The organism is Stenotrophomonas sp. Steno-Z2, assembly GCF_056393235.1.
The window spans coordinates 114,260-156,768 of the sequence record NZ_JBWJOY010000007.1 but is presented as its reverse complement, the minus strand read 5'-3'; the positions used below and the strand labels follow the sequence as shown (position 1 = coordinate 156,768).

Annotated in this window: 36 protein-coding genes (1 of these 36 cut by a window edge); 35 read left to right on the top strand and 1 reads right to left on the bottom strand. The window is 63.9% G+C overall.

All coding sequences use genetic code 11. The features are described 5' to 3' along the window. From AC06FP_RS14130 to AC06FP_RS13970, 33 genes are all read left to right on the top strand, one after another. Nucleotides 1–694 (top strand): hypothetical protein (locus tag AC06FP_RS14130; protein WP_478075934.1); only part of this gene is annotated, 694 nt, incomplete at its 5' end. Nucleotides 695–810: 116 nt separating this feature from the next. Next, nucleotides 811–16,416, top strand: coding sequence for a putative Ig domain-containing protein (locus AC06FP_RS14125; protein ID WP_478075933.1), 15,606 nt, complete (start codon nucleotides 811–813; stop codon nucleotides 16,414–16,416). 608 nt (nucleotides 16,417–17,024) lie between these two features. Beyond that, entirely contained in the window at nucleotides 17,025–18,038 is a 1,014-nt protein-coding gene (locus AC06FP_RS14120) for a hypothetical protein (protein WP_478075932.1), read from the top strand. Between the two features lie 7 nt (nucleotides 18,039–18,045). Then, complete coding sequence (locus AC06FP_RS14115) at nucleotides 18,046–18,453, top strand: hypothetical protein (protein WP_478075931.1); 408 nt, start codon at nucleotides 18,046–18,048, stop codon at nucleotides 18,451–18,453. A gap of 496 nt (nucleotides 18,454–18,949) precedes the next feature. Beyond that, entirely contained in the window at nucleotides 18,950–19,192 is a 243-nt protein-coding gene (locus tag AC06FP_RS14110) for a hypothetical protein (protein WP_478075930.1), read from the top strand. A 330-nt stretch (nucleotides 19,193–19,522) separates the two neighbouring features. After that, nucleotides 19,523–20,089, top strand: a complete 567-nt coding sequence (locus AC06FP_RS14105; RefSeq protein ID WP_478075929.1) for a hypothetical protein — start codon at nucleotides 19,523–19,525, stop codon at nucleotides 20,087–20,089. 9 nt (nucleotides 20,090–20,098) lie between these two features. After that, a complete protein-coding gene (locus AC06FP_RS14100; RefSeq protein WP_478075928.1) occupies nucleotides 20,099–20,482 on the top strand; it encodes a hypothetical protein in 384 nt (127 codons plus the stop codon). Between the two features lie 191 nt (nucleotides 20,483–20,673). After that, the gene (locus AC06FP_RS14095) at nucleotides 20,674–21,822 is read left to right on the top strand and encodes a tetratricopeptide repeat protein (RefSeq protein ID WP_478075927.1); all 1,149 of its coding nucleotides are present in this window, start codon (nucleotides 20,674–20,676) and stop codon (nucleotides 21,820–21,822) included. 11 nt (nucleotides 21,823–21,833) lie between these two features. Further along, entirely contained in the window at nucleotides 21,834–22,097 is a 264-nt protein-coding gene (locus tag AC06FP_RS14090) for a flagellar biosynthetic protein FliQ (RefSeq protein WP_478075926.1), read from the top strand. Nucleotides 22,098–22,100: 3 nt separating this feature from the next. Then, a complete protein-coding gene (locus tag AC06FP_RS14085; RefSeq protein ID WP_478075925.1) occupies nucleotides 22,101–22,865 on the top strand; it encodes a flagellar biosynthetic protein FliR in 765 nt (254 codons plus the stop codon). Further along, on the top strand, nucleotides 22,865–23,929 hold the full coding sequence (locus AC06FP_RS14080) for an EscU/YscU/HrcU family type III secretion system export apparatus switch protein (protein WP_478075924.1): 1,065 nt from the start codon (nucleotides 22,865–22,867) through the stop codon (nucleotides 23,927–23,929). Before AC06FP_RS14085 ends, AC06FP_RS14080 begins: the two co-directional genes overlap by 1 nt. A gap of 5 nt (nucleotides 23,930–23,934) precedes the next feature. After that, complete coding sequence (locus AC06FP_RS14075) at nucleotides 23,935–25,992, top strand: flagellar biosynthesis protein FlhA (protein WP_478075923.1); 2,058 nt, start codon at nucleotides 23,935–23,937, stop codon at nucleotides 25,990–25,992. 10 nt (nucleotides 25,993–26,002) lie between these two features. Further along, on the top strand, nucleotides 26,003–26,668 hold the full coding sequence (locus AC06FP_RS14070) for a flagellar hook-basal body protein (RefSeq protein WP_478075922.1): 666 nt from the start codon (nucleotides 26,003–26,005) through the stop codon (nucleotides 26,666–26,668). A 12-nt stretch (nucleotides 26,669–26,680) separates the two neighbouring features. Next, nucleotides 26,681–27,445: a flagellar hook-basal body protein gene (locus AC06FP_RS14065; RefSeq protein WP_478075939.1), complete on the top strand. Its 765-nt coding sequence runs from the start codon at nucleotides 26,681–26,683 to the stop codon at nucleotides 27,443–27,445. Nucleotides 27,446–27,471: 26 nt separating this feature from the next. Beyond that, nucleotides 27,472–28,164 (top strand): flagellar basal body P-ring formation chaperone FlgA, encoded by a 693-nt coding sequence (flgA, locus tag AC06FP_RS14060; RefSeq protein ID WP_478075921.1) that lies wholly within the window; start codon nucleotides 27,472–27,474, stop codon nucleotides 28,162–28,164. Continuing rightward, a complete protein-coding gene (locus AC06FP_RS14055) occupies nucleotides 28,154–28,741 on the top strand; it encodes a flagellar basal body L-ring protein FlgH (RefSeq protein ID WP_478075920.1) in 588 nt (195 codons plus the stop codon). The genes flgA and AC06FP_RS14055 overlap by 11 nt, the downstream gene beginning before the upstream one ends. After that, complete coding sequence (locus tag AC06FP_RS14050; protein WP_478075919.1) at nucleotides 28,723–29,853, top strand: flagellar basal body P-ring protein FlgI; 1,131 nt, start codon at nucleotides 28,723–28,725, stop codon at nucleotides 29,851–29,853. The genes AC06FP_RS14055 and AC06FP_RS14050 overlap by 19 nt, the downstream gene beginning before the upstream one ends. A gap of 10 nt (nucleotides 29,854–29,863) precedes the next feature. Next, nucleotides 29,864–30,241 carry a hypothetical protein gene (locus AC06FP_RS14045; RefSeq protein WP_478075918.1) on the top strand — a complete coding sequence of 126 codons (378 nt, stop codon included), beginning with the start codon at nucleotides 29,864–29,866 and terminating at the stop codon, nucleotides 30,239–30,241. Further along, nucleotides 30,238–30,609, top strand: coding sequence for a flagellar basal body rod protein FlgC (locus AC06FP_RS14040; RefSeq protein ID WP_478075917.1), 372 nt, complete (start codon nucleotides 30,238–30,240; stop codon nucleotides 30,607–30,609). The genes AC06FP_RS14045 and AC06FP_RS14040 overlap by 4 nt, the downstream gene beginning before the upstream one ends. Beyond that, the gene (fliE, locus tag AC06FP_RS14035) at nucleotides 30,609–30,905 is read left to right on the top strand and encodes a flagellar hook-basal body complex protein FliE (protein WP_456119348.1); all 297 of its coding nucleotides are present in this window, start codon (nucleotides 30,609–30,611) and stop codon (nucleotides 30,903–30,905) included. Before AC06FP_RS14040 ends, fliE begins: the two co-directional genes overlap by 1 nt. A 2-nt stretch (nucleotides 30,906–30,907) precedes the next feature. After that, on the top strand, nucleotides 30,908–32,278 hold the full coding sequence (gene fliF, locus AC06FP_RS14030) for a flagellar basal-body MS-ring/collar protein FliF (RefSeq protein WP_478075916.1): 1,371 nt from the start codon (nucleotides 30,908–30,910) through the stop codon (nucleotides 32,276–32,278). After that, nucleotides 32,278–32,736: a hypothetical protein gene (locus AC06FP_RS14025; protein ID WP_478075915.1), complete on the top strand. Its 459-nt coding sequence runs from the start codon at nucleotides 32,278–32,280 to the stop codon at nucleotides 32,734–32,736. Before fliF ends, AC06FP_RS14025 begins: the two co-directional genes overlap by 1 nt. Then, a complete protein-coding gene (locus AC06FP_RS14020; RefSeq protein WP_478075914.1) occupies nucleotides 32,723–33,391 on the top strand; it encodes a FliH/SctL family protein in 669 nt (222 codons plus the stop codon). Before AC06FP_RS14025 ends, AC06FP_RS14020 begins: the two co-directional genes overlap by 14 nt. Further along, the gene (locus AC06FP_RS14015; protein WP_478075913.1) at nucleotides 33,388–34,713 is read left to right on the top strand and encodes a FliI/YscN family ATPase; all 1,326 of its coding nucleotides are present in this window, start codon (nucleotides 33,388–33,390) and stop codon (nucleotides 34,711–34,713) included. The genes AC06FP_RS14020 and AC06FP_RS14015 overlap by 4 nt, the downstream gene beginning before the upstream one ends. Nucleotides 34,714–34,756: 43 nt before the next feature. After that, nucleotides 34,757–35,155: a hypothetical protein gene (locus tag AC06FP_RS14010; RefSeq protein ID WP_456119353.1), complete on the top strand. Its 399-nt coding sequence runs from the start codon at nucleotides 34,757–34,759 to the stop codon at nucleotides 35,153–35,155. Next, on the top strand, nucleotides 35,142–35,936 hold the full coding sequence (locus tag AC06FP_RS14005) for a hypothetical protein (RefSeq protein ID WP_478075912.1): 795 nt from the start codon (nucleotides 35,142–35,144) through the stop codon (nucleotides 35,934–35,936). The genes AC06FP_RS14010 and AC06FP_RS14005 overlap by 14 nt, the downstream gene beginning before the upstream one ends. Continuing rightward, nucleotides 35,936–36,352, top strand: coding sequence for a flagellar hook assembly protein FlgD (locus tag AC06FP_RS14000; RefSeq protein ID WP_456119355.1), 417 nt, complete (start codon nucleotides 35,936–35,938; stop codon nucleotides 36,350–36,352). The genes AC06FP_RS14005 and AC06FP_RS14000 overlap by 1 nt, the downstream gene beginning before the upstream one ends. A 9-nt stretch (nucleotides 36,353–36,361) precedes the next feature. Further along, a complete protein-coding gene (gene flgF / locus AC06FP_RS13995; RefSeq protein WP_456119356.1) occupies nucleotides 36,362–37,519 on the top strand; it encodes a flagellar basal-body rod protein FlgF in 1,158 nt (385 codons plus the stop codon). A gap of 5 nt (nucleotides 37,520–37,524) precedes the next feature. Beyond that, nucleotides 37,525–38,271 carry a hypothetical protein gene (locus tag AC06FP_RS13990; protein ID WP_478075911.1) on the top strand — a complete coding sequence of 249 codons (747 nt, stop codon included), beginning with the start codon at nucleotides 37,525–37,527 and terminating at the stop codon, nucleotides 38,269–38,271. Nucleotides 38,272–38,320: 49 nt separating this feature from the next. Continuing rightward, on the top strand, nucleotides 38,321–38,575 hold the full coding sequence (locus AC06FP_RS13985) for a FliM/FliN family flagellar motor switch protein (protein ID WP_478075910.1): 255 nt from the start codon (nucleotides 38,321–38,323) through the stop codon (nucleotides 38,573–38,575). Further along, nucleotides 38,572–38,937 (top strand): hypothetical protein, encoded by a 366-nt coding sequence (locus tag AC06FP_RS13980; protein ID WP_478075909.1) that lies wholly within the window; start codon nucleotides 38,572–38,574, stop codon nucleotides 38,935–38,937. Before AC06FP_RS13985 ends, AC06FP_RS13980 begins: the two co-directional genes overlap by 4 nt. Continuing rightward, the gene (fliP, locus tag AC06FP_RS13975; protein WP_478075908.1) at nucleotides 38,915–39,664 is read left to right on the top strand and encodes a flagellar type III secretion system pore protein FliP; all 750 of its coding nucleotides are present in this window, start codon (nucleotides 38,915–38,917) and stop codon (nucleotides 39,662–39,664) included. Before AC06FP_RS13980 ends, fliP begins: the two co-directional genes overlap by 23 nt. A gap of 12 nt (nucleotides 39,665–39,676) precedes the next feature. Beyond that, the gene (locus AC06FP_RS13970) at nucleotides 39,677–40,354 is read left to right on the top strand and encodes a sigma-70 family RNA polymerase sigma factor (RefSeq protein WP_478075907.1); all 678 of its coding nucleotides are present in this window, start codon (nucleotides 39,677–39,679) and stop codon (nucleotides 40,352–40,354) included. Nucleotides 40,355–40,590: 236 nt separating this feature from the next. On the opposite strand, the gene AC06FP_RS13965 is transcribed toward AC06FP_RS13970, so the two are convergent. After that, nucleotides 40,591–40,938, bottom strand: coding sequence for an RcnB family protein (locus AC06FP_RS13965; RefSeq protein ID WP_478075906.1), 348 nt, complete (start codon nucleotides 40,936–40,938; stop codon nucleotides 40,591–40,593). A 446-nt stretch (nucleotides 40,939–41,384) separates the two neighbouring features. On the opposite strand from AC06FP_RS13965, the gene AC06FP_RS13960 reads away from it, so the two are divergent. Next, a complete protein-coding gene (locus AC06FP_RS13960; RefSeq protein WP_478075905.1) occupies nucleotides 41,385–42,047 on the top strand; it encodes a hypothetical protein in 663 nt (220 codons plus the stop codon). Nucleotides 42,048–42,084: 37 nt separating this feature from the next. Continuing rightward, nucleotides 42,085–42,509 carry the 5' portion of a hypothetical protein gene (locus tag AC06FP_RS13955; RefSeq protein WP_478075904.1) on the top strand. The gene runs 1,471 nt beyond the window's last position, so 425 of the gene's 1,896 nt are visible here — the first part of the coding sequence; it begins with the start codon at nucleotides 42,085–42,087; the stop codon falls past the right edge of the window.

Genomic DNA, 42,509 nt, shown 5'->3' with positions numbered 1-42,509 from the left:
ACGCACCCCGATGTCCACCGATGTGAGCGGCATGCTGGCCTCGGCGGAGCTGACCAGCTACGACGCCGACGGCCGGGTGCTGGGCAAGGAGTTCAAGGAGCGGCCGGGCGCGGAGGTCTCCCGGGCGCCGTATGGCTCCAACACGCAATGGACCTTCCCGGCGTGGGTGGAGGCCATGGGCCTGGACCCGGGCAGCAGCCAGTACAGCGACCTGTCGGTGCTGGGCGAGTCCACCTGGATCAGCTACAGCGGCGGCGGCAACGGCTACGACGAAGCCGGCCGGGTCAAGGGCTACACCTACGCCGGCAAGGGCTATACGCACACCTACACGTACGCCTACGCCGGCTGGGACAGCTACCGCGAGCAGTCGATCACCGGCAGCAGCAGCAACAGCAACTACAAGACCACGACCACGACGCTGACCTACGATGCGGCGGGCCGCCAGACCGAGATGCGCGAGAAGATGGTCGGCGCCACGCTGGACGACCGGGTGCGCACGTTCGCCTTCGACGGCAACGGCATGATCGTCAGCCGCCGCGATGGCACGGCGACCAGCGCCAACGTGTTCCAGCAGACCGGCACGGCCGCTGTCGTAGCCATGGCCAACAACCGTTACGTGCATGCCGGTGGCCAGCAGGTGGCGAGCCTGAATCAACGGGGGCAATTGGATGCGCTGAGCCGCCAGACTGCATGAGAAATACTGTCAACTGAAACTATCCACCGGCTGCCCCTAAACTGCTGGCAGGCAGGGCGGACCAATACCCAGGAGAGGCCGTCCGGTGATGGCCTACAGGACGCGAGGGTATGGCGATGTCGGCAGTGTTCACGGGCAATGGACTGGGGCTGTGGAGTGCGCATTGGGGGTCGGCCGGTGGTGATGCCCGCCTGGGTCGGGGCGCTGACAGCCAATATGTCAATCTGGCTACCGGCAATCTGCTGCTGCAGACCCAGGACGAGCAGTTGGTATTCCGGGGCCTGGCTGTCAGCCACGTTCGCACCTATAACAGCCAGGGGCAGCTCGAGCAGGTGGGGGCGGATGCGTGGCTGACCGGATTTGAGCGGCGCATCGAACTGATTTCGGGCACGCTCAACCAGGCTGGCAGCATCATGCGCAGGCATACCGGGGACGGTGCCGTCCAGGACTTCGTCCTGGTCGCGCCCAACCAGTACCAGTCGACTTCAGGGGATGGTGCGCACGACACGCTGCGGTGGAGTGAAACCAGCCGGACATGGTCATTCGTTGAAGGAACCACCCGGCGCGAGGAGGGCTATGCCGATCATGAGGATACGGTCCTGCTGGGCCGGCTCACCCATATCCGTTCGCTGGTTACCGACGCCATCGAGCCCACTACCTGGATCGTGGCCTACGATGCACAACAGCGGATCGCCGAGGTCAGGGCCCAGGACGGCACTGCGCAGGGCGATGCACTGGTCTTTGATTACGATGCCGCCGGGCGTCTGTCGGGGATTTCCACGCGCGAAGGCGGGATTCTGCGTGGCCAGGTAGGGTACGGCTACGACGCCGTTGGCCGCCTGACCACAGTGCTGGTGGATCTTGCGCCGGACGATGTTGCAGGCGATGTGGACATCTGGGACGCCGCCGTCGCTGCCAACAATGATGGAAGGCTGTTCCGCACCGACTATACCTACACCGATGCGACGAGCCTGCGTATCTCACGGGTCACGCAAAGCGACGGCACGCTGGCCAGCTATACCTATGATGCCCAAGGGCGCATTGCCACGGTAACACGTGGCGACAGCAACGCCGACGACAGTGACGGCCTGGGCCAGACACTGAGCTTCACGTACGACGCCATCAACCGGCGCACGGACGTCAGTGATTCGGCCGGTCATACCTGGACCTATGTACACGATGCTGCCGGGCAACTGGTACGGGTCGAATCGCCCGCACGCGAGGGGCTGCGCGATGTCACCCTGTATACGTATGATGCGGCCGGCAATGTGACCCAGGTCGTCAGCGAGCGTGGCGGCGCAAGGCTGAGCCAGATCGACTATCAGTACGATGATCGTGGCAACCCGGAGTGGGAGTGGCATGTTTCCGATCTGGCGGCCGGTGCGGCTGCACGTGCGATACGGCGCACATACACGGCGGGCAACCAGGTCGCGTCCGAAACGGTATTCATCGGTCTTGACGCCGATGGCGCCGGCGGCGCGCAGTTGCCGGCGGGCGGCCTGACGACGCACTACGTCTACGATGCGCAGGACCGCCTGCGTTTCGCCGTAGACGCCGAAGGTGGCGTCCGCGAGCTGGAGTACGCCACGACCGGCAGCGGCATCGGGCAGGTCAGTCGCAGCCGTCAGTATCTCGGAGCCGCGTACACGGGCGACCATTCGCTTGCGGCGCTGCTCGCGTGGGCGACGGATACGCGCAAGAGCCAAAGCACACTTCAGGAGTCCTCATACGATCTCCAGGGCCGTCTGGCAGCGATCAAGGCCTATGCCGCGGTGGACGCGCAGGGCCACGGTATCGAAGACGACACGGCCGCGATCACGGGGTATGTCTACGATGCACAGGGTCTGCTGCGGCAACAGGTCGTTCAGCGCAGCTCGACTGCGACAGAAAATGATGGTCGGGATTCCTGTCAGGTAACCACGTACACCTACGATGGAATGGGCCGCCTTCTTTCGGAAGTGGTAAGCGAGCAGATGGGCGGTGGGCCGGTCGCGGTGCTGCGCACCACGGCGTGGAGTTACCTCGACTCGGCCATGTTGCTCAAGGCCGTGATCGAGGGCGGAATGGCTGGGGATGGGCAGGCCAATGATCTGCTGCGCACCCAGGCATATGACGCCGCGGGCCGGATCGTTGCAACTACCGAGTCCGCCATGGGCGGCGGTCCGGTACACATCACGCAGAACTACTATGATGGCCGTGGTCTCCTGCGCGCCACCGAAGATGCGGGCGGTGCGCGTACCTGGTTCTTCTACGACGCGGAAGGCGCACTGTCGGGGCAGGTCGATGCCACGGGTGCCTTGTCGCGCTATTGGCGCGATGCGGCTGGAAGGGTCATCAGCAGCCGGACCTATTCGACACGTGTGGACACGACCGGCTGGCTGGTCGCCGGCCAGGTGCTGCCGGAGGAGATCGCCGCGGTTTCGCCGGCGAGCACCAGCAACGACAGGGAGATCACTACGACCTACGACGCCGATGGTCGCACGCTGACGCAGACCGATGGCGAGGATGGGATCGTCCACCATATATACGATGGTGCGGGGCGGCTTGTCGAAACCCGGGCAATGGACGCGGCACAGGCCACGGCCGGCACCCGCAGCACGCGCTACTTCCACGATGATGCCGGTCGGCTGGCCGGCCGGCTGGATGCCGAGGGCTACCTGGTCGAGTACACCTATGACCTTGCCGGCCGCCGAACCGGTACGACCGCTTATGCGATCGCCACCTCGGAGGTGCTTCGAGCAAGCGGTACGCTCGACCAGCTGCGCCCGGTCGCTGATTCATCGGACCAGCGCACGCGTACGTTCTATGACGGTCGAGGCAACGCCATCGCGGTCCTGGATGCGGAAGGCCATCTTGCCGAGTATGTATTTGATGAGGCCCGCAATGAGCGGGCGGTCCGTGCATATTCAGAGAAGCTTGTCGGGCTGGACGGCAGCGAATCGCTGGCGACATTGCGCACGATGGTCGGTGCTGGTCAGGTGCGTGAAACGCGCCGCACCTTCGATGCGCTGGGCAATCCGGTAGTCGAGGTCAATCCCGAAGGGACGGTCATCCGTTACACCTACGATGCGCAGGGGCGTCTGCTCAAGAGCCAGTCGGACCATGGTGGCAGTGAAGTCCGTGAAGGAAATCGTCGTTACGACGTCTTCGGCAACCTGATAGGGGAACTGGGCGGCGAAGGATCTGCACGGCTGCTGCCCGGGATGAGCGAAACGGAACTGGACGGTGTCTACGCACAGTATGGTGTACGCCACGCCTATGACGTTCTGGGGCGTCGCATTGAAAGCACCGATGCCCTGGGCAACAAGACCTGGTACCTCCATGATGCGACTGGGCGGCTGACGCACACCGTGCGCGGATTGCACGATGCGCTGGGCATCGCCAATGCCGAGGCCGAAGTCTCCGAAACGCGCTATACCGCATTCGGCGAAGTGCGCGAGACCATCGCCTACACAGGGCGCGTCGTGCTTGCCGCGCCGGGTGATCGTGCCAGCGTCCTGGCGGCGGTGTCGACGCTGATGTACCAGGCCAATCTGGACGGTCGCTCGCAGCTGACCTATGACCGCCGTGGACAGGTGACCGAACGCATCGACGCAGAGGGCCACCGGACATCGTTCGTGTACAACGCATTCGGTGACCTTGTCGGGCAGAGCGTGCAGACCCAGGCGATGCAGACGCTCGAGACGATAATGAGCTATGACCGGCGAGGGCTGCGTACCTCGCAGGTCGCTGATCCGGGCGGTTTGTCGCAGGGGACTACCTGGACGTTCGATGCCTTCGGACGGGCCGTCACCGCCACGGACGGCCGGGGCAATGTCTCGGAGTTCAGCTATGACCGCCTGGGGCGGCAGATAGCCCAGGCGCGCATGGTCGGCGGGCGCCTGGAGCAGACAGGGATCGCCTATGACGCCTTCGGGCGTGTTGCTTCGCGCACGGACGCGTATGGGAACCTCACTACATACGCATACGACGATGCCGGACGCAGTGTCGAGGTGACCACGCCGGAAGGTGTGGTGCTGCTCAGCGAGCACAACGCGCACGGTGAGACGGTACGGGTAACCGACGGCACGGGGGTGGCGACGGCTTATGTCTACGATCTGGACGGCCGTCTGCTCGAAACCATCGATGCGGCCGACGACGAGGGTTATGGCCTGTACTCTACCCGGGAGTACGACAGCGCTGGACGCCTTGCGCTGGCTACCGACGCGACCGGGCGGAGCATTGCGTACCAGTATGACGCCGTGGGCCGGGTATTGAGCCGGATCGTCGATCCCGATGGCCTGGCCCTGGCCACCCGCTATGCCTACGACGGCCAGGGACGCCAGATCAGTACCACGGATCCGGGTGGCGTCGTCACGACCATGCGCTATGACGGCAATGGCCAGCTCCTGGAAACCGTGCAGGATGCAGGTGGTCTGAATCTTCGCACCACCTACGCCTGGGATGCGCGCGGACTTCAGCTGAGCGTCACCGAAGCGGCCGGGACCGCGGATTCCCGCACGACGGCCTACGCCTATGATGTGCTGGGGCGTCGCATCAGCGAAACGTCGGACGCCGGTGCGGGGCGTATGAACCTGGTGACGGCGTACGCCTACGATGCAAACGACAATCTTGTGGCGAGCACTGATGCCGCCGGTCGTACCACGCGGTTCACCTACGACGCTGCCAATCGTCGGACCTTTTCGGTCGACGGGGCTGGCGGCGTCGTGCGCACATGGTACGACGCGAACGGACATGCCGTCGGCACGCGCGCCTATGCGCAGGCCATTGCCGTCGCGGATCTTCCGCCAGCAGTCGCGGAGGCGGACCTTCTTGCCCGCATTACGCCCGACGACAGTCGTGACATGCAGCAATACGTCGTCTACGACGGCGACGGCCGTGCCCTGTTGAGCATCGATGGCGCCGGCGCTGTCACGGAGAGATTCTACGACGGGGCAGGGCGGGTTACTGAAACAAGAACGTACGCACATGCGGCTGAGCTGGACGGCAGCTTGCGTACCTTGCTACTTGCCGGCCTGGCGGATGCCAGCGCACTGGAATCCGCGCGCCAGTCGGACGACGCGCACGACCGGGTCAGCTGGACCATATACGATTCTGACACCGGGCGCGCGGTCATGACGGTCGACAGCGACGGTGCCGTGGCTGAGACATTCTACGACGATGCCGGGCGCGTCGTTGAAACAATCGGCTATGCGGGTCGGATAGATACAAATGCGCTGGCGCCGGGCGTGCTTCGTGGGGGTGGGTCCTCTGCGTACTGGGGCGTCCAGGATGAGATGGGTGGCGCTGGTTCGGATCGTCAGCAGTCCATGGCATATGACGGCGCAGGCAGGCTCGCTTACACCCTGACCAGGAATCACGCCGACTATATCGAGGCAGACAGGGGGTGGGGCAACGGAGGCAATTCCGGTGGTCAAGATCCAGATGGCGCGATCGTCCAGCAGATGCGCTACGACGCATCGGGACGTGTCGTCGCCGTGGTGCGGTATGCATCGACCGCGATGGAGTACTACGCACCGGAGGATTCATTTGAACCGGATGAGGATGAGCTGAACTACTCGCTTGTTTTTGCTGACAAATGGCTCGAGCGCGATCTGGATTGCGCCGGTGTTCTTGAGGGCGGGGACCGGACAACCCGGTACGCCTACGATGCGGTTGGCAGGCTTCGCTTCACGCTGGCAGCCGACGGTGCCATCAGCGAACAACGCTTCAACGCGGTCGGCGACAAGATCGAATCGATCAGCTACGGCGTTCGCATGGACATGGTGTCCTTCGATGAGGCGGCGTTCGTGGCAGCGGTTCTCAACGAAACGGATGTGCATCGCAACCAGATGCACTACGACACCGCCGGCAGAATGACGGAAACAATCAATGCGGCGGGGGGCGTCGAGAGCTTCGGCTATGACGCCACGGGCCTTCTGACGTCCTACAGCAACCGTGACGGGCATGTCTGGACCTACCAGTACGATGACGCCGGCCGCCGGGTCGCCGAGTTCAGTCCCAAGGTCGATGTGGCCTCGGTCGGAATGGCAGGCGTTTCAAGCACGGACTACCGCTCAATCGTCACACGCCTGCAGTACGATGCGCTCGGCAACGTGGTTGTCCGCAGCGAGGACGCCGATGGCGCCGCGCCGCGCGTGGTCCACTATTCGTACGATAATCGCGGTCATCAGACCGCGACTCTCTTTGCCGATGCCGGAAAGGTGGATCACGCCACCGGCGTAATCGGCCAGGGCGACGGCCCGGTCAGCATTGAGATCACGTACGACGCGCTGGGACGCGCTGTCGCGCAGAAAGATGCGCGGGGACTGTACAGCTACAAGAGCTACGACAGTGCCGGCCGGATTGCTTACGAGATCGACCAGGAAGGCTACGTCACCGGGTACGCCTATACAGCATTCGGTGAGCAGTGCGAGATACGTCGATACGCCAATCGTATCGAGTGGCCCATCGGCGAAGCGCCCGATGCCGATGCGGTCTACGACCTGCTCAGCCCCGATGACCAGCAGGACCGGGTGATCACCACCAGCTACGACACGCGTGGCAACAAGGTCGCCGTCATGCATGGCAGGTATGGCTACCCGGTCTACTCAGAGTATGACGCCTATGGTCAGCTGGTGCACACGGCGAGGATCGTCACGCCTCAGTCAGAGGCCGTGGCCGAAACGTGGGCGCACACGTACTACTACTACGATTCCGCGGGCCGCCAGGACCTGATGCTGGACGCGGAGGGCTACGTCACTGCCATGACGTACGATGCCTACGGGCGGCTCAGCACGAAAACCGAGTACGCACGTGCGCTGCCACTCCATTCGCAGGAAAATTCCTACGGCAAAGTCCCCTGGGCGCTTGACCGCTACTCTACGGATGAGCGCCCGGCATTGCCCGCATCCGGCGACGCGATCACGGGCCACGACCGGGTCTACCGCTATGGCTACGACGCGCTTGGACGCAAGACATCGGATACCATTGCCCGCCATTACCAGGACGCCGACGGTAATGCCGGCGTGCGTGATGTCGTCACCAGCAGCGAGTACGACAACGAAGGGCACGTCCTGAGGCTCGTGGTGGACGGGCGGGCGACCGAGACGGCCTACGACGCCCTTGGCCGCACGGTGTCCGTGAAGGAATCCGCGCGCGACGCGCTTGTAAGCAATCACGCCGGAATGCTGCAGAACGACACCGTCCTGGGGTTGGGCAGCGCTGCGCTCTATCGGAGTACCTCGCCTTATTCCACGTTGGCATATGATGCCTTCGGGAATGTGGTCGAGCTGCGCCGCTACGCCAATGGCTGGGGCATTGGACAAACGCAGCCACAGACATCGGCTTACGATCTTGTTCAGCAGAGCCGGTACGACGGGCAGGGGCGCCTGGTATGGGAACGGGATGCGCTCGGCACCGTGCATACCAAGCACTATGACGCGGCCGATAACCTTCTGGAGGACCGTTCGCGCCTGGACAATGGCAACGGCACCTGGTCCGTCGTCGTCAACAAGGCGCAGTACGACCCTGCGGGCAGGCAGATCATCTCGGTCGTATCGCGGGATATCCATGCCGCCGATGGCAGCCTGCTGGACACGCACGTCGATACCGCGACGCAGGTGCGCTACAACGGCTTCGGCGAAATAATCGCAAAGGACAACCGCGTCGATCTGGAGCTTTCGACCAGCGGGTTCGCCGCGCAGTACGAGTACGATGAGAACGGCAATCTCGTGCGCACCAACGCCAACGGCCGTGGCTGGGAGGTTTATCAGTACGACATGGCGGGGATTCGCTCCAGCGAAAGCCGGCTATCCTGGAATGGCAGCTGGGCGTCCTATGACTACACGAGTTTCGAGTACGACCGCCTTGGACGTCAGATCTACCGGCACGAATCCGAGAACTATTACCACGAAGCAACGCGGATTCGCTACGACCGGTGGGGCAATGTTCTGTCCATCGTCGACGCGCGAGGCGGCCGGACGACCCGCCAGTACAACGAGCTCAACCAGCTGGTCAGGGAAGAGCGCCCCGACGTAGCGGTGCTGCATGCAGATGGCACGACCACGCGCGAACGCCCGGTGTATTCCTGGTTCTACGATGCCGCCGGCAACCTGCTGGGCACACGGGATGGCAATGGCAATATCCGACGTAACCACTACGACGCATCGGGTCGCCTGGTCGAAAGCGAGGACGCTTACCGAAACGTCACTTCGTACGCCTACGATGCGTTCGACCAGCGGGTTCTGACGCGCGATGCGCTGGGCTACATCACGTTCCGCGAGTACGACCTGGGCGGGCGTGTGGTCGCCGTTGGGGATTTTCTGGCGAATGCTTCGGGTTCGACGCGCACGCGGAACTATCGCGAAACCTATCTCCTGAATCAGAACGGCGATCGCCTGCGCGTCACCGATGCACTGGGCAATGCTGCCAGTTATGAGTACGACAGTCGCGGCCTGGTACTGCGCAGCCGCACGTCCGCCGGTCTCGCGATGGAGTACGCGTACGACCTGCAGGGCAACAAGGTCCGCGAAACCAATGGCCTGGCCGACGGCGCCCTGGTCGGCGGAGCGCAGCCGGTCTATGCCGGAGGGCTGGTTGGACAGACCGTACTGGTAGACGGCCAGACGCTCTCGTTGCTGTTGCCGGCTGGCGCGTTCACCGTGCCGAACGGCGAGTCGCCAGCGATCAGCGTGCTGGTGGAACGCTACGATGGCGCCAACGGTTACGTCCCCGTCAACGGAATGGTCTGGAATGCTGCAACGCGCACGCTGCAAGGCGTGCTCGCGCAGGAGGGCAGCTATCGCATTACCTTCAAGGGCTCCAGCAGCACCGGCGCGGTGGCATCTGCTTACACGACGGCGCTGGTGGTCAGCCAGGCAACCTGGGATGCGTCCTACGCCGGTCGGCCCTATGCCACGCAGGGGTTCCCGGTACTCAGCCCGGCAGTCGGGCAGGGCTTCAGCTATACGCTGCCATATGGTTCCTTCGTGGATCCGCAGGGGCAGGCGCTGACGTACGAGGCGACCGTTTCCGTGATCCGCTACGTATATGACGCGGAGACCCGCCAAAGCCTGCCGGAGGTGGACACCATCGTGCTTGGCCCGGCCGCAACGTCGGAATCATGGCTCACCTTCGAACCGTTGACAGGAACGATTGCGGGAACTGCGCCGGATGGCGCGACCGTCATGGTTTCCATCTCCGCGCGCGATCCGGACGGCAATGTCGCCTATCAGACGCTCACGGTGAAGCCGAGCTCCGGCTCGGTACGTACGCGGATCGATGGTGAAGGCGAAACCGTGCGCCTGGACGAGCAGACCTGGGACTACGACTATTTCGGCCGTGTCATCGATCATAACGACCTGAGCGGCTTCGACTACGACTACGTCTACCACGAACAAACCGGACAGCTGATCGCCCAGAGCAGCGACTGGACGCAGGCCGCACGGCAATACAGCACCCCGCTGGCGATGTACTGGACGCAGGCGCAATGGATGGAGTACGGGTTGAACCGGGGCGATGTCGAGCTTGATTTCCCGGAGCCGGTCCTGTTGAACGACCCCTCCCGCACGATGACCTACTTCCCCGGTGGAAAGCTCCGGCAGATGACAGAGGGGAACAACTGGTATCGGTATGAGTACGATGCATCGGGCAACCGTACCGCCGAGGAGTCGTATACCGTCGATGCCAACGGCCAGGTGCTGCATCTGCGGACCGAGATCCGGTACGACCTGCAGAACCGGATGACCCGTGTCACCCAGCACGACCAGATCGCCGACCGGCGCCTGGTGGACGTGCGCTACGACTATGACGCGAATGGCAACCGCGTACGCGTACAGACCTATAACGGCTACGACCCCACGTCGCCGGACATAAATGTCGTCGAGAACAACGCGCCCAAGCTGGAATGGTTCAGCCCGCCAAACGCTTATGTCGGGCATTTCTGGTCCTACCAGATACCGGCCTCCTCGATCACCGACCGTGATGGCGATGCGGTGTACCTGGAAGTACTCGACCTCCCGGACTGGTTGAGCTTTGACGCGGCGACACGCACGTTGAGCGGTACGCCCCCGCGTGAGGAATGGGTGGAGCTGCACCTGCGCGCGTCGAACATGGACAATCAGTTCGATGTGATCTCGTTCATGTTCCGCTGCGTCGAAGACAACTACCTGCAAGGGAGCGACAGGTCCAGCGTGGTTGCGTACGGAGACGACGGTTTTACCATCGCCAGCAACGGATACCTTTTCGAGTATCCCCATGAATCTGAGCTGACCTTCGAGTTGAAGGCCGGCAGCGGCGGGCCGCTGCCGTCATGGGTACACCTGGTTGATGGCCAGGTGAAATTCGACTGGAAGGCGTTGCCGGCCGGGGTCAATGCAATTGACCTCTTGATCCAGGCGACCAGCCCGACGGGAAATGTCGCTTTGGCCACCCTGACCGTGGAGTTCAATCAACCGCCGCAGTGGATTGGCGATGTCGTGTTTGCCGTGCAACCGGGCGTGCCGTGGAGCATGCAGATCGATTCGTCGCTTTTCTCCGATCTGGAAGGTGATGAGATCGAGCAGGTGTACCTGAGCTGGGGCCCCAACTGGCTAAGCTGGGATTCCAGCACCCGGACCTTGAGCGGAACCCCACCACTTCAGGGTTCAACCAACAGCGCGCTTGGGGCGGGGCGCTGGACGATTGGTTTCGATGTGTACTCCAGAGGTCAGGGCGTACGGGTTGGCATCATTCTTGATACGTCATCGGCGATCGTCGCGGCCAAGGCTGTGCCACAGCAGGTGCTGGCTGTAAACAGTTCCTTCCAGGTCCAGCTTCCGCAGGATCTGTTCGACCACCGCGCCGGCCTTTCGATGACCTACGAAGCCAGGCTGATCGGCGTGAACTACAGGCCAAGTGGGTACCTGGGGGGAGGTAGCTACACCGAGCCGACATTCAGTCAGAGTTACAGCGTTGCGCTTCCTTCGTGGCTGCAGTTCGATGCGGCGAACATGACGCTGGGTGGAATTGCGCCAGGCGTTTCAGATCACTTCATCGTCGAGATAACTGCACGCGATGCAAACGGGAATGCCGCGACCAAGCTTGTCCTGGTTACGGTTGACAACGAAGCGCCCAACTCCGCGCTTCCTGTGACGACTCGCGATGGTCTCGATCTGGCGAAAATGCTGAGCAAAGGCGCGTCGTCCCTCCCTTTGTGGCGGGATACGGTCGGTGTCGAACGTTCGACCGACACTACAGTTTCCCGCCTCGCGCAGGATGTAAGGATCGTCTATACCGCAGGGCAGGCATTCTCATTCACGATCCCTGATTCGTTCCTGCGTGGAAACCCTGCCGACGTCGTCGCGATGTACATGCAGTCGGCACTTCCGAGCGGCGTGACCTTCGACCCGGCGACGCGGACGTTTACCGGGACCATCACAAATGGCAGTGTCAGCGAACACACGATCTTCGTGGTGGACAGCAGCGGTGTTGTAAGCAGTGGCGTGGTTCGGTTCGCCGCAGATGCATACCCTGCCTCTGCCGGCACCTACCACGGCGGTCTGCAGGACCAGTCGGCGCAGGTGGGCAAGGCATTCGAGTACACCCCACCAACAGGCGCATTTGGTACCAACGGCACCCAGGCGCTGGTATTCCAGGCGCAGATCGCACGGTTGGACACCGGGTTCCAGCAGGATCCATTGGCCAGGAACCTGTCGCCGGCTTTCAGCTCTCTCGCGGCAGGCGAGTACTCGTTGAACTCCGCGTCCAACGGTCTGGTGTTCGACCCATCGAGCGGCAAGGTCAGCGGCTGTCCCCTTCAGCCAGGCACCTACCTGATCAGGGTGATGGCCGGTGGTGCTGCAGGCTATTTCGTCCTGACGGTTGCCGAGGGGATATACAACGCACCCGTGGCAGGGCCTGCGGTGCTCGAGGTGCCACGACTCACGCTGGGGCAGCCATGGTCCTTCCAGTTGCCTGCCAACCTCAGGGTCGACCCCGACGGCGGGCCGCTTGTCTATCTCACGCCAAGGGGGCAGAACTCCACCGGCTCGCTGCCGAGCTGGTTGCAGTTCGACAAGGCTACGGGAACGTTCAGCGGTACTCCCACGACGACCAGCGCCGTTTACCTGTACGTTCCCGTGCGCACGACCGACGGAGAAGTCAGCGATATCTATATGATCCTGCATGTGAATCAGCCTGTGCAGGCGCCCCAGGCCTTCAACAGTGATTTTGAGCGCGGCGATACGGGCTGGGACAAGGGCAATGGATTCTCGATCGTGCAGGGCGGGGATGCCTACTCGGGGAGCTGGTCGGCCAAGTTCACCGGGCATGCCACGGCGAGCATCGTCAATACGCAGCGTGTTCCAGTGCGCGTGGGCCAGACCGTCACCGCCAGCTGCATGGTGCAGCAGGGCGCCTCGAGCGCAGGGGATGCTTCCGGTGCCGTGGTGCTGCATTGGTACGACTCCAATGGAACGCTGCTCGGCTGGGACGTCGGCAACATCGTCAACAGCGGCTCCAACGGCAACTGGCACAAGTCATCGATCACCATGCAGGTGCCGCCAGGCGCCGCATACATGGCCATCGGCGGGGCCGCCAACAAGCAGACCAATCACGAGCTTTGGCTGGACAAGTTCGAGTGGAGTTTCCAGCAGCTCGAGCGCGATACCTCCACGATAAGTACGCCGCAGACCTACTGGTACGCCTACGATGCGGAGAATCGCGTCACCGTAGTCAACGGGAAGCTGGAAAACGGCGAAGTGGTGCTCGCCAGTGAAGATACCAGCTTCGCGCTCGACTACGACGCGGGCGGCCGCGCCGTACGGCGTCGCTTCCTCGATGGCGCCAACGTCCAGGAGGAGCTGACGCAGTACGACGAGCGGGGGCAGCGCATCGCCGTCTTCCAGGCGCGGCCCGTGGGCGGCACCCAGTTGTTGCTCGGGGAGACATTCAGCTATGACGCTGCAGGTCGCCAGGGCAAACATCGCCAGTACGACGAGTCCGGCGTCATGAAGCACCTGGACAGCACCGTCTATGATGCCGACGGCAGACTTCTTTCGCAGTCCAGTTTCGGGCGTTCGCTCAACGGCACCGGATATGGCGAGTGGGCCGAGGGCGAAGGCCTGTCGCTGATCGGCAAGGTCGATTACGGCGCCTACGGTTATGACGCGGCGGGTCGCCTGCGCGGCTATAGCTACCATGCGGCCCGCCATGAAGTGGGCAGTGGCGCAACGGCGCAGGATCCTGTCGGCTTCGTGCACCGGTATGTATTCCAGTACGAAGGGCGCGACAGCTACCTGGAAAAACAGGTGTACGGAAGCAGCAGCAACGGCAACTTCCGTGCATCGAGCAGCCTGAGCACGTACGATGCCTGGGGGCGCCGCACGGCAGTGCGCGAGCAGACGCCGCTGGCCAGCAATCTGGGGACGCTCGACGACCGCATCCGCTATTTCTCCTATGACGGAGAAGGCAATGTCCTTCGCCGGCTCGAAGGTACGCTGGTCAGTGGCGGGCGCTTCAACCAGACCATCGAACAGGTCGATCAGACGCAGCGCTATGCGTATGTAAATGGGCAGCAGATCGCGTCGGGCAAGTACAACGGCGAGTTCGACGTCATCGGCAAGCTGACCGCCTACAACACCAGCGAGGCGGGCAGCACGATGATCACCGTGCAGGCCGGCGATACGCTGCGTGGCATCGCCCAGCGCGTATATGGCAATGCCAACCTCTGGTATGTACTGGCCGAGGCCAACTCGATCGGCGATGACCAGCTCGCTGCCGGCACGCGGCTGCGCGTGCCGGAGGTAAAGGTCACCGCCAACGATGCCAGTACCTTCAAGCCGTTCAATCCGAGCGAGGCCATCGGCAATACCTCGCCGGGTTTGCCCTACATCGTTCCGCCGCCGAAGCAGCATTGCAACGCGGTAGCCGCGATCCTGATGGTGGCCGTCGCGGTGGTGGTGACCGTGTTTACCGCAGGTGCCGCCGCCGCCGCGATGGGTGCCGCCGGGCAATCGTTGTGGGGCCTGGGGGCGGCGGCGCTTGCCGGCGGTGGCGCTACGATGGGGGCCGGGGTCGCGGTTGGCGCGGCCATGGCCGGCGGTTTCATGGGCAGCGTCGCCAGCCAGGTGGTCGGCAAACAGCTGGGCGTGGTGGACCACTTCAGCCTGCGCGGTGCCGCCGCCAGTGGCATTGCGGCCGGGTTGACGGCAGGCCTCGGTGCAACGGGCGTCGTAGGCAAGGTCGCCGACGGCATCAGGGAGGGAAGCCGGTTCACGCAGGGGGCAGTCAGCGCCGTGGCCGCCAATGCGACCTCGGTGGCCGCCAATACCCTGGTAGGGGCGGGCACCCACTTCAGTTGGCGGAACGTCGCGGCATCTGCGGTGTCGGCAGGCTTGTCGGCCTCGGCCGTACGCGCCGTGGGCAGCCGGCTGGATATCGACCTGACCACGTCGGCCGGACAGGCACAGATGAGCCTGCTGGGCAGTGTCGGGGGTGGGGCGATCAATCTCGGCGTGCGTGATGCCTTCGGCATGAGCCGTCCCGATGCCGGCCAGATGATGGCGGACGCATTCGGCAACCTTCTCGCCAATGCAGCGGTAGGCAACTACGGCCGGTGGGCGCAGGAAGCACATGTGTCAGCGCTGTGGAACGCGCGTTCCCGGGAAGGATTGGTGTCGGCGGCGCCAGTAACGCTGGATACCGTCCATGTCTACCCGGACGTGAGCAGGACCGATGCCGCCTGGGCCGAATGGCAGTGGCGGCAGGACTACAACGCCTGGGTAGGCAGCAGCCCGCTGTACGCGAAGATTCCGGTGGGGGCGACGGTCGAGCAGGCGCACGGGACGTTCTACCAGACCAATACCGGGTGGATGCAGAAGAACCGCCCGGACGACTACGCCAGGGCGTTGGCAGGGCCGGCCCCAAGGCAGGTCATGTGGGAGCGCAATGATCTGCGCGACCTCCAGGCGATGGGCCGGTTCGTGTGGGGTGGTTTCAAGGGGGCGGTGAATGGAATCGCGGGATCGCTGCAGATGGCCCCGGGCCAGCAACTCATGCGCTGGGCGACGGGCACCAAGGTGTGGGAGCCGTTCGAGCTGAACGGCTCGGTGGAGCAGGCCGGTGCGATCGCCTTTGGTGTGGCCGGACTATTTGTCGGGGGCGGGAGCGGAGCCATGTCCGCCGCCAGGTCGGCTAGACTGGCTTCCGGCATAGGAACGGCCGAAAAGGTGGAGGTGATTGCGGCGAGCCGGGCGCGATGGGTGGCTGCCCAAGAGAGAGTTGCAAACGGCGTTGACGCCGCTAGTGTCAATGGCACAGTCCTGTTGAATAGAGGGAACGTCGTCGGTGAGCTGTACGATGCGCAGAAGCTGGAGCGTGTATTAGAGGCAGCGCAGCGGCAAGGTGTGGGTGTAATGAGGGGCCCAGAAGCTGAGCGACTGCTTGATAGCATTGGTGCAAGAGCGGCCTACTGGCCTCGAGAGGGTGCACCGGGAACTCTGATCTTGCCGAGTAATCCTACCCGCAGCATGGTGTTGGAAGAGCTTCTACACTATGGTCAATACAAGCGAGCAGGTTTCCCTTCCAGTAACCCGGCAGTTGGTGGGCACATTCAAGGCATTGAATTTGAGATTCAGGCGCAGCAGAGGCTCGGCAATCTTGCTCAAGCCAGAGGGTGGTCGCCCGATGAGATCCAACATTTTCAGGCAGCCGAGGTTGAGTGGCAGAGGCTGCTTCAAGAAGCATTTGAGAAGGGGCGGTGATCGGAATGCATAATCAATTCGAGGTGGTCGATGTTTTCTTCGTTCCTGGTCGGCAAGATTTCTTGGCAGTAGTGCGAGTCATTGCCGGCGAGGTGAGTCAAGTGAGATGGCCCCTACGCTCACCGGAGCTATCTGGTGAATGGAGATTGACTACCATGCCCCTAATTGAGCCAGATCCGGATGCGGAACCAAGCGAGAATATGGCTATCGGCCTGAGTGGGCCAAGGGAGTTGCTGGCAGGCATGCACCTAACTGATGGTGACGTGTAGCACTTCTTCGCCGCTGAATAGTTGCAAACAGATCCCTTGATGAAATTGCGGCACCCCAACGTGGAACACGCCCTGATCCAACGACCTATTTGTCGTCGGGATACATTGACAGCCATCCTTCACAATTCGGCACAGTTGCATCTTACCTGACGCCAAAAGGAGCGTTGGACTACTTGGGAAAGCGACAGCCATCGAGCGAGAGTGGTGGTGGCATGCTGGGCATGGTCATCATAGTGGTGGTGGCCGTGGTCGCCACGGTGTTCACTGCAGGGGCAACGGCAGCGAAAATTGGGGGCAGAGTGGACTTTATCTACGGAATCCCCGGAATTCCGGGGCAGAGTGAACTTTGGGGGAATCCCAGACAATCAGACGCCTCAAGAAAGCGGTGAAGGGCTAAACGCCTGGGTAGGCAGCAGCCCGCTGTACGCGAAGATTCCGGTGGGGGCGACGGTCGAGCAGGCGCACGGGACGTTCTACCAGACCAATACCGGGTGGATGCAGAAGAACCGCCCGGACGACTACGCCAGGGCGTTGGCAGGGCCGGCCCCAAGGCAGGTCATGTGGGAGCGCAATGATCTGCGCGACCTCCAGGCGATGGGCCGGTTCGTGTGGGGTGGTTTCAAGGGGGCGGTGAATGGAATCGCGGGATCGCTGCAGATGGCCCCGGGCCAGCAACTCATGCGCTGGGCGACGGGCACCAAGGTGTGGGAGCCGTTCGAGCTGAACGGCTCGGTGGAGCAGGCCGGTGCGATCGCCTTTGGTGTGGCCGGACTATTTGTCGGGGGCGGGAGCGGAGCCATGTCCGCCGCCAGGTCGGCTAGACTGGCTTCCGGCATAGGAACGGCCGAAAAGGTGGAGGTGGTTGCGGCGACCCGGGCCCGGTGGGTCGCAGCTCAGGAGAAGGTTGCAAAAGATGCTGAACACTTTGTTGACTTGAGTCGTGCAGGCGACCTGATTCCTGGTCTCTACAGGGGCAATCCCCAGCAGATTCGATTTGGTCAGCATCTCGCAAGCCCGAACTTCAGCACTGGAGGGACGATCAATGACACGATTGCCGAGCTGCTGGCTGGGAAGTCGCCTGATCTGATCGGCGATAGCCCAATTCGCGTCGTTTTCAGGGATGGGGTTCCATTCACCTTGGATAACCGGAGGTTGATTGCGTTCAACACGGCCGGAGTCGATAACATTCCATTTCAGGTTGTAAGCACGAGCGATCCGGCTATTGCCACATTGTTGCGTAACCCCACCCGAATGAACCCGATTGGGGGCGAGGGCAGGTACATTGTTGTTGCTCCCAGGGCAGAGCAAGTCGCTGCTCGGCAACTGCTGCTGGAAAACGGACTGATTAAGTGAGAAGCCCATGAAAGCCCCAAAGAAAGAAATTGACATAAACGACCTTTTGGCGTTTCCCGTGTGGCGATATGACCCGGAGACAGAAGTCTTCGAGCCACTGACGAACATTGATGATCTAGTCGGGTCAATCGATGAGCTGCATTTCTATGCAGCCTTCACAAGTCGGCTAGGTCACAGGTTTCAAGGATCGGTAACCGGAAAGGGCGAAACGGCAATGGGCATCTACCTGAATGATCGTTGGTACTCGTTGAATAGAGACTGGAAGCAAGCGTCCCTAGATCAGCTGGACGCTCTCGCTAAAGACTCCTGGCTTCGCGATATCCAAGCCCCCAACGACCTCCTTCCCTTTAAATTTGAAACGGTCATTAAGAGGGAGCCGTTTGTCGATTGGACTGGAGAATTTGATTTGAAATAGTTGCAAACAGATCCTCTGATGAAATTGCTACACTCCCACGCGGAGCACGCCCTGACCCAACGACCTGTTTGTCGTCGGGATACATTGATGGCTATCTTTCCAATTCGACACAGGTGCGTCTTACCTGACGCCAAAAGGAGCGTTGGATTACTGGGGAAGGGATGCGCTGGGTCGTGCAGGGCCAGTTCGTTATGCCATCAAGTCAAATCAATGACATCCTTCTCAAGAGCAACGGGGATCTTGCTCTGATTGAGAAGGAGCTCGGCATCAATCCGGGCGATTGGCAGGGTCGAGAATTTGTAAGAATTGACGTAAGCGACTCGCGAGGCTTGAACTTGCGGATGCCGAGCGGTAACGAGACTGGCGCCAATGATCTTTGGATGCCGGGAGGAAAGCTCCCGACTGGATATTCTGAAGCGGTTATTGATCAGATTTCCATAGGGCGGCACTCCGAAACGAGCATTCCCGACGCATTACGAAGGTTGAGGAAAGAGTCATGAGTGTTATTGCGGAAAAGAGATGGTCATATGTTCTCTTTGATGAAGGAGGTGGCTGGACCCTGACGACGTTGATTGGAGGGGTTGTTGAGGTTGATGTCAGCATTCGACTGACAAGCGAAGAAGTGAGTGAGGTTAAAAGGAACATCTCTTATGTGGAAAGCCTTGCCTCAGAGGTCAGAAGAAATCGGACGAAGTTTTCGGCCAGAGAGATAGTTCCGCCGGTTTGGCCTAAGAAGTGATGTCGTAAACCACGCAAGGATGTCTTTTGGCGCAGGTGGGATAAAGATGCTCTGTCAAGAGATATGCAGGGCAGTACTTGATCATTAGGGTTGGGAATTGCAGGAGGCCGGATTTTCTTTGCTTCGCCGGATGAATTTGGAATTCCTACTTGAGCTGAAGTTGCAAGACTGCGCGTGTACGTCTGCCTCGGTGCCCGTGTTCCAGCAGACGGGCACGGCCGCAGCAACGCCAGCTTGTGAGGTGCCTGGGCTAAACTGCGGCCAGCTTCAGGGGATTCCCTGTTTATGCGCCCGCGGTGTTGCGGGTGATACCTCATTGGGATGGGCACGATGGAATACGAAGCGCTGGACGATGATGAACTGCTCCATCTGTCGCTTGATGCGATCAACGGTGCGCGCGATGCCGATGCGGTGGTGCTGTTGAAAGTGTTGACTGGCCGCAGCCCCGGGAACCCCCTGGCGCACTATCTGCTCGCGGCACAGCATGCCCAGACCGGCCTGATGGATCGGGCCGAGCAGGGTTTCAAGCGTGCCGTGGAGTTGGCGCCGGAGTTCGCGATGGCGCACTTCCAGCTTGGGCAGTTGATGCTGGTGAAGGGGGACGCTGCCGCGGCGGCTCATGAATTTCGACAGGTCCGCTCGGATGATCCGGCCATTGCCTGCTATGCGGAAGGGCTGTGCGCCTTGGCCGAGGAGCGGCCGGCCGATGCATTGGCTTCGCTGCAGCGGGGCCTGGGGCAGCCCCAGGCGATTCCTGCATTGGCGCAGGACATGCGACGGCTGATCGACGACAGTGGAATTGGGGCTGTAGCTCCGCCGGGGGCGCAGGAGAGCGAGGGTGTTGCCAGCTTGGCAGTGGCTCCCATGCTGTTGTCCAACTACAGTCGTTACAACTGAGGGGCCTTTGTGGAACTCGATCGCCTGACTTCGACGGCTGCGCTGATCTCCGCGATCCGGCGGGATGTCACTTCAAGAACAGGCATGGTTGCCACGACGGCCAGGATCGACTCCGTGAGCAAAGGTGAGGTAGCTCACCGTGGGGGACCTGCCCTGGCTGTGTTGCGCAGGCAACTGGCAGGACTGGCCCGCGAGGTGGATGTCGAGGATCCGACGGCTGTACGGCAGGCGCGCATGAGGTTCATCCGCGCGGTACTGGTGTGGGAGTTCGGCCCCGAGTTGCGTGAACACCCCGAGTGGCGTCCACTCTTGGAGGGGGTGGAAGAGGCGTTGGCCGCACGAGGCGATGTCGGCGATGATGAGTTCGTTTCCATGCTGGCATCGCTGAAATAGCGATCTCCGGCTATTGACAGCATGGTCGTCGCTTGGTTTAAATTTTCAAAGGGGATGCACAACGAGATACGCAAGGGATGCAGACGCGCTCATGTCGCGGAGGCGTTTCCAGCGACGCGTAGTTCGATGGGGATCATGGATTGTTGCCTGGCTGCTGCGCATCAAGCGTGAGCAGCGCTCATGGAAGTGCCATGTTGTCGATAGATCGATTGACGCAGTACTTGGCCGTAGACCCATCGAACGTTGAGTTGGCGGCGGATCTGGCTGAGTTGCACCTGCGTGCGGGCGATCCTTCGGAAGCGGTACGGGTGTTGCATGGACTGCCGCCGTCCTCGCAATCGAGCCCTCGAGTCCAGTTCCTTCTGGCACAGGTGGACCTGGCGGCAGGCCGCTATGGCGCGGCTGAAGAACGCCTGGTGCGATTGCGGGAGGGCGGCCATGACAGCCTGGCCACAGGACACGATCTTGCCTTCGCAATGTTGTGCCAAAGGCGCCTGGACGAAGCCCGCGCCGTTCTCTCCGATGTAGACGCCAGGCATCCGGGCGAGCCCGCGGTCCAGATCCTCCACGCCCGCATCGAACTGATGGCGGGCAACATGGCCTTGGCTGATCAGTGGCTCGGGAAGGTGCTTGACGTGATTCCGTCGCACCCGGAGGCTCTCGGCCTGAGGGCGCTCGGCCTTCTGGATGCCGGCGATGATGCAGGAGCGCAGGCCAACGCCGCTGCCTGCCTGGCGGTCGACCCGGACCAGCACGAGGCTCTGATCACCGCCGGATCGTTGGCATTGGCCAATCGGCAACCGGTTCGCGCCCAGGAATATTTCAGCCGCGCACTGTCACGCTTCCCGAATTCCGGGCGAGCGCTGTCAGGATCGGGGCAAGTACAGATGCTGCAGGGCGAGTTGCAGCATGCCGGACAGACACTGGCGCGGGCCGTCGCCTGCATGCCCGACCATATCGGAACCTGGCATGCCCTGGCGTGGGCGCAACTGTTGTGCGGAGACGTCGTGGCGGCGGAAGCCAGCTACCGCAGCGCGCTTGCGCTGGACCGGAACTTCGCCGAATCGCATGGCGGCATCGCCATCGTCGCGCTGCTGACGGGCCGTACAGCGGAAGGCGAAGCGAGCATGACACGTGCGCTGAAACTGGATCCAGGCACCATCAGCGGCCGCTACGCAAGAACATTGTGGCTGCAGGAGAACGGCAGGGAAACCGAGTCCACCGCGTTGTTCGCCGAGTTGATGGCGCGCAACGCATTGCCAGGCATCGATGAACAGGACCCGGCGCTGCTGGCGCGGCGGCTGCGGTCTCTTGTCACGGCACGCTCTTCGTCACGCTGAAGCGCTCTGGCATGGACGCTGATATCGCGATGCAGTTGCTGGCCGATACGCTCATCGCGGCGGCCAAGGTGTCGGCGCCGGTGCTGGTCGCCACGCTGCTGATTGGATTGATCATCTCGGTGGTCCAGGTCGCCACGCAGGTGCAGGAGATGACGCTCACCTTCATTCCCAAGCTGATCGCCGTCGGCGCGATTTGCCTGGTGCTGGGGGGCTGGATGGTCGCCACCACCGTGGAACTGGCCAAGCGCCTGTTCTCCTTCGCCGCGGGCCTGTGAGCGATGGAAGCGCTTCAATCCTTCCTGATCCTGTTTGCGCTGGCCGGCCTGCGCTACCTGCCGGTAACGGTGCTGCCCGCGTTCTCGCCGCTGGCATGGGCACCGATGACGGTACGCATCGTCGTCATGCTGGCGCTGGCCTGGCTGACGGTGCTCGCCCTGCCGGTGCAGGGTGCCCTCCCGGGTGGCGCTGGATGGCTGCTGCTCGCAGTGCTGGGCGAACTGCTGGTGGGGGCCGTTTTCGGCCTTGCTTTCCTTTTGCCGAAGGCGGCGCTGCATGGGGCTGGCTGGCTGGTGGACATGCAGGCTGGCCTGGGAGCGGCCACGCTGTTCAATCCATCCGCCGATACCGGGCCGGAATCGCTGCTGGGTCACGCGCTCATGCTGGCGATGACCGTGTTGTTCTTCGCGCTTGATCTGCACCTGCTGTTGTTCCGTGCCATGACGGCCAGCATCCACTGGCTTCCGCTTGGCGGTGGAGGCGTGCGCTTGAGCGCCGACGCCTTCCTCCGGATGCTCGGAACGGGCTTCGTTGCCGGGTTGATGCTGGTGGCGCCGGTTGTCGTTGGCCTGTTCTGCGTGGATCTGGGCGTGGGCTACGCATCGCGGTCCATGCCCCAGGCCAACATGTATTTCCTGGCGCTGCCGGTAAAGATCGCCGTAGCCATGGGGTTGCTGGCACTGACTTTGACCTATCTGCCGATGCTTGCGGGACGGTTGTTCACCCAGGCAGCCGGACAGGTTCCTTCCGTGCTGGGAGGTCCCTGATGGCGCAGGGCGACCAGGACAAGACCGAGAAGCCGACCCAGCACAGGCTGGAACAGGCGCGGCGGCAGGGTCAGGTAGCCAGGAGCACGGATCTGGTGGGCGTAGCGAGCCTGCTGGTGTTCGTGCTGACGTTCGTGGCGCTCTCTGCGGGCGTGGCCACGGCCATGGCCGCGCAGATGCGCCAGATGATCGCGATGGCGGGCGCGCGGCCCCATATGGGTTCCGGCTTTGCCGCGTGGCTTGGACAACTGCTCGGCAAGCTCGGTCCGCAGCTGATCCCTTTGGTGCTGGCGATGGTGGTGGTGGCCATCGCGGCCAATGTGCTGCAGACCGGTCCCGTTTTCTCGGCGCATCCGATCAAGCCCGACTTCAAACGCATGCATCCGGGCAACGCGGTCAAGCGCGTATTCTCGATGCGCGGCCTGTGGGAGCTGGGCAAGCTGCTGGCCAAGCTCGGCCTGTTGGCTGCCCTGTGCTGGACGGCGGTCGGCCATGCGCCGGAGTTCGTCCAGCGCGTCGCCGGCACGCCGTCGTCCCGCCTGCCCGAACTGCTGCTGGGCATGGTCTGGAAGGTGTCGCTGTACGTGATCGGCATACTGGCGCTTGTTGCGGTGGCCGACCTGCTGTTCGTACGCCGCAACCACATGAGCCAGTTGCGCATGAGCCGTCGCGAGCTCAAGGACGAGAACAAGCAGCGTGACGGCGATCCCGAGGTCAAGGCGCGGCAGAAACGCAGCATCCGCGAACTACTCAAGAAGAGCCGGGCCATCCAGCGCATCGGCGAGGCGGACGTGGTGCTGACCAACCCCACGCACTACGCCGTTGCACTCCAGTACCGGCCCAGGACCATGCGCGCGCCCATCGTTCTGGCGAAAGGCCGAGGCTTCCTTGCCGCGAGGGTACGCAGCGTCGCCCTGCGCAAGGGGGTGGCGGTGATTCCGGCGCCGCCGCTGGCGCGTGCGCTGTATCGGTTGTGCGAGATCGACGCACCGGTGCCCGAGTCCCTGTACGGACAGCTGGGTCCGATCTATCGCCGGCTCTATGCGATGAGGGGCGCTGCATGAGGTCGATGCTGTCCCTGTTGTGGTCGGGCAAGCGCGACCTGGCGCTGGTCATGCTGATCGTCGGCATCCTGATGGCGCTGTTCGTGCCGGTGCCTTCGCCGCTGCTGGACTTCCTGCTGGTGATCAACATCAGCCTGGCGCTGTTGATCCTGCTGGTGACGTTCTTCACCGAATCGCCACTGAACTTCTCCACTTTCCCGACGCTGTTGCTGATCGCGACGATGTTCCGGCTGGCGCTCAATGTTTCGGCGACCAGGCTGATCCTGGAAGGGGCGGATGCGGGCAGGGTGATCGGTGCCATCGGCTCGTTCGTGATCGGCGGGAACTACGTGGTGGGCATCGTGGTGTTCCTGATCCTGGTCGTGGTCCAGTACGTGGTGGTGACCAACGGTGCCCAGCGCGTGGCCGAGGTCGCAGCGCGGTTCACGCTGGACAGCATGCCCGGCAAGCAGATGAGCATCGATGCCGACATGAACATGGGGTTGATCGACGAGCACGAAGCCCGCCGCCGGCGCGCCATGATCGAGAAGGAGGCCAACTTCTATGGCGCGATGGACGGCGCCACCAAGTTCGTCAAGGGCGATGCCATCGCCGGCATCGTCATCATCCTGATCAATATCGTCGGAGGCCTGGCCATCGGCATCGCCCAGATGGGCATGCCCTGGACCGAAGCGGTGCAGCGCTTCACCCTGCTCACGGTGGGCGATGGCATCGTCACCCAGATCCCGTCGCTGGTGATCGCGGTGGCCACGGGCATCATCATCACCCGCGCGGCGGCCGATGCCAGGCTCGGCACCGAGATTCCGCGCCAGGTTCTTTCGAGTCCGCGTGCACTGCTGGTGGTGGCGTTCGCATTGCTGGTGATCCTGGTGCTCCCGGACTTCCCGAAGCTCCCGGTGCTGGTCGTTCTGGCCGGGGTGCTCGCGCTGGCGTGGTACGCATTCCGCCAGGCCGCGACACAGGAAGCCGATGGTGACGCCGCCCCGCAGGAAGAAGTGGGCGTGGCGGCGGGCTCTCCGCAGGAGGCCCTGCAGCAGGCATTGCGGATAGAGCCCATCGAGATCCGCATGGGCGGTGTGGTGCATCAGTTGCTGCTCGGCCCCTTGGGCGATCTGCAGGAGCGAATCGATCACATGCGTACCCAGGTCGCCGCCGACCTGGGGTTCATCGTGCCGCGGATCCAGACCTGCATCCGGTCCGAGCTTGGACCGCACGACTACGAGCTGTGGATACATGGCTGCCGTGCCGGACGGGGCAACCTGATTCCGGACCGGATCCTGGCGATCAACCCGGGCGGGGCGCGCGCGCAGCTGGAGGGCGTCGACACGCGTGACCCCGCCTATGGCCTGCCCGCGCAGTGGATCGACCCTGCGCAGCGGACGCAGGCGCGCAGCGCGGGCTACACGCTCGTGGAGCCGGATACCGTGCTGATCACGCATCTGAACGAGGTGATCAAGCGGCAGGCACCGGAGCTGCTGACCCGTGCCGAGACCGAGCGCATGCTGCTGCGCCTGAAGGAGCGCTGCGGGCCGATGGTGGAAGAGCTGGTGCCCAATGTCCTCAGCTATTCCGATGTCCAGAAGACGCTGCAGCTGCTGCTGCGCGAGCAGGTGAGCGTGCGCAACCTGGAAGCCATCGTCGAGGTGCTGGTGGACGCGGGGCGTGCGGTCAAGGCCCCCGAGGAACTGGCCGAGAAGGCGCGCGAACGCCTGGGGCCCGGCATCTGCCAGCGCTTCAACGATCCGAAGGGCGACCTGAACGTCCTGACCCTGGCGCCTGACGTGGAACGGACCTTGATGGGGGCGCAGCGCAATGCCGAGGGGCGCGGCGCATTGTTTTCCGACATTGCCCAGCTGGATGCCTTCATCAAGCAACTGGCGCGCCAGTCCGAGGCCATGATGGGGCGCAGCCTCAATCCTGTCCTGCTGTGTCCGGCCGCGCTGCGGCGGCCATTGCGGGGCCTGATCCAGCGGTCGTTGCCGCATGTGGCGGTGGTCGGCCTGAACGAAGTTCCGTCCAATACGGTGGTGCGCTCGTTCGCCGCCGTCGGGATCACCAGTTGAGGAATACGCGATGAGCGACACGATCCAGGCCTTGTCCCGGGCATTGAACGCGGACATCCAGGGAATCAATGCGGTCAGCCACAACGTGGCCAACATCAACACGCCGGGCTACCAGGGCGTGCGTGCGGTAGCGGATTTCAGCGCCAGCGCGGGGCTGTCCCGCCAGGTCGTCCTGGGTGACGGACCGCTCAGGTCGACCGGGCGGCCTCTGGATCTGGCCCTGCGTGGCGAAGGCTTCTTCGTGATTGATCGCGGCGGCCAGCCCCTGCTGACCCGCGCCGGCAGTTTCGTTCGCGATGCCGGGGGCTATCTGGCAACGCGCGGCGGCGACCGGGTGATGACCGATGCCGGGGCGTTGCCGCTGCCTGATGAAGGAGTCCGGGTGGACGAGCAGGGCGTGGTGTGGTCTGGCGACCAGCGCCTGGCGCAACTGACGATCGTGGCCGTCGACCCCGGCCGGCTGCAGGCCGTCGAGGGCGGCTATCGGCATGACGGCGCATTGGCGACTTGGTCCGGCCGGGTGCAGCAGGGCGCCACCGAGCAATCCAACGTGGACGCGGCCGCGCAGACGTTGCAGTTGATCGAACTGACCCGTCACGCGGAGTCCGTCCAGCGCGTGGTGTCCATCTACGACCGCACGCTGGACGCGGGCATCAACCGAATCGGCGACAACTAAGGACGTTTGACCATGATCGACGCACTCTATATTTCGTCCACCGGCCTGCGCAGCCAGCAGGAGCAGATCGACGTCATCTCCAACAACGTGGCCAACATGCAGACGCCGGGCTTCAAGCGTAGCCGCGTCAACTTCGCCGAAGTCGCGTCCTCGCCGATGTCGCGCGACGCGCAGCTGACGGCGGTCTCCCATGGGGGCGGCACGCGCGTGGCGTCGGTATCGCAGGAGTTCGCCAGCGGCGCCATGCAGCCAACGCGCGGCCCGCTGGATCTGGCCATCGATGGCAATGGCTTCTTCGAGCTGGAGGACGCCAATGGCAACCGCTTCTACACCCGCTCCGGCCGGTTCCACCTGGACGACCAGGGGTATCTTGCCGCCGTCAATGGCATGCGCCTGAGCGCCGGGCTGCAGGTGCCGCAGGGCGCGAGCGACATCCTCGTTTCCGCCGCCGGCGAACTGAGCGCACTGCTCGAAGGTAGCGAGGAGCGCACCGTGCTCGGCAACGTCGAACTGGCGCTCTTCACCACCACGGAAGGGCTGGAATCGACGGGCGACAACCTGTACCGCGCTGGCCCGCGCAGCGGTGGAGCGGTGCTGGCCGTCGCCGGCGAGGGCGGCAGCGGGCGGCTCCAGCAGCATTATCTGGAGGCCGCGAACGTGGACATGATCGATGAAATGACGGGGCTGGTGCTTGCACAGCGCGCCTACCAGCTCAACGCGCGCGTGCTCCAGGCATCCGACCAGGTGCTTGAAACCATCAACAACCTGCGCCGCTGATGCGCTTGATGCGGAATGCATGGCTGATGCTGCTCGCACTGCTGCCATCGCTGTCGGTGGCGGAGACGCATGTGCCCGCCGGGCGTCTGATCGAGGTCGCGCAGGAACGCCTGCAGTCGCGGGCCGAGGGCATCTCCGCGGAGTGGCAGTTCATCCCGTCCGGTACGCCGATGGCATCGGCGGTCGTCGCGGACGGGGAACTCGGCATCGAGGCGGGCGACGTAGACGGCGCCTGGCCGCGCAGCAGGGTCGGGGTGCCGGTGACCCTCCGGGTCGATGGCGCAATCGCACAGACACGCATGGTGTGGTTCACCACGCGCGCCTGGCGCGACGTCCATGTCTATGCGCACGACTACCGCAGCGGGGAGGCCGGCGACGATCTGCGGACTGTCACCCGGCGCGTCGATATCGCGGCTGAAGGTGGCGAGGAGGTCGTCGCCGCGGATGTCCTGGCGCCGGTACCGCGAGGCTACCGCCTGCTGCGCGATGTGCGCGCGGGCCAGCCCGTATTGGCGCGCGACCTCGGGCCGATGCCGGCCGTCGCCCGCAATACCCGGGTCGCCCTGCAGGTACGCCGGGCGGGGCTCGCCCTGAGTACCGCCGCGCTGGCCCGGGATGACGGTGCCGTGGGCGAGCGCGTGAGGGTGCTGCCGCAGGGGGGCACGCAATGGATCAGGGCGGCGGTAACGGGCCGCAACGAGGTGACGATTGAAAACTGAGCTGCTCATCGCGGCGTTGCTGGGCGCGTCCCTGGCCGGCGGGGCAGGGAGCTGCCACGCGCAGGAAAGCCTGATCAACCCCGAGACCTATCGCGGCATTGCCGCCGACCGGCGTGCCTATCGTGTCGGCGACATCCTGACCGTCAACGTGCTGGAGGCCGCGCGGGCACGGTCCAGCGCCAATACCGACGCAAGATCCGATCTGCGCCTTGGCGCCTCCGCGTCCACCCCGGGATACCAGGGCAGCGCCACGGGCAGCCTGGGCGGAGCCAGTGCCGGCGGAGCGGAGACCTCGCGCGCCGGCGAGCTGCGCACGCAGCTGTCCGTGCGGGTGCTGGAGGTGCTGCAGGACGGCACGCTGGCGGTGGAGGGGGCGCAGTCCCTGATCATCAACGGCGAGGACCAGCGGATCACGCTCAGCGGGCTGGTCCGCCCGGAAGACATACGGGCCGACAACAGCCTGTGGTCGCATCGCATCGCCAACGCGCGCGTCGAGTTCAGCGGTTCCGGCGTGGTGAGCGAGTCCCAGCGCACCAGCATTGTCTACCGCGCACTGAAATGGCTGAGGTTGCTGTGAGGACGTTTCTTCTTCTGCTGGCGGCATTGCTGCCTGGCCTGTCGCATGCCAGCGAAGCCAGCGACGTCCGGGTCAAGGACATCGCCCGCATCGCCGGCGTACGCGACAACCCGCTGACCGGCTATGGGCTCGTATTCGGTCTGTCCGGCTCCGGCGATTCGACCCGCAACCGGGCAACGCTGCAGTCCATATCCAATACGCTGCGCAACTTCGGCGTCAACGTCGACCTGGGCGATCTGTCCAGCCGCAACGTGGCGGCCGTCTTGGTGACGGCGAAGCTGCCGGCGTTCGCCGAGCCGGGCCAGCAACTGGACGTGCAGGTCGCTTCGTCCGGCGATGCCCGCAGCCTGGTAGGCGGCACCTTGATGCTGGTACCGCTCAGTGGCCCGGATGGACAGATCTACGCGATCGCACAGGGGGCGGTTTCGGTGGGCGGCTATCAGTTCGAGGCCATCACCGCGTCCGTGCAGAAGAACCACCCGACCGTCGGCTGGGTTCCGGCCGGAGCCACCGTCGAGCGCAGCTCGCCCCTGGGCGTGGTCGGCGACGGACAGTCGCTGAGCATTCTTCTCAACGAGCCGGACTTCACCCTGGCCCAGCGCATGACACAGGCCATCCGCGATGCCCTGCCGGATGCCGAAGCCACCGCCGAGCATGCAGGCAAGGTGACGGTGAAGTTCGACGCGCAGGACCCGGGCCTGGTCGCGCGCATTGCCCGGATAGAGAACATCCGCCTTGCCCGCGAGCGCCGTTCGCGGGTGGTCGTCAACGAACGCACCGGCACCGTCGTCGCCGGCGGCGGCATCCGCATCGGGAGCGTGAGCATCACCCATGGGGACCTGCGCGTGGAGGTCAACACCCGTTACAGCGTTTCGCAGCCGGATGGATTCCTGGTGCGCCCGGGCAGCGACGTACGCAGCGTCCTGGTACCGGAAAGCCGCATCGATGTGCAGGAGGGCGTGGCTCCCGTGGTGTCGGTGGCCGAGGGCACGACCGTGGCGGAGCTGGTATCGGCGCTGCGGACCATCAAGCTGACGACACGTGACGTCATCGCGGTACTTCAGTCGATCAAGGCAGCTGGCGCGCTGGATGGCGAGCTGCTCATTCAATAAGGGGAGAGTGATGTCTAGTGATCTGACAGTCGACGCCGTCCGCACGGCGCTGGATATGAGCCGGACGCGCGCGGAGGTCGCCGGATGGAACATCGTCAATGCTTCCGTGGCAGGGGCGTCGTTCTTCGTGCTCGACCAGAGCGCCGCGGCATCCGCGTTAGCCCTGGCTGCCGGCCCGGACGGGGCCGCCGGCCGGCAGGCGCTGGCCGCCGTGCGTGACTCGGGATCGTCCCTGATAAGCGAACGTGTCGGCTCCGAACGGCCCGGACTGGACGAGCTGGTCGCTGATTCCGTGGCTGCGGGTCTGCAGTACCAGGTGCTCAGCGAGTCGTTGGGGCGTCACTTCGGACTGATGCGGCTGGCGATCACCGGGAGGAATGGCGCATGAGCATTGATGCGATCCTGGAGGCCAGCAGGGCGGGCATGCAGAACGAACGGACCCGCATGGACGCGGCCAGCCGCAATGTCGCCCTGGCCAACCAGCCCCTCGATCCGCGTTCCCTGGGAACGGCGGGGGCGAGCTTCTCGAGTGTGCTGGGGCCGCAAGGGCAGCCGCTGCAGGCCGCGACGCGGTCGGTGCTGGATCCGGGCCATCCGATGGCCGATGCCGAAGGCAAGGTGCATTACCCGGCCGTGGACATGGTCCAGGAGATGACGACCCTGCTTTCCGCCAGCCGCGGCTACGAGGCCAACGTCAGGTCGTTCAACACCTTGCGTGGCATGGAACTGAAGGCCATGGAGATCGGGACAAAGTGATGGGCATAGAAGCGATTACCGCGCTGGGCGCGGGCATGGGCGCAGCGGAGGCGCAGGCATCGACGCGGATTGCGCATGCGGACTTTTCCTCCGCGGTCGGGCTTGGTCTCAAGGGCGTCGACGAGGCATTGAAAGGCGCCGACCAGACCGTGCGTGCGGCGGCTGCGGGGCAGGAGATCGCCACCCATGACGTGATGATTTCGCTCGAGGAGGCACGGATGCGGCTGATGCTGCTGGCGGAGGTGCGCAATCGCCTCGTCGAGGCGTACCAGGAACTGTCGCGGATGCAACTCTGACCATGTCCGCACTGAATTCCATCAAGGCCACGTTCGCGGCGATGAGCCGTAATGCCCGTATTGGCCTGAGCGTTGGCGTGGCGCTGCTCGCGCTGGCAACGGCGCTGGCGCTGTGGCTGGTCTTTTCGCCAAGGCAGGAACTGCTGTTCGGCAACCTCTCGGAGGCGGATGCCGCCGAGATCGCTGCCACGCTCGGGGAATGGAAGGTCCCCTACAGCCTTTCGGAGAACGGCACAGGCATCCTGGTGGACGGCCAGAAGATGCTCGATACACGCATGCGCCTGGTGTCCGCCGGCATTCCCAAAGGGGGGCATGTCGGCTACGAACTGTTCGACGACAATGAATTCGGGGTGACCGAGTTCGCGCAGCGCATCAACTACCAGCGTGCGCTGCAGGGAGAACTGGAAAGAACCATCGCCAGCATTCCCGGCGTGCAGAACGTACGTGTGCACCTGTCCATCCGGCGTGCAGGTTCGTTCCTCGGCGAAGAGGCCAGTTCCAAGGCCTCGGTAGCCCTGGCCCTGCAGCCCGGCACGCAGCTGGCGAAGCGCCAGGTGGCCGGTATCCGCAACCTGGTCGCGTCGGCGGTGGAAGGGCTGTCGCCGGCCTCCGTGGTGGTGGTGGGGCCGGCCGGTCTCCAGCTTGCTGGCGCAGGCGAGGGCGAGGCTGGATCAGCGGGTGATGGTGCCGATGCGGCTGCGGACATGTCCGCGCGCATCCAGGCCCGGGTCGAACAGCTGCTTTCCGAAGCCCTGCACGGGCAGCGCGCTTCCGTCTCGGTCGACGTGCGCCTGAACTTCGACAAGGTACACCGGACGCTTGAAAGGCCCGTGGCGCTGCCGGGCACGACGCAGGGCATCGTCGTGCGCCGCAGCAGCAGTGGAGGGAGGCCAGCGGAAGGCGCCGGCGAAGCGGCGCTGATCAATGAACAGGTCGAGTATGCGCATGGCACCGAGCGCGAAGAGGTGACGCGCGCAGCTGGCGCGATCGAGCGCATCTCGGTGGCCGTGGTTCTACCCAACGGGGTTGCAGCTGCCGAGCGTGAGCGGCTCATGCGCCTGGTGTCGGTGGCGGCGGGGCTGGATGCCTCGCGGGGCGACAGCATCGAGATGGGCAATGCAGCCGAAGTGCCTGCGACGGCGGTGGAGGCGCCTTCCGCCGCGGCAGGAATGACGCCTGCGAAAGCTGCCGTCGCGCCATCACTGCCAACGCACAATGGCCTGCTCTGGGTACTGGCTGGATTCCTGCTGGGCACGGTCGCCGGCGTGATGCTGATGTGGCGCCGCCGGGCCAGGCCGTTGTTGCTGAGCCGGGACGAAAGCGAGCGCGCGGCATTGCAGGTGCAGGCCTGGCTGCGGGAGGAGAGGCATTGATGGATGCCGAAGCGGTCCGTCGTGCAGCCATCGTGCTGGCGGCCATGCACCCCCGGGTACGCGCCCGCGTCCTTGCGGATCTGGGTGCTGCCATGCGCGGCCGGCTGTCGCCGGTGATGGATGAAGTAGTGCGGCGTGGCTGGAATGGTCGTGCCATGGCAATGGCGGTGCTCGCGTCGGCGCCGGTAGCCGATGCCACCAGGGAAGCCTCCTGCCAGGAGACGATGGCGCTGTCCGATCATCTGGAGCCGGCGGCATTGGCCTGCGTGCTGCAGGCCGAGGGCATGGGGAGCGATGATTTCCAGCTGGCCATGATGCCGGCCAGTCTTCAGCGTGAACTGCAGGCGGCACTCGCTGCCCGCGGCCCGATGCCGCCGCAGTTGCGCGAGGCCACGCGCGCAGCCGCGCGGGCCCTGCTTGGCGAATTGAAGGGGCGGGGTGAACATGCGCCGCATTGATGCCGATGCCATCACGGCAGCGCCACTATGGTCGGCATCTCCCGCTCCTGTCATGGAGGCCGGACGCGACCAGGCGGCAGAGGACGCTGCGCGGCGGGAGGCCGACTACAGGGCGGCGGTGGAGCGGGGGTTCCAGAAAGGGCAGGCCGAAGGACTGGCGCAGGCGCAGAAGACGGCGCAGGCGCAGGCGGCTGCATGGCAACAGGAGCGCGAGCTCGAACTGAGCCGGGCCCAGGCGCAGTACGAACAGGCTCGCAAGACCTTCGAGTCGCTGGCCTTCAACCTCGAGGAATGCATCCGGGCGGAAGCGGCACGAGCCGAGGAACTCGCGGTGGAAGTCGCCTACGGTGCGGTCGCCCGCTTGATGGGCGAAGGGTACGCCGCAGGCACATTGATTCCTGCGCTGGTACGCCACGCGATGCTGGAGGTGGATGCCGCGGTGGAGACCGTCCTGGTATCCAGGCAGGATGCGGCGATGCTCGATGGCCATGAGGGAATCTGCTTCGAGGTGGACGGTCGCCTGCTGCCCGGGCAATGCCGTCTGCGCACACGGCTTGGCAGCTATGACAGCGGTCTCGACGTACGCCTGGACATGCTGCGTACCGCACTGTTGGCCGGCCTGTCGGAACACCGTTCCGCCCAAGGAGCCGCATGAACCTGCAGGCCCGCCTTCAATCGGCCATCGCGCGGACGGAGATGTACCGCCGTCAGGGTCACGTGGTCGCTTTCAATGGCCTGGTCATCGAAGCGCAGGGGCCCGATGCGAACATCGGCGAACTGTGCGAAATCATGCCCGGCGACGGACGTTCCATCGTGCCGGGCGAGGTGGTTGGTTTCAGCAAGGAGCATGTGCTGCTGATGCCGTATGGCGACGTGGGCGGCATTTCCGGCCGAAGCATGATCCGCGCCACGGGCCGGCCGCTCGACGTACCGGTAGGCGATGCCCTGCTGGGGCGCGTGGTGGATGCGTTCAGCCGCCCGCTGGACGGAAAGGGCCCTCTTGCGCTGCCCGGCCGCTATCCGCTGCACGCCGCCCCGATCAATCCGATGCATCGCCAGGGGATCGACGAGGTGCTTGAAACCGGCGTGGCGGCCATCGACTGCCTGCTGACGCTTGGCCGTGGCCAGCGCATGGGCGTGTTCGCCGGCAGCGGCGTGGGCAAAAGCACCCTGCTGGGCATGTTGGCGCGCCACGTCCAGGCCGATGCCATCGTATTGTGCCTGGTGGGGGAGCGCGGGCGCGAGGTCGGGGATTTCATCCGCGAATCGCTGGGGGAAGAGGGGCTGCGGCGCGCGGTGGTGATGGCCGCAACGGCGGACCAGCCTGCACTGGTGAGAACGCATGCCGTACATGCCTCGCACGCGGTAGCCGAATATTTCCGCGACCAGGGCAAGTCGGTGTTGCTGGTGGTCGACTCGATCACCCGTTTTGCGATGGCGCAGCGCGAGATCGGCCTGGCCATCGGCGAACCCCCGACATTCCGCGGTTATACCCCTTCCGTCTTCAGCTGGCTGCCCCGCATCGCCGAGCGCTGCGGACGCCACGGAAAGGGAGAAATCACCGCCATCTACAGCGTGCTGGTGGAAGGCGACGATATGAACGAACCGATCGCGGACCACATGCGCGCGGTGCTTGATGGTCATATCGTGCTGAGCCGCGAACTGGCGCAGCGCGGGCATCTGCCTGCCATCGACGTCCTGCAGAGCGCCAGCCGCCTGCTGAACGCGCTCGCCTCACCGGAGGAGCTGGCATGTGCGGTGGAAGCACGCCGGGTACTGGCACAGTACGACGGCGCCCGCGACATGATCGAGCTCGGCGCGTACCAGAAGGGCAGCAATGCCTCGCTCGATGCCGCCATCCAGGCGCATGCGGAGCTGTCCGACCTGCTCCGGCAACCTCCCGGGACCGCGATTCCACGCGCCACGGCGATGCGCGGGTTGGCGGCTGCTGTGACTGCAGGGGCGGGCAATGCATAAGCGCCGACAGTCCGCACTCGACTCGCTGGCCCGCATGCGCAGGATGGCCGAACAGCGCGAAGAGCTGGCGCTTGAGCAGACCGCGACAGCCCTGCGCAGGAGCGAGACCGAGCTGCAGCAGGCCAACGCTCGGCTGGACACGGCAACTGCATGGAAATCCACCGTGGTCGGGACGGACAGCTGGGTGGGCCTTTATGAGCAGGTGCTGCTGGCAGAGGAGCGCCTGCACGTGGCCGCGCAGTCCGCGGACACCGCCGCGCGCGATGCCGATACCCGGCATTCAAACCAGATGACGCGGCTGTTGCAGGCTACCCGTGATCTCAAGGTCACGACGCGCCGCGGCGACCGCCTCAGGGATGAGGCCGCCGAGGCTTTCGAGCGCAGGCTGGCCGACGACGTGGCCGACATGTGGTTATCGCGGAGGTTGCATGCGGATCGCTGATGCAGCAGCTGTCCTGACGCCGGCGAGCGGGGAGGGTGGCAGCACCGGGAACAGAAGCGCGGCGGATTTCGGAAAGGTGGCGCTGGGCGCCGTGGAGCCGCGGCCGGGTACCCACGCACGTCCCGTGGACGGCGAGCACCCCTTGGCGCCGAATGGCGAGGAATCGCCGGGAACGCGGATGCCGCAGACGGACGCGGGAAATCCGGACGCCCTTCTGGCGGTACCGGGAGGGCCTGTGTCTGCTGCGCAGCCGACGGACCCGGACCCGCTGCTGGGCGGCGTGCTCTATCCGTGGCAGCTGGTTGCCCAGGCGGCGATGTCGCAGCTCGGGCAAATGGCATATGGCGGTGCGATGGCAGGGCAGGAGTGTGTGGTCCGCAGCGAGGGGCCTGCTGCTGTCGGGCCGCAGTCCAGCGTGGCCGGCGTGACTGGAACCGCATCGCCACCTACCCCGGGGCAGGTAGTCCTCGAGGTGCAGGCTGCCCCTGTGGCGAGCGCCGCGGCCTCCGCCGAACCCGCGAAGCGTGGATCGTCCGCGATATCCGCAAAGGAAGCCGGCCCGACGCTGGGAGCGTGGCTCGAGCGGATCCAGCGCCGCGTCGAAAATGCGGAGGGCCAGGCTACCGTCTGGCTGCGTGACTATCGGCTCGACGAGGCAACGTCGGCTTCGCTCATCAACGACATCATCGCGTTCTACGGCCCAGCCCGGCCGGTATGGCGCATCGTGGTCAACGGCAGCGAGATCTGGCGGCGACCGTCAATTCAACCGGGAGAGGGCTGATGGCCATCGACTCAATCGGTACTGTCGTGAACAACGGCAGCGCCAGCCTGCAGGCACGCAATACCATCGATCAGGAAGGTTTCATCAAGTTGTTCCTGTCGCAGTTGCAGTTCCAGGATCCGCTGGAGCCGGTGGACAACCGCGAGTTCCTGGCCCAGCTGGCGCAGTTCAGCAATCTCGAGCAGTCCCGCCAGCTCGGCATCAACATGGAGGGCATGTTGACCATGGAATCGTCCAGCCAGGCTTTGGCGCTGCTGAGCCGGGCCGTGGATGTCATGCAGGTTACCGGCGGAAACATCGCCGGCACCGTCGCGGCCGTGCAGTTCACCACCACCGGGCCGGAACTGACCATCAATACCGCCGCCGGTGTGCTGACCGGAATTCGTCTGCCCCAGGTAAGCCTGGTCAAGCCCTAGGAGCCCGCCATGTTTCAAGCATTGTTCAACAGTCTCTCCGGGCTGTTCGGCTTTTCGCGCAGCCTGGATACGGTCAGCAACAACGTCGCGAACATGAACACCCCTGGCTTTCGTGGCCGCGACTCCTTCTTCCAGAATGTCGGGCGCCAGCACGGCACGCGCATCGCCGGCGAGGGGCTGCGTACGAACGCCGGCGACCTGCGCCAGACCGGAAATCCCACGGACGTGGCGGTGGATGGCACCGGCTTCTTCGTCCTGCGCGACGGCTCGGGCCAGTTGCACTACACCCGTGCGGGTCAGTTCATGTTCGACGACGACGGGATCCTCATCGACAGCGTCAGCCGTTTCCAGGTGATGGCTCTGGATACCGCCGGGAACCTCCAGCCCATCTCGCTGGAAGCCTATCGCACGCTGCCCGCGGAGCCATCGACCAGGATCACCTTCAGCGGCAACCTGGCTCCGGCCGAGACCACGCACAAGGTCGAGGGCCTCACCCTCTTCGATGCGGCGGGCAAGAGCCATGCGTTCAAGGTGACCTTCACCAACAACAAGGCCGTGACGCCGAACAGCTTTCTGGTCAAGGTGACCGATGAGAATGGGACCGAGGTTGGAGGCGGTGAACTGCGCTTCAGCGTCTCCGGAGCGCTGGAAGCAGGATATGGCTCGATTCCACTGGAGCTGAAGTTCGATGGTGTGGATCAGCCGGTGGAACTGTCGTTCGGCACGCCCGGCACCTTCCAGGGGACAACGAGCCTCGCTGGCCTCAGCAACACGGTCGCCGGCACCGTAGCCGACGGACGATCGGTACTGGGCATCACCCAGATAGCGTTCGATGAGAAAGGCGTCCTGCAGTTCTCCTATGGTTCCCGCGAAAAACGCGAAGGCCTGCGATTGGCGCTGGCCAGCTTCGCCAGCGAAAGCACGCTCGATCTCAACGGCGGTCGCCTGATCTCCAATGCCGATGCGCAGCGTCGCTCGCTCGGTCATGCCCTTGGGGGTGGGTTCGGCAAGGTGATGGGGGGCTCCCTGGAGATGTCGAACATCGATCTGACCCAGGAGTTCGCCGACATGCTGATCATCCAGCGCGGCTATCAGGCCAGCTCCCGGGTGATGTCGGTGAGCAATGAAATGATCGAGCAGCTCTACAACAGCACCCGGGGTGGCTGAGGCGAATGAAGCGGATTCATTGGCAGGGCGCCAGCAGGGCCAACAGGCTGCAGGTTCAACTGGGCGAGCGACTACAGGCCTGGGCCGGGGAATGGGGCGGTCAGAAGTGGCGACAATCGCTTGTGTCGCCGGTTGACGCAGCGGCCATGGTGCGCATCGGGGGCCGGCAGAACTGGTGGTTTTCGGCCCCGGACGGCGCGGCCATGTGGATAAGCGCTGAAGCGGACGCCGCCAGATCATTGGCGGCCAGCGCACTGGACCTTGGCGCGATCCCTGGCCATGGCCTGGATCTGGTGGGAGAGGTCGGGAAGCGCTGCCTGGCAGCGCTGCAGGCCTGCTTGTGGGGAAGCGCTGAACTGCCCGGTGCGGGCGATCTCCTGCCGGAGCAGCTGGAAGCGTTCGAGCCACGAAGGGGAGGGCTGGCCTGGCGGATATCCCCTCTTCCCGGTGACTTCCAGGTCGCGGTGAACGACACCTGGTGCGCGGCCCGCCTGCCGCACGACCAGGCCGTCGTGCCCGGACCCGGCCTGGTCGACCGACGCACCGCGGTGATTCCGACGCGGGTGCGCGTGGATGCCACGATCGAACTGGGCAGCATCGAACTGCTGGATTCGCTGCAGCTGCGCACAGGGGAGGTGTTGCTCACGGACGTGTCGCGGCAGCCGGTCGTAACGCTGTCGACTCCGTCAGGGCGCCTGCGCACCGGCCGCATCGTTCCCGACCGCGCACGACGGACCATCATGCTGGACTGAGTGCCGGCACCGGTCTTCCCTGTTTCGCAGCAATACTTTTGGATCTTTTATGAACAAAGAAGTGGCAATTACCGACAAGGACCTGAGCCTGCTGGGACATGTGAAGGTGTCCCTGGTCGCGGAGATCGGCAGCGCCGAAATGACCATCGATGAACTGTTCCGGCTGCAGGGCAAGGATCTGGTCACGCTGGACCAGGGCGTCGAGGCGGAGGTGACCTTGCTGCTCAACGGGCGCCCGGTCGCCCGTGGCGAGCTGGTGGCTGTCGAAGAGAAGCTGGGCGTCCGCATCACGGAACTGGTTTGACCGCGATGATGATTTCCAGTGCGATTCCATACCGGTCAGATCCGGCAGTGGGTGCGGGTGACATCCTGTGGGCCGGGCTCATTGCCCTGGGCCTGCTCGCGATGGCGTTCATCGTCCTGTTGCAGTTGCGCCGCAAAGGGTGGTTGGGCGCATGGACGAACGGGACGCCCGGCACCAAGGTGGCCTCGCGCTGGAACGTTCACAGCCAGCGCATCAGCCGCAGGGCCGTTGCGCACACGCTGACCCGCGATGGGTATTCCATGTTGGTGGTGGAAACTCCCAACGGGGTCGCCATGGCCCCGCTCGCAACGGAAGGTGAGTTCCAGGCTGGAGGCGCCCATGGCGACCAGGACGGTCGATAAGCTGGCGGCAGGCATGCTGCTGCTGGGCCTCCTGGCCGTTGGCGATGTCCATGCAGCTGCCCCGGCCGTCGATGCCGCGGGCGAGGCCATCAAGCACGACCTGGCTCCCGCGCTGCGGACCTTCCTTGCGCTCAGCTTCCTGTCGTTCATTCCGATTGCCTTGATCGGCATGACGTCCTTTACCCGCATCATCGTCGTGCTGGCGTTGTTGCGGCATGCGCTGGGCATTCCGCAGACCCCGCCCAACAGCGTTCTGGTCACCTTGGCGATGTTCCTGACCCTGTTCTCGATGGGGCCGGTGGCGGACCAGGTCTACACCGAAGCCATCACCCCCTATCTGAGCGAACAGGTGAGCGCGAGTACCGCCCTGGAGCGGGCAGGGGATCCCATCCGCGGCTTCATGGTGCGGCAGACGCGGGAGTCGGACCTGCTGGCGGTGCTGGAGATGGCGCGGGTCGAGCCCCCCAAAACCATGCAGGACATCCGCTTCACCCACCTGGCGGCGGCATTCCTGTTGAGCGAACTGAAGACCGCCTTCCAGATCGGCTTCGTGATCTTTCTGCCGTTCCTGCTGATCGATCTGGTCGTCGCGGCCATCCTGATGGCGCTGGGCATGATCATGTTGCCGCCGACCACGATCAGCCTGCCGCTGAAGATACTGCTCTTCATCCTCATCGATGGCTGGGTTCTGGTATCGCGAACCTTGTTGGGAAGCTTCTGGACCTGACGCTGGTCACGCATGGATTCCATCGAGAAGGAGCTCTGGCGCAGATACACGCATCTATCCGATACGGAGGCGCGTGACTTCCTGTTCCTGCGTTACTGCCCCTGGGCACGTTCGGTCGCGCGATCGGTCGTGCTGCGCACCACGTTGCGCATGATGGAGTGGGCCGACCATGTCCAGAACGCGCAGCTTGGCCTGCTCGAAGCGATGATGCGGTACGACTCGGAGTATGGCGTCGAGTTCATCAGGTACGCCAAACCAAGGGTGCGTGGTGCGGTCTTCAACGGAATGAGGGTATTCCTGCGCGCAGACGCGATGGACAGCAAGCATCGCATGCCGGTGGAACGGCTGGAATCCCTGCGCGGCGGCGAAGACGATCCGCTGGTCGCCTTTGTCGACAGTGTCGTCGGACTGGGCCTGGGCCTGATGCTGGACGGTCGCTACGAAGACACAGCCGCTGATTGGCGCGACTCGGGAAGCTGGAGTTCGTTGCTGCAGGAGTCGTTGCTGGACATCCCCGCGCGCCGCCGCGAAATACTCATCGCCCACTACATCCATCAGAAGCAGTTCCAGGATATCGCGCGGGAGATGGGGGTGACCAAGGGCAGGGTGTCGCAGTTGCACAAGGAAGGAATCGCGGCGCTGAGGGAGTGCCTGCGAAAGCGGAGATTCGAAAGGGATTGTTTTTTCTGAGTTACTGCGGACAGTGCCCGGAGCATGTGGGCCGGTTTTGGGGAGCTTGCCGATGCCACGCAGAAGCTTGCGACCGCTGCAACTAGCGGCACTCCGACAGCAGAACTTCGGCGGACGCCCGTTCGTCCGGGCGTTTTTTGGGGCGCAACCAACAGCCTGCGCGAAAGGCACTCCGCGAATCGCGGGTTCGTCGGCCGGGAAGCTGCCACGACCGCAGAATGCAACCAGCCAAGCCGTCAGCGGTGCAAGGCGTCGATGATCAGGCCAGTGGCGATCTCCACCAGCAGATACTCGGTGTCGGACTGCCGGACCCAACGACGCCTGGGACCGGGATCGCGCAGGTCATATCGCGCGTAGTCGTCAACCCAATAGCGTCGATCCACTTCAGCCCACGGCAACCGGTCACCGCGACGCCAGGCCTTCTTCTGCCATCCCGGGGGCGGCGCATGACGCTTATCCGGTCCGCCGGCATGGGCCGGCGGGCCATTGCCGCGCGCATGGTGTGGCGGGTCGGCCAAAGCCGGTGCAACGGCGAGCAACGCCGTAGCGGTCAAAGCGAAACCAAGCGAATGTCTGGTTTTCATGAGACCTCCAAGCCGACCGCAACATGCGGCTACGGCGCGGAATGTAGCCGAGGTCACGTGAACGAAGCCGCTCCTGAAAGCGGCCTCGGATCAGGAATGCCGCGGTAGTGTGATGGGGGTGACGCGCCAACTATGTACGTACTTTTCGATCTCTTTCGCTACAACAGGTTAGTGAACTGGTTTACTCCCGACGGCGCCATATGAATGCCGCTTGTAGCAACTAAGTCTGTACTCAAGCGAAATTTTTTCAACTAATTACGTACTTTGAACATGGCTTCCTGCGGAATTGCCAGGTGCCGCCGCTGAGAGTAGTGTTGAAGTCGGCTCTCATACCTAAACGATAGAACTGGCTGCCGTCATCGTGATCGTTACGATCACAGCGCCTTTTTGACTTCTATCGTGAACCCCAGCCTTGCCAGAGCGATGCCTGGACTGGATGTGTTGAGATGAGTTTGGCGACGCGAGCGCGAAAACGAATGCTGGGCGTGCGGCAGGCGCGAACCAGCAACTCGGCAAACCTCTGGCATCTCAAGTCGCCGGTGGCGGAACGAGCAGTCACGCTCAGTGGGGACATGAGCATGTTGCTCTTCTACTACTGCGAGGGAGACCCAACGGTCTACAAAGCAGAGTATGCGGGGGACTCATTAGATCTTTCGCTGGGCGAAGTGGAAGCGTTCGCTGACGCGCTCGTCGTACTAGAAGATGGATCCTTTCAGGCTCGGGCACTTGATGATGGTTCTCCGCGGGCCCTGGCGAACATTGCCGCGCTGCGGGGCACCTGTGACCATCACATCATTTCAGTTTCGGCGGGGGACCTGCTCGACTCCTCACTTCGCATCCGGAACTGGAAAGCCGCTATTGCAGCATTTCATCGATGCAATGGTGCGGACTTGAGGCCGGTGGTAGATGATGTGGAGTCCTACATTCGGCTGAGTTCCTCGGCGACGATACAGTCCATTGTCAGGCACTTGGGGAGGCATCACTCCTTGCATGTGATCGGAGCAACGGTGCTCGCACTCCGGGAACGAGCCATCTCGTCCAACATGGACACTGCGCCATGGTGCATGCACACGCGGCTGATGAGGCTGGATCATGCCAGCCGTCGTTAGATACAACCGAAGAACGCTGCCTGCCGAGCTTCGGAACATGGAGGCTTGGTCGCAGTTCGACTCCACCGCCCTTGATCCTGAAGCGCTAGCCGTTTGGAAGCGACGGCGGGATGCGGTGATTGCCTATCTCGGTGGTATGTCGATTGCCCAAATCCAAGCTCGCTACGGCTATCAATGTCACCAGGTCGTTCGCTACCTCAATCAATGCGTTCGTCTCATGCACGATGGAAGCTGCGCCGGCTGGATCGGCTTGGTGAAAGGCATTCGGACCGAAGCACATGTTCGCAGAAGGCCGCTGAAGTCAATGCCCCACCTTTCCCGGGGCGGATACGCCGGCGCGCTGGAGTACACGCTTTCTGCTCTTCCAGGCTTGAAAACCGCTTTGGACAAGTATTTGGCAACAGGTGTCGATCCCTGGGGCGAAGATCGGGGGCGCGTGACTCCGCGCACTACCCATCAAGT

Excerpts from the sequence above, each read along its gene's own strand:
- AC06FP_RS14125 (WP_478075933.1), top strand. The coding sequence starts at position 811 with ATGTCGGCAGTGTTCACGGGCAATGGACTGGGGCTGTGGAGTGCGCAT.
- AC06FP_RS14115 (WP_478075931.1), top strand. The coding sequence starts at position 18,046 with ATGAAAGCCCCAAAGAAAGAAATTGACATAAACGACCTTTTGGCGTTT.
- AC06FP_RS14110 (WP_478075930.1), top strand. The coding sequence starts at position 18,950 with ATGAGTGTTATTGCGGAAAAGAGATGGTCATATGTTCTCTTTGATGAA.
- AC06FP_RS14105 (WP_478075929.1), top strand. The coding sequence starts at position 19,523 with ATGGAATACGAAGCGCTGGACGATGATGAACTGCTCCATCTGTCGCTT.
- AC06FP_RS14095 (WP_478075927.1), top strand. The coding sequence starts at position 20,674 with ATGTTGTCGATAGATCGATTGACGCAGTACTTGGCCGTAGACCCATCG.
- AC06FP_RS14090 (WP_478075926.1), top strand. The coding sequence starts at position 21,834 with ATGGACGCTGATATCGCGATGCAGTTGCTGGCCGATACGCTCATCGCG.
- AC06FP_RS14085 (WP_478075925.1), top strand. The coding sequence starts at position 22,101 with ATGGAAGCGCTTCAATCCTTCCTGATCCTGTTTGCGCTGGCCGGCCTG.
- AC06FP_RS14080 (WP_478075924.1), top strand. The coding sequence starts at position 22,865 with ATGGCGCAGGGCGACCAGGACAAGACCGAGAAGCCGACCCAGCACAGG.
- AC06FP_RS14075 (WP_478075923.1), top strand. The coding sequence starts at position 23,935 with ATGCTGTCCCTGTTGTGGTCGGGCAAGCGCGACCTGGCGCTGGTCATG.
- AC06FP_RS14070 (WP_478075922.1), top strand. The coding sequence starts at position 26,003 with ATGAGCGACACGATCCAGGCCTTGTCCCGGGCATTGAACGCGGACATC.
- AC06FP_RS14065 (WP_478075939.1), top strand. The coding sequence starts at position 26,681 with ATGATCGACGCACTCTATATTTCGTCCACCGGCCTGCGCAGCCAGCAG.
- flgA (WP_478075921.1), top strand. The coding sequence starts at position 27,472 with ATGCTGCTCGCACTGCTGCCATCGCTGTCGGTGGCGGAGACGCATGTG.
- AC06FP_RS14050 (WP_478075919.1), top strand. The coding sequence starts at position 28,723 with ATGGCTGAGGTTGCTGTGAGGACGTTTCTTCTTCTGCTGGCGGCATTG.
- AC06FP_RS14045 (WP_478075918.1), top strand. The coding sequence starts at position 29,864 with ATGTCTAGTGATCTGACAGTCGACGCCGTCCGCACGGCGCTGGATATG.
- AC06FP_RS14040 (WP_478075917.1), top strand. The coding sequence starts at position 30,238 with ATGAGCATTGATGCGATCCTGGAGGCCAGCAGGGCGGGCATGCAGAAC.
- fliE (WP_456119348.1), top strand. The coding sequence starts at position 30,609 with ATGGGCATAGAAGCGATTACCGCGCTGGGCGCGGGCATGGGCGCAGCG.
- fliF (WP_478075916.1), top strand. The coding sequence starts at position 30,908 with ATGTCCGCACTGAATTCCATCAAGGCCACGTTCGCGGCGATGAGCCGT.
- AC06FP_RS14025 (WP_478075915.1), top strand. The coding sequence starts at position 32,278 with ATGGATGCCGAAGCGGTCCGTCGTGCAGCCATCGTGCTGGCGGCCATG.
- AC06FP_RS14020 (WP_478075914.1), top strand. The coding sequence starts at position 32,723 with ATGCGCCGCATTGATGCCGATGCCATCACGGCAGCGCCACTATGGTCG.
- AC06FP_RS14015 (WP_478075913.1), top strand. The coding sequence starts at position 33,388 with ATGAACCTGCAGGCCCGCCTTCAATCGGCCATCGCGCGGACGGAGATG.
- AC06FP_RS14010 (WP_456119353.1), top strand. The coding sequence starts at position 34,757 with ATGGCCGAACAGCGCGAAGAGCTGGCGCTTGAGCAGACCGCGACAGCC.
- AC06FP_RS14005 (WP_478075912.1), top strand. The coding sequence starts at position 35,142 with ATGCGGATCGCTGATGCAGCAGCTGTCCTGACGCCGGCGAGCGGGGAG.
- AC06FP_RS14000 (WP_456119355.1), top strand. The coding sequence starts at position 35,936 with ATGGCCATCGACTCAATCGGTACTGTCGTGAACAACGGCAGCGCCAGC.
- flgF (WP_456119356.1), top strand. The coding sequence starts at position 36,362 with ATGTTTCAAGCATTGTTCAACAGTCTCTCCGGGCTGTTCGGCTTTTCG.
- AC06FP_RS13990 (WP_478075911.1), top strand. The coding sequence starts at position 37,525 with ATGAAGCGGATTCATTGGCAGGGCGCCAGCAGGGCCAACAGGCTGCAG.
- AC06FP_RS13985 (WP_478075910.1), top strand. The coding sequence starts at position 38,321 with ATGAACAAAGAAGTGGCAATTACCGACAAGGACCTGAGCCTGCTGGGA.
- fliP (WP_478075908.1), top strand. The coding sequence starts at position 38,915 with ATGGCGACCAGGACGGTCGATAAGCTGGCGGCAGGCATGCTGCTGCTG.
- AC06FP_RS13970 (WP_478075907.1), top strand. The coding sequence starts at position 39,677 with ATGGATTCCATCGAGAAGGAGCTCTGGCGCAGATACACGCATCTATCC.
- AC06FP_RS13965 (WP_478075906.1), bottom strand. The coding sequence starts at position 40,938 with ATGAAAACCAGACATTCGCTTGGTTTCGCTTTGACCGCTACGGCGTTG.
- AC06FP_RS13960 (WP_478075905.1), top strand. The coding sequence starts at position 41,385 with ATGAGTTTGGCGACGCGAGCGCGAAAACGAATGCTGGGCGTGCGGCAG.